Consider the following 56,279-nt stretch of genomic DNA (forward strand, 5'->3'; position numbering starts at 1 on the left):
GCCGAGCGCCCGCAGCGCGGCGGCCCAGCCGAAGCCGGCCAGGCGCACCACGGCCCGCAGGCCCGGCAGCAGCAGCCGCAGCTCGCGGTCGAGCCACGGCGCGCACGTGTCGCGCTCCTCGGGGGTGGGCTGGTTGGCCGGGGGCGCGCACCGCACGGCCGCGGCGACGCGGGCGCCGAGCAGCTCCAGGCCGTCGTCGACGCTGACCGACGTCGGCTGGTTGGCCAGGCCCACCCGGTGCATCGAGGCGAAGAGCCAGTCGCCGGACCGGTCGCCGGTGAAGACCCGCCCCGTGCGGTTGGCCCCGTGTGCCGCCGGGGCGAGCCCGACCACGAGCACGTGCGCCGCAGGGTCGCCGAAGCCGGGCGCCGGGCGGCCCCAGTAGTCCTCGTCGGCGTACGCCGCCCGCTTCTCGCGGGCCACCTGCTCGCGCCACGCGACCAGGCGGGGGCAGGCGAAGCAGTCGGTCACCCGCGCGTCGAGCACGGCGAGGTCGGGCGAGCCCGCCGCCGCGCGCCGCACGCCGCCCGGACTGCGCACGGCGCTCACCCGCGGTGCACCAGCGACCAGGCGATCCCGTCGAGGATGTCGTGCTCGGAGACGAGCAGCGAGGACACCGGGGTGCGGGCAAGCACGCGGGTCAGGATCAGCCCGCCGGCCCCGATCACGTCGGCGCGGCCGGGGTGCATGTAGCCGTGCGCGCGACGCTGCTCGACGGTCTCGGCCAGCAGGCCGTGCACCGCGCCCTCGACGGCGTCGGTGCGCAGCACGCTGTGGTGCACCAGGCTGCGGTCGTAGACGTCGAGGTCGAGCACGGCGGCGGCCAGCGTCGTGACGGTGCCGGCGACCCCGACCACGCTGCCCGCGGCAGCCGGGTCGACCTCGCACGCGTCGAGAGCGGCGTCGACGTCGGCCACGGCCGCCTCGACCTGCGCGCGGCTCGGCGGGTCGTCGGCGAGGTGCCGCTCGGTGAGCCGCACCGAGCCGATGTCGAGCGACTGCGCGCCCTGGACACCCGTCTCGGGGTCGCCCAGCACCAGCTCGGTGGAGCCGCCGCCGATGTCGAGCAGCAGCACCGGCCCGGGCAGCGGGGGCAGGCTGCGCACGGCGCCGTCGAAGCTCGCCTGGGCCTCTTCCTCACCGGTGAGGACGTCGGGTCGCACACCCACGCGCTGCTCGACGCCGTCGAGCAGCGCCTCGGCGTTGGTGGCGTCGCGGGCCGCCGAGGTCGCGCAGAAGCGCACCGCCTCGACGTCGTGCTCGCGCACCAGGCCCGCGAGCTCGTCGACGGCGAGCAGCACCCGCTCGAGGGTGGCCTCGCTGATCCGGCCCGACCGGTCGACGCCCTGCCCGAGCCGGACGATGCGCATCTCGCGCACCAGCTCGATGGCCCGGCCGGTGTCGGGGTCGAGGTCGGCGACGAGCACCCGCAGCGAGTTGGTGCCGCAGTCGTAGGCGGCGACCCGGGTCACGAGCCGTCCTCGGGGCTGGTTCCTGAGGAGGTCGCGCAGCGACCGTCCCGAAGGACGCACGGCCCGCTCTCCCACCAGGGGCCGAGCAGGTCGAGCACCTCGTCGCCGAGCGGGTTGGTGCCACGACCCTGCGCCAGCGCCTGGCCGGCGAGCACGTGCAGGCACTTGACCCGGGTGGGCATGCCCCCGGCCGACACCCCGTCGATCTCGGGCACCTCACCGATGGCCCGGCGCGCCTCGAGGTAGCGCTCGTGAGCCCGGGCGTACGCCGCCGCCAGCTCCTCGTCGGCGGCGAGCCGGTCGGTCATCTCACGCATCAGCCCGGAGGCCTCGAGGGTGCCGATGGCCGAGGCCGCGCGCGGGCAGGTGAGGTAGAAGGTCGTCGGGAACGGGGTGCCGTCGGGCAGCCGCGGCTCGGTCGTGACGACGTCGGGATGGCCGCACGGGCAGCGGTGGCCGACCTCGTGGATGCCCCGTGGGGGACGACCGAGCTGGGCGGCGACGGCGGCGCGGTCGGGCTCGGTGGTGCTCACTGCTCGTCGTCGTCGGCCGGAGGCGCGGGCGGGGCGTCGATCTCTCCGACGGGCGTGCTGACGCGCTCGGGGTGGTCGGCGGCCTCCATGCTGCCCCAGACCTTGCTCCACCAGGCGTCGGGCAGCTCGGCGGGCGCGGAGCCCGGGTCGGGCAGGGCGTCGGTGCGTGCCAGGGGCTTCCCGTCACGCCCGATCACCTGGTAGCTGGTCTCGCCCGGCATCACCCAGCCGAAGCGCTCGCGCGCCTGCGCCTCGACGTAGGCGTCGTCGTCCCAGCGTCGCTTCTCGCGCTCGAGCACGGCGATGTCGTCCTCGCTGGCGGCGATCTGCTCGCGCAGGTCGGCCAGGTGGGAGCGCTGGTCGAGGTAGGCCCGCAGGGAGGAGGCGTACGACACCACCAGCACTGCGACGACCAGCACCAGCACGGCCATGCGGTGGGTGAAGCGGGGCCGCGGAGCCCCAGCAGCGGCGGCGGGGGCGCGACCGGGGCGCGTCCCGGCACGGGCGCCCGGCCGACCGGGTGCGGTGCCCGGCCGGCGGCGACGCTCCGGCTCCTTGCGGGGTGCCACGTGCAGGTCAGCCCTGGTAGCGCGGGAAGGCGCCGCGACCGGCGTAGCGCGCGGCGTCGTCGAGCTCCTCCTCGATGCGCAGCAGCTGGTTGTACTTGGCGACGCGCTCCGAGCGGGCGGGGGCACCGGTCTTGATCTGGCCGCAGTTGGTGGCCACGGCGAGGTCGGCGATGGTGGTGTCCTCGGTCTCTCCCGAGCGGTGGCTCATCATGCAGCGGTAGCCGCTGCGGTGCGCGAGGTCGACGGAGTCGAGGGTCTCGGTCAGCGAGCCGATCTGGTTGACCTTGACGAGCAGGGCGTTGGCCTGGCCGCCGGTGATGCCGCGCTGCAGCCGCTCGACGTTGGTGACGAACAGGTCGTCGCCGACGATCTGGATGCGGTCGCCGAGCTGGTCGGTCATCGCCCTCCAGCCGTCCCAGTCCTCCTCGTCGAGGGGGTCCTCGATGGAGAGGATCGGGTAGGCCGAGGCCAGCTCGGCGTAGTAGGCGACCATCTCGTCGGCCGACTTGCTGCCGCCCTCGAAGGCGTAGGAGCCGTTCTCGTGGAACTCGGTGGCCGCGACGTCGAGGGCGAGACCGAAGTCGGTGCCCAAGGTGAAGCCGGCGCTCGAGATCGCCTCCGCGATGAGGTCGAGCGCGGCGCGGTTGCTCGGCAGCTCGGGGGCGAAGCCGCCCTCGTCACCGACGCCGGTGGCCAGGCCCTGCTTCTTCAGCACCGACTTCAGCGCCTGGTAGACCTCGGCGCCCTGCTGCAGCGCCTCGCGGAAGGTCGGGGCGCCGATCGGCGCGATCATGAACTCCTGCACGTCGACGTTGGTGTCGGCGTGCGCGCCGCCGTTGAGGATGTTCATCATCGGCACCGGCAGCAGGTGGGCGTTGGGGCCGCCGACGTAGCGGAAGAGCGGCAGGCCGGCGCTCTGCGACGCGGCCCGCGCGACGGCGAGCGAGACGCCGAGGATGGCGTTGGCGCCGAGGGTGGCCTTGTTGGGGGTGCCGTCGAGGTCGATCATCGCCTGGTCGACGAGGCGCTGGTCGCTGGCGTCGAGACCGAGGATCTCGGGCTCGATGCGGTCCTGCACGGCCGCCACGGCCCGCTCGGTGCCCTTGCCGCCGTAGCGGCTGCCACCGTCGCGCAGCTCGACCGCCTCGAAGGCGCCGGTCGAGGCGCCGGACGGGACGGCCGCGCGACCGAGCGAGCCGTCGTCGAGGAGCACCTCGACCTCGACGGTGGGGTTGCCGCGCGAGTCGAGGATCTCGCGCGCGATCACGGTGTCGATGGAAGCCACGGCACGACCCTAACCGCCGTCGGCGTCCCCGTCGCGGTGCCTCGCCTGCCGGTCAGCCCGCCGGGTGGTCGCCGAAGACGAGGTCGGCCGCCTCCTCCTCGCCGACCTCGCCGACGCCCGTGCACAGGGCGGGGGCCCGCAGCGTGCAGCGCACCACCTGGGTGCTGCCCTCGGGCACCTCGTCGCCGGGCACGCGGCCGGTGCCGTAGAAGGCGTCGGGACCGGTCCACCCGGCCACGCGGAGGTCGGCGGGCAGGCCGTCGACCTCGACGGCACCGCCCGTCGCGTCGACCACCCGCGGACCGGCGTCGCCGGGGACGACGTCGTACTCCCCCGGACCGGCGACGGTGCGGCGCGGGGTACGGGGTGCGGCGACGGCCCCGTCGTCGATGCGGTCGCCCTCGACCGACCACGCGACCGCGGCGGCGCGGTCCGCGACCGAGACCACCAGCTGGCTGCCGTCGCCCGACAGGCCGAGCGCGCGTGTCGGGGGCAGCGGCAGGCCCACCACACGTCGCCCGGCGACGAACCACACCCGCTGGTCGGCCAGCACCAGCAGGCCGCCGTCGAGCACGACCACCCGGCGCGCCTCCAGGCCCGCGAGGTCGACCTCGTCGCCGTCGACGCTGACCCGCGAGCCGGAGGCCCAGACGACCTCGCCCCCGAAGCCGGAACCGGCACCGTCGAGCTCGAGCCGCTCGGGCAGCCGCTGCACCGGCTCGCCGGTGCGCGTCACCGTCGGCGTCGGCCGGGGCTGCAGCTCGTCGTCGGTGGCCGTCGCGCACCCCGAGGCCACCAGGATCACGGCCACGGACACGCCCGCTGCTGCGCGCCTCACGACGCCAGCCCGCGCAGCACGTCGCGCAGCGCCTGCTCGGGGTCGACGCCGAGCCCGCGCGCCCGGGCCACCACCGCGAGGAGCTCGGCGCCCACCTCGGCCGCGGCGTCGCCGGGCCGCGGCTCGGGGGCGGTGGGCAGGCCGGCGCGGGCGCGACGGTCGAGCAGCTTGTCGGCGCGCAGCAGGGCCGGGAGCGTGGCGGGCAGGTCGGCGTCGGTGGGCGGGGCGGCCGCCGGCTTCTCCGCCCGCTTGGCCGCCTCCCACAGCTCGTTGATGCGGGTCGGGTCCGTCTCGCGGTCGGTGCCGAAGACGTGGGTGTTGCGCCGCAGCAGCTTCTCGCGCAGCGTGGCGGCGACGTCCTCGACGTCGAACCAGCCGTGCTGCTCCGCGATGGCCGCGTGCATCAGCACCTGCAGCAGCACGTCACCGAGCTCCTCGCGCAGGTGGGCGCGCACGCCCTCGTCGTCGTACGCCGCTCGGCCGGGCTCCAGCTCGTCGAGCACCTCGGCGAGCTCGTGCGACTCCTCGAGCAGGTGGCGCGCCAGCGTGCGGTGGGTCTGCGCGGCCTTCCAGCCGCACTCGGCCCGGAGCCGGCGCATCATCGTCACCAGCTCCTCGAGCACCGAGGGGCCCGCGGCGCTCACCGGGGGCTGCTCACCCGCCGCACCGCTGCGAGGGCGGGAGCGCCTCGGTGGCCGACGGGCCGCCGTCCTGCCCGCCGCCCGCGAGCTGCACGGCGAGGTCGCTGACCGGCTGCGACACCGAGGCGTCGCCCGCCGTGGGGCTGAGGTCGTCGCCCAGGCCGTAGCGGGGGTCGACCGAGACGTCGGCCGCCCCGACGAGGTCGGGCAGCAGCTGCTGCGAGCCCGCCTGCAGCAGCTGGTCGAGGTTGTCGGGCCCGAGCTGCTGCCCCGTCTCGTCGGCGGCGAGCGCGGCGATGGTCGCCTGGCCGGTGAGGTAGCGGGTGAAGAAGTCGGTGGCGTCCTCGCGCTCGTCGGCGTCCGTCATCTGCTCCAGCCCGGGCCGCACCTGCGAGAGGAGGTACTGGGTGACCTGACCGGGCGCCGCGACGCCGCGGGCCTCGGCGGCCTGCTCGGCCACCTCGCCCTGCGTGAGCACCTGGACGATGCCCTGCTTCTGGGAGGCGAGCGGGAGCGCCTGGACCTGGCCGGTCGCCACGCCCGGCGCGGTGAACGCGCAGAAGCCGCGGGCGTAGCGCTGCACGTCGGCGACGCTGATCCGCTCGTCGCCGACCGACGCGGCGGTGCCGGGGTCGGACAGGCCGCAGCCGGTGAGCAGCAGGCCGGCGGCGACCAGGGGGGCCCACCGGTGGGCGTACCTCGGCTTCACGATCGGTCTCCTCCTCAGGACCCCGCGGGGCTGGTGCTCGTGGCCGGCGGGTCGACCACGGCGTCGATCACCTGCCGGCTCCAGGCGAGCAGCTCCTCGTCGGCCAGGGGCCGGACCGGGAAGCCGTCGTGCTGGGGCCGGGGCACGAGCATCGTAGACACGGGGGCCTTGACCAGGCTCCTGGGGTACATCCGCTGGAGACGCACGACGCGCGAGTCGGGCAGGTCGACCGGGTGGAAGCGCACGTGCTTGCCGGCGATGGTGACCTCGGTGACCCCGGCCTGGCGGCACCGGGCGCGGAAGCTCGCGACCGCCAGCAGCCGCACCACCTCGTCGGGCGGGGTGCCGTAGCGGTCGACGAGCTCCTCGCGCAGGGTGGCCACGTCGTCGTCGCTGCGCACCTCGGCGAGCCGCTTGTACATCTCCAGGCGCAGCCGCTCGCTGGGCACGTAGTCGTGCGGCAGGTGGGCCTCGACCGGCAGCTCGATCTTGACCTCGGCCAGCTGCTCGGGGGCGCTGCCGTCCTGGCGGAACTCGCTCACGGCCTCCCCCACCAGCCGGACGTAGAGGTCGAAGCCGACGTCGGCGATGTGGCCCGACTGCTCGCCGCCGAGCAGGTTGCCGGCGCCGCGGATCTCGAGGTCCTTCATCGCGATGGCCATGCCGCCGCCGAGGTCGGAGTGCTGGGCCAGCGTCGCGAGCCGCTCGTGGGCGGTCTCGGTCAGCGGCTTGTCGGCGGGGTAGAGGAAGTAGGCGTAGGCCCGCTCGCGCGAGCGGCCGACGCGACCGCGCAGCTGGTGCAGCTGCGAGAGGCCGAGGGTGTCGGCACGCTCGATGATCATGGTGTTGGCGTTGGAGACGTCGAGGCCCGACTCGACGATGGTGGTGCACACCAGCACGTCGAAGCGCTTCTCCCAGAAGTCGACCATCACCTGCTCGAGCTGGCTCTCGCCCATCTGGCCGTGCGCCGTGGCCACCCGGGCCTCCGGCACCAGCTCCTTGAGCTTCGCCGCCGCCTTCTCGATCGACTGCACCCGGTTGTGGATGAAGAAGCACTGCCCGTCGCGCAGCAGCTCGCGTCGTACGGCGGCCGCGACCTGCCGCTCCTCGAAGCCCCCGACGTACGTCAGCACCGGGTGGCGCTCCTCCGGTGGCGTCGCGATCGTCGACATCTCGCGGATGCCGGTGATGGCCATCTCGAGCGTGCGTGGGATCGGCGTCGCCGACATCGAGAGCACGTCGACGCTGGTGCGCAGCCGCTTCATCTGCTCCTTGTGCTCGACGCCGAAGCGCTGCTCCTCGTCGACGATGATCAGCCCGAGGTCCTTGAGCCGGATATCGGGGTTGAGCAGCCGGTGGGTGCCGATGACGACGTCGACCTCGCCCTCGCGCAGGCCGCGCTCGACCTCGCGGGCCTCGGCGTCGGTCTGGAAGCGCGACAGCGCGGCCAGCCGCACCGGGAAGCCGCTCATCCGCTCGCTGAAGGTCGCGAAGTGCTGGTTGACGAGCAGGGTGGTCGGCACCAGCACCGCCACCTGCTTGCCGTCCTGCACCGCCTTGAAGGCGGCCCGCACGGCGATCTCGGTCTTGCCGTAGCCGACGTCGCCGCACACCAGCCGGTCCATCGGCACGACCCGCTGCATGTCGGCCTTGACCTCCTCGACCGTGCTCAGCTGGTCGGGGGTCTCGTGGAACGGGAAGGCGTCCTCGAGCTCGGACTGCCACGGGGTGTCGGGGCCGAAGGCGTGGCCCTTGGTGGCCTGGCGGGCGGCGTACAGCTTGATCAGCTCGGCCGCGATCTGCTTGACGGCCTTCTTGGCCCGGCCCTTGCGCTTGGCCCAGTCGGCGCCGCCGAGGCGGTCGAGGCTGGGCTGCTCCCCGCCGACGTAGCGGGTGACCTGGTCGAGGGTGTCGGCCGGCACGTAGAGCCGGTCGGGCGGGTGGCCGCGCTTGGAGGCGCCGTACTCGAGCACGAGGTACTCGCGGACCGCGCCCTGCACCTCGCGCTGCTTCATCTCGACGAAGCGACCGACCCCGTGCTGCTCGTGCACGACGTAGTCGCCGGCCTTGAGCTCGAGCGGGTCGATCTGCTTCTTGCGGCGCGCGGGCATCTTGCGCATGTCGCGGGTCGTGGCCTTCTGGCCGGCGAGGTCCTCGCCGGTGAGCACGACGAGCCCGGGTTGCTCGAGGACGAGCCCGTGGTGCAGGCAGCCCTGGGTGACCAGCACGACCCGCTCGGAGACGTCGGCCGACCCCGTGGTGCCGTTGATGCTCTCGACGAGGCGGGCGGGCACGTCGTGCTCGCCCAGCACCTCGACCATGCGCTGCGCCGGGCCGGAGCCCTGGTGCACCGTCACCACCCGCCGCCCCGAGGCGAGGTGGTCGCGCACGTCGGCGACGGCCTGCTCGACGTCGCCGCGGTACGCCGGGGCCTCGAGCGCCGCGACCGAGACCGTGCCCTCGAGGGTGTCGTCGAGGCCGAAGGGGCTGATCCCCCACCAGCCCTGCCCGCGGCCCAGCGTCAGCTGCCGCACGTCGCCGAGCTCGCGCAGCGACGCCGCACCCAGGTCGATCGGAGCGGTGCCCCCCGAGGCGGCCGCCGCCCAGCTCGCCCCGAGGAACTCCTCGCTGGTCGCCACCAGGTCGTGCGCGCGGGTGCGGACCCGCTCGGGGTCGAGCACGAGCACGTGCGACTCGGGCGGCAGCAGCTCGACGAGCAGCTCCATCTCGTCGACCAGCACCGGGGCCAGCGACTCCATGCCCTCGACCGCCATGCCCTCGGCCAGCTTGTCGGTCAGCTCGCGCAGCTGCGGGTGGGCCTGTCCCAGCTCGGCGGCGCGACGCCGTACGTCGTCGGTGAGGAGCAGCTCGCGGCACGGCGGCGCCCACACCCGGTCGACGGGCTCGAGCGTGCGCTGGTCGGCGACGGCGAAGGCGCGGACCTCGTCGACCTCGTCGCCGAAGAACTCGACGCGCAGCGGGTGCTCCTCGGTCGGCGGGAAGACGTCGACGATGCCGCCGCGCACGGCGAACTCGCCGCGCTTCTCCACCATGTCGACCCGTGTGTACGCCGCGGCGGCCAGGCCGCGCACGACCTCCTCGAGCTCGACCTCCTGCCCGGGCACCAGCTGCACCGGCTCGAGGTCGGCGAGCCCCTTGACCTGCGGCTGCAGCACGGAGCGCACGGGTGCCACCACGACCCGGACCGGCCCGAGGCCCGCCGTCTCCGGGTACCGCAGCCGCCGCAGCACCGCCAGCCGGCGGCCGACGGTGTCGCTGCGCGGGCTGAGCCGCTCGTGGGGCAGCGTCTCCCACGCGGGGAAGAGCGCGACCTCGTCGGGCGGGAGCAGGTCCTGCAGCTCCTCGACCAGGTCCTCCGCCTCGCGCACGGTCGCGGCGACCACCAGCGCGGTGCGGCCCGCGTCGACCAGCCCGCGCACCACGAAGGGCCGCAGCGCCGCCGGACCCGTCAGGTCGAGCGTCGCCACCCCCTGCTTCGCGTCGTCGACGGCCCGCGCGAGGTCGGGGTCGCGCAGGACGAGGTCAGCCAGTCCGGCCAGGGTCACGAGGGGTCAGCTCCTGTTGCTGGGGCACGCACGAGAGCCCCCGTCCGGCGTCGGAGCGGGGGTGCTCCCCCAGTCTAGGTAGCCGCCGAAGCCTGGTCGCCGGCGGCGTCGGCCGGGCCGCGGAGCACGCAGAACTCGTTGCCCTCGGGGTCGGCCAGCGTCATCCAGCCGCGGCCGTCGTCGATCCGCAGGTCCTGCACCGGCTGCGCTCCGTGCCCGAGCAGCCGCTCGACCTCGACGTCGCGGGTGTCCTCGCTCGGGCACAGGTCGAGGTGGATCCTGTTCTTGACCTGCTTGCCGGGGTCCTTGGCCTCCGGCACCTCGATGAACAGCAGGGCGTGGCCGCCGTCGGGCCGCTGGATCCAGCACTCGTCGTGACCGGGCTCGTTGGGGTCGTCGGGGTCATCGACGTAGCCGAGCACCCCTTTCCACCACTCCGAGAGCGCGTAGGCGTCGGCACAGTCGATGCTGGTGTGGGAGACGAAGCAGGTCATCACCCCACCCTCCCCCGCACCGACCCTCACGGTCGACCCGTGTGCGGCACGCTCGCCGCCCGACCTCGGGGCCGGCGGTCGGGTCAGCGCTTGGTACGGCGCTTGCGGGGGGCGGGGCGGACGACGAGCACGGGGCAGGGCGCGGAGTGCTGGACGCGCTGGGCGGTGCTGCCGAGCAGGACGGTCTCGGACAGGCCGCGGCTGCCGCTGGCGACGACGACGAGGCCGGCGTCGTACTTGGCGGCGGCCTTGACGATCTCGTTGGCGGGCGAACCGGAACGCAGCCGCTTGTGGACCTTGGGCCCCCACCCGGCGAAGACGTCGGCGACGGTGGTGACGGCGTCCTCGGCGGCCTCGCGGAAGCTGCGGTCGAGCGGGCCGCCGCTGATCTCGTCGGCGAAGGCGACCGAGGCGTAGGGACTGACGACCCCCACCACCGAGATGGCGGTGATCCTGGCGGGGTCGGCGAAGGACATCAGGTGCTTCGCGGCTGCCAGCGACTGCTTGGACCCGTCCGTGGCGACGACGACGTGCACGTCAGCTCTCCTCTCGCTCGCCCAGCAGGTGCTCGCCCCGGGCCTTCCCCTGGGGTCGGTCGCGCTTGCCGAAGACGTACTCGAACACGAACAGCGCGACGCCGACCGCCACCAGCCCGAGGCACCAGATGATCGACGTCGGGTCGTCCTGGACGGTGTAGAACAGCACCGCGACGTTGCCGACCACGCCGAGCACGAGCAGCCAGCGCGGGGCGCGGTAGTGCTCGGTGTTGACATCGGTGCCGCCGAGCTTGAAGCAGGCGACGATCACCATCGTGTAGATGATGAGCAGCAGGACGACGGTCACCGAGGCGAGCCGCGCGACCACGTCGATGTCGAGGCCGGCCGACTTCAGGCCCTGGCTGATGCTGAGCAGGATCATCACGACGGCGGCCGAGAAGACCAGGCCGACGACGGGGCTGCGGCGGGTGGGGTGCACCGTGCCGAAGACCGCGGGCACGACGTCCTCGCGCGCCATGCCGTAGAGCACCCGCGGCTGGGTGACGATCGCGACGAGCGTGGTGTTGGTGATGGCGGTCATCGCGATGATCGCGAAGACGATCGAGACCACGCCGACGGGCAGCGGCAGCACGCCGGACTCCACGACCGTCAGCAGCGCGGCGTCGGACTCGGCGAGCGTGCCGACCGGGACCGTGAGGGCGGCGGCGATCGAGACCAGCACGTAGAAGATGCCGGCGCCGGCCATGCCGCCGATGAGGGCCCGGGGGAAGTTGCGGGCGGGGTCGACGACCTCCTCGGCCACGTTGGCGGCGTTCTCGAAGCCGGTCATGGCGAAGAAGGCGAGCGAGACGCCGGCGATGATGGCGAAGATCGGGTTGCCCTCGGCGCTGAAGTCGCCGAGCACGGCGAAGTCGGCGTCGCCCCGGGAGACGACGATGACGCCGATCGCCATGACGATGACGAGGCCCGCGACCTCGACGAAGGTCATGACCATGTTGGCCACCACCGACTCGGTGATGCCGATGTAGTTGACCACCGCCAGCAGCGCGATGAAGACGAGCGAGACGACGAGGATCGGCGGCGCCGCCCAGACCTCGGCGAAGTAGCTGGCGAAGCCGGTGGCCAGGGAGCCGGCGGCGGCGAAGCTGGAGGCGAGGAACAGCACGGTGACCAGGAAGGTCAGCGTGCGGTTGCCGAACGCCTTGTTGATGTAGAGCGCGGCACCGGCGGCCCGGGGGTACTTCGTCGCCAGCTCGGCGTACGCCATGCCCGTCACGGTCGCGATGGTCACGCCGACCGCGAAGGCGAGGAAGAACGCCCCGCCGACGGCCGCCGCCACCGACCCGATGAGCACGTAGATGCCGGAGCCCAGCACGTCGCCCAGCACGTAGAAGAACAGCAGCCGGCCGGTGATCGACCGCTTGAGGTCGGAGTCCTCGTCGAGGTCGGAGGTGGTCTGGTCGGACACGATGGCCTGCTTCCCCTGGGCGGTTGGTCGGTCCTGCGTGTGACGCTGGGGACCGACTCTAGGGGTACGCCGCCCGATCCGTCCGGTTCGGGCTCGCGCGACCTACGAGACGACGACCTCGATGCGCTGGAACTCCTTGAGCTCGGTGTAGCCGGTGGTCGCCATCGCGCGGCGCAGCGCACCGACGAGGTTCATGGTGCCGTCGGCCACGTGGGAGGGCCCGAACAGGATCTGCTCGAGGGTGCCGACGGTGCCGAACTCGACGCGCTGGCCGCGGGGCAGGTCGGCGTGGTGCGCCTCGGTGCCCCAGTGGAAGCCGCGCCCCGGGGCGTCGACGGCGCGCGCCAGCGGCGAGCCGACCATGACGGCGTCGGCGCCGCAGGCGACGGCCTTGGCGATGTCGCCGCTGCGGCCGATGGAGCCGTCGGCGATGACGTGCACGTAGCGGCCGCCCGACTCGTCGAGGTAGTCGCGACGCGCCGCGGCGACGTCGGCGACCGCGCTGGCCATGGGCACGGCGACGCCGAGCACCGTGCGGGTGGTGTGGGCGGCACCGCCGCCGAAGCCCACGAGCACCCCGGCGGCGCCGGTGCGCATCAGGTGCAGCGCCGCCTGGTAGGTCGCGCAGCCTCCGACGATGACCGGCACGTCGAGCTCGTAGATGAAGTCCTTGAGGTTGAGCGGCTCGGCCTGGCTCGAGACGTGCTCGGCGCTGACGGTCGTGCCGCGGATGACGAACATGTCGACGCCGGCGTCGACCACCGTCTTGGCGAACTCCTTGGTGCGCTGCGGCGAGAGGCTCCCCGCCACGGTCACGCCGGCGTCGCGCACCTGCCGGATCCGCTCGGTGATGAGCTCGGCCTTGACCGGCTCGGCGTAGACCTCCTGCATCCGGGTGATCGCCTCGGTGCCCTGCAGGCCGGCGACCTCCTCGAGCAGGTCGGTGGGGTCGTCGTAGCGCGTCCAGAGCCCCTCGAGGTTGAGCACGCCGAGCCCTCCGAGCTGACCGAGGTGGATGGCGGTGGCCGGCGACATGACCGAGTCCATGGGCGCGGCCAGGATCGGGATCTCGAAGGGGTAGGCGTCGATCTGCCACGCCACCGAGACCTCCTCGGGGTCGCGGGTGCGCCGGCTCGGCACGATCGCGATGTCGTCGAAGGCGTAGGCGCGGCGGCCCCGCTTGGCCCGTCCGATCTCGATCTCGGTCACCGGGGAACTCTAGCGAGCAGCGTCAGCCGGCCCCGGCGAGGTCGCCGCTGACGCAGCGGTCGATCGTGGCGCGCAGCCACGCGGCGTACCGCCCCATCGACCAGCCGTTGCGGGTGAAGGTCGCGTAGGTCTCGCTCATGATCATCACCTGCACGACCTCGGCGGCGTCGGGCAGCGGCGCGTCACCGCGGACGAGGAGCGCGACGAACCCCCGCGAGACCGCCAGCCGCCGCAGGTCGGAGCCCTGCCGCATGGCCAGGCACGTGGGGTCGACGAGCGACCCCTCGGCGATGGCGGGCACGAACGGCGCGATCGCCCGGTGCATCCGGCAGGCCAGGGCGACGATCGCGTCGAGCCGCTCGTCGACCGTCGCCAGGTCGTCGAGCCGCAGGTCGGCCACGACCTGCTCGAGCGTGCGGGGGCCCGTGCGCGAGGCGTGGGCCATCGACTGCCACAGCAGCTCGGCCTTGCTGCCGGCCAGCCGCGTGGCGCGGCCGGGCACGAGGCCGAGCTCCTGCTCGAGGTCGTCGAGGTGCGTCCCGCTCCAGCCCCGCTCGGCGAAGGCTCGCGCCGCGGCGGCAAGCAACCGATCGCGGTCCGGTGCCGGCTGCGCCGGGATGGCTTCGGCGGTCACGGCATCGGGGCGGCGCTGCGTCGTCGTCATCAGGGGTGACGATACGGACGAACCGGGTGGGAGCACTACCCCGACGTCACATGCTGAAACGTCAACGATCCGCGGGCACCGGCCGGCACGGCGCGACGGGGCCCTCCGCGATGCCGAACGAGCCCCACGAGCCACCGAGCGTGCGGGTGCCGTCGTCGCCCACCTCGACCTCGGCCGACGTCCGACTCGCAGCGACCACCACGGTCTGGCGGTCACCGACCGCGCCGGGGCCGAGCACGAGGTGGTAGCCGACGCCGTCCCCCATCGAGAAGCGGACACCGGCACCGGCGATCGGCGCCGTCGCGTCGGCGTAGCGCCCGTCGGCGCAGCGCGTGTCGGGGGGGAGGTAGGTGACGTCGGCCGCGACACCGACCCGGGCGAGCGCCCTCTCCAGCCCGGCGGCGTCGGCGAGCCGCTCGACGCGCACGTCGACCCGGCCGTTGGCCCCGCGCACCACGGCGTACGCCGGCTGCTCCCCGCTGAGCGCGGGCAGGGCGAGGCCGGCGCCGACCAGCGCTGCGACGGCAGCCGCTGCCAGCACGGTCCTCGTGGCGCGTCGTCTCGCCGTTGTCGGCTCGACGCTGCCGTCGGCGACCACCTGCCGCAGCTCGTGGAGCAGCGCCTCCTGGAACGGGTCGAGCCGGGCGGAGGTGCTCATCGGCCGCTCCTGACGGGAGTGGGGGCGCTGGCGCTGTCGATGGCCGGGGCAGGCGGGTCCGGCGGCCCGCTCAGCAGCCGTCGAGCGCGGTGCAGCCGGACGCGCGCGGTGCCGGGCCGGATGCCGAGCACCGCTGCCGCCTCGCCGACGTCGAGACCGTCGAGACCCACGAGCTCCATGACCTCGCGCAGGGCGCGTGGCAGCTGCTCGAGACGCCGGTGCAGCACCCGCGCCTCCCGCTCGGCGTCGAGGCGTCCGACGACGGCGTCGTACGCGTCGCCCTGCATCAGGCGACGGCCGCTGACCCGGGAGACGGCCCGGGCGTGGCGCGCCGACCGACGGCGCTCCCCCGCGACCACCGACCGGGCGATCCCGAAGACCCACATCCGGGCCGACCCGAGAGCGGGGTCGTGGGTGTGGGCCCGGGCGACCACGGCGAGGAACACGTCGGCGGTGAGGTCGGCAGCCGTCGCGGCATCGTCGACGCGACGGGCGACGTAGGACTGCACGTCGTCGACGTGCGCCCGGTAGAAGGCCTCGAAGGCGTCGGGGTCGGACGCGATGGCGGCGAGCGACGCTGTCGTCATGCCTCCACTCCGCCGCACGAGCCGCGGCGTTACGTCAGCGCTGACTCAGCGCCAGGAGTAGTTGGGGGCCTCGGCGGTGATCTGCACGTCGTGGGGGTGGCTCTCCTGCAGCGAGGCCGAGGTGATCCGCACGAAACGACCGTTGGCCTGGAGCTCGGGCACGGTGCGGGCACCGATGTAGAACATCGACTGGTGCAGGCCGCCGATGAGCTGGTGGGCGACCGCCGAGAGCGGCCCGCGGTAGGCGACCTGGCCCTCGATGCCCTCGGGCACGATCTTGTCGTCGCTGTCGACCTCGGCCTGGAAGTAGCGGTCCTTGGAGTAGGACTTCTTGCCGCGGCTCGACATCGCGCCGAGCGAGCCCATGCCGCGGTAGGCCTTGTACTGCTTGCCGTTGACGAAGACGAGCTCGCCGGGGCTCTCCTCGCAGCCCGCGAGCAGCGAGCCGACCATCACGCTGTCGGCGCCGGCGACCAGGGCCTTGGCGATCTCGCCGGAGTACTTCATGCCGCCGTCGGCGATGACGGGGACGCCGGCGGGCCGGCACGCCTTGGCGGCCTCGTGGACCGCCGTCACCTGCGGCACGCCGACGCCGGTCACGACGCGGGTGGTGCAGATCGAGCCCGGCCCGACCCCGACCTTGACGGCGTCGGCACCGGCGTCGACGAACGCCTGGGCGCCCTCACGAGTCGCGACGTTGCCGCCGATCACCTGCACGTGGCGGGTGGCCGGGTCGCTCTTGAGCCGCTGCACCATGTCGAGCAGCAGCCGCACGTTGCCGTGGGCGGTGTCGGCGACGAGCACGTCGACGCCCGCCTCGACGAGCGTGGTAGCCCGCTGCCAGGCGTCGCCGAAGTAGCCGATCGCCGCACCCACCATGAGCCGGCCGTGCTGGTCGTTGGAGGCGTGGGGGAACTGCTCGGACTTCACGAAGTCCTTGACCGTGATCAGTCCGGCCAGACGGCCCTCGTCGTCGACGATGGGCAGGCGCTCGCGCTTGTGGCGCCGCAGCAGCGCGGTCGCGTCGTCGCGCGAGATGCCGACCGGCGCGGTGATGAGCGGCATCGGCGTCATGACCTCGTCGACCTTGGTGGTCGCCCACTCCGCGACGGGGGTGAAGCGCAGGTCGCGGTTGGTGATGATGCCGAGGAGGCGGTCGTCGAGGTCGACGACGGGGAGGCCCGAGACGCGGTACTCGCCGCAGATCTTGTCGAGCTCCTCGAGCGTCTTGTCGGGCGTGATGGTGACCGGGTTGGAGATCATGCCGGTCTGGGTGCGCTTGACAAGGTCGACCTGGTAAGCCTGGTCCTCGATCGAGAGGTTGCGGTGCAGCACGCCGAGGCCGCCCTGGCGCGCCATGGCGATGGCCATGCGCGACTCAGTGACGGTGTCCATCGCGGCGCTGACGATCGGCACCTTGAGGCTGATCTCGCGGGTGAGCCGGGAGGTGGTGTCGATGTCGCTCGGCGCCAGGTCGGAGTGACCCGGCAGCAGCAGCACGTCGTCGTAGGTGAGCCCGAGCGGCGCGAAGGGCGCCAGCACCTCGTCGTCGCGGGAGTCGGTCGTCATCGCACCCAGGTCCTTCCACACGCCGTCGGCAGGAAGGGCCAGTCTACGGGCCGGGGCGGCGTACGTCGCCCGGGCCCGGCACCGCGTCAGCGCACCGGCACGGGTCGGCCGGGGCGGGCCCGATCGCCTCCGGGGGAGCGCGGACCGAGCGGGATGCGGGCGCTCAGCACGCCGTCCTGCATCTTGATCAGCGCCCGCATGCCCGTGCCGCAGACCATCGTCACGAAGCCTTCGTCGCGCGCCGAGGCGAGCAGCACCACCTCGCGGGCCCCGCGTCGCGCCGCCAGAGCGCAGGCGCGGTGGAGCAGGGCGGTGCCGATGCCGAGCCGGCGCCACGACGGGTCGACCTCGATGACGAGCTCCTGCTCGGACTCTCCGGTCAGTGCCGCACGTCCGACGACGTGGCGTCCGATCCAGGCCTCGACGCCGGCGGGCGCCTCGGCGTAGTGCACCGGGCCGGACTCCTCCGGCTCGGGTGCCGCCGGACCGGCGGCGAGCGCACGGGCGAGCCCCTCGAGGGCGGCGGCCCGCGAGTGCTCGGTGGCGCTCCACCGCTCGGGGTGCGGACCGAGCAGCCCCTCGAGCAGGCGGGCGGGGTCGGCCCCGGCCACGAGCTCGGTGGCGGCACCGAGCCATCGCGTCGGCTGGTCGATCAGGTCGTGGGTGGTGCAGGGTTCGACGCTCACCTCGTCCCCTCCCGCACCACCCACGAGCTCAGCGACCTCCCGCGCGGACCACGAGTCGGGCGCGCTGAGCACCAGCTCGTCGGTGACCGTGCCGAGATCCGGGAAGATCTGCAGCCCGAGGATGTTGAGCCCGGCCTCGCCGCACGACGCCGCCAGGGCGGCCAGCGCGCCCGGTCGGTCCCGCAACGACGTACGCACCCGGAACAACATGCGCACCACTGTCGCGAGCGCGTGTTGCGGGTCGGCTCCCGGCGTGTTTCGGTCGTGTGACAAGTCCGGGACGCGGCGAGGCCCCCACCCGCCGGAGCGGGAGGGGGCCTCGTCGTGCCTGGTGGGGAGCCGGCTCAGTGGCCGTGACCGTGGCCGTGACCGGCCGCGGCGGGCTCCTCCTCCTCGGGCTTGTCGACGACCAGCGTCTCGGTCGTCAGCAGCATGCCGGCGATCGAGGTGGCGTTGGTCAGCGCCGACTTGGTGACCTTGACCGGGTCGAGGACGCCCTGCGGGAGCAGGTCGCCGTACTCCTCGGTGGCGGCGTTGTAGCCCTGGTTGTTGCCGAGCTCGCGGACCTTGGAGACCACGACGTAGCCCTGCAGGCCGCCGTTCTCGGCGATCCAGCGCAGCGGCTCGTCGGCGGCGCGACGCACGACGCGTACGCCCACGGCCTCGTCACCGGAGAAGCCGAGGTCGCCCTCGAGGGCGGAGACCGCGTGGACGAGAGCGGAGCCGCCGCCGGCGACGATGCCCTCCTCGATCGCGGCGCGCGTGGCGGAGACGGCGTCCTCGATGCGGTGCTTCTTCTCCTTCAGCTCCACCTCGGTGGCCGCGCCGACGCGGACGACGCAGACGCCGCCGGCGAGCTTGGCGAGCCGCTCCTGCAGCTTCTCGCGGTCCCAGTCGGAGTCGGTCGCCTCGATCTCGGCCTTGATCTGGTTGACGCGGCCGGAGACCTCGGCGGCGTCGCCGCCGCCCTCGACGATCGTGGTGTTGTCCTTGGTGACCACGACGCGGCGCGCGGTGCCGAGCACGTCGAGACCGACCTGGTCGAGCTTGAGGCCGACCTCGGGGGCGACGACCTGACCACCGGTCAGGGTCGCGATGTCCTGCATCATCGCCTTGCGGCGGTCACCGAACGCAGGGCTCTTGACCGCGACGGCGTTGAAGGTGCCGCGGATCTTGTTGACCACCAGCGTCGACAGGGCCTCGCCCTCGACGTCCTCGGCGAGGATGAACAGCGGCTTGCCGGCCTGGATGACCTTCTCCAGCAGCGGGAGCAGCTCGGCGATCGCCGAGATCTTCCCCTGGTGCAGCAGGATGTAGGGGTCGTCGAGGACGGCCTCCATCGACTCCTGGTCGGTGACGAAGTAGGGCGAGAGGTAGCCCTTGTCGAACTGCATGCCCTCGGTGAACTCGAGGTCGGTGCCCATGGTGTTGGACTCCTCGACGGTGATGACACCGTCCTTGCCGACCTTGTCGAAGGCCTGCGCGAGCAGGTCGCCGATGTGGCTGTCACGGCTCGAGACCGTGGCGACGGCGGCCATGTCGCTGACGTCGTCGACGTCGCGGGCCGCCTTGCCGAGCGCCTCGGAGACGACGGCCGCGGCGGCGTCCATGCCGCGCTTGAGCGCCATCGGGTTCGCACCCGCCGCGACGGCGCGCAGGCCCTCGTGGACCATCGCCTGCGCGAGCACGGTCGCGGTGGTGGTGCCGTCACCGGCGACGTCGTTGGTCTTGGTGGCGACCTCCTTGGTGAGCTGCGCACCGAGGTTCTCGAACGGGTCGTCGAGCTCGACCTCACGCGCGACGGTCACGCCGTCGTTGGTGATGGTCGGCGCGCCCCACTTCTTGTCGAGGACGACGTAGCGGCCGCGGGGGCCGAGCGTCACCTTGACGGCGTCGGCGAGCTTGTCGACGCCACGCTCCAGCGAGCGACGAGCGTTCTCGTCGAACTCCAGGATCTTGGGCATGTGTTGCCTCCTAGGGCAGAGAGCTTCAGGAACGAGTCAGCCGCGTGCCCGACGCCCGGGGAGCGCCGGGCACGCGGCTGTCACGGGGTGCGTCAGGAGACGACCGCGAGGACGTCGCGGGCGGAGAGGATGAGGTACTCCTCGCCGGCGTACTTGACCTCGGTGCCGCCGTACTTGCTGTAGATCACCTTGTCGCCGACGTTGACGTCGAGCGGGACGCGGTTGCCGTTGTCGTCGATGCGACCGGGGCCGGTCGCGAGGACCTCGCCCTCCTGCGGCTTCTCCTTGGCGGTGTCCGGGATGACCAGGCCGGACGCCGTCGTCTGCTCGGCCTCCAGGGCCTTGACGACGATCCGGTCCTCGAGGGGCTTGATGTTGACCGACACGTGTCGACCTCCACTTTCCACTGAAGTATCGATGGGTTGTCCGATGCGAAGTCTCCGCCTGTGCGGGCACGCCGTCGCGGGGGTCGTGCGCCGTACGGGCGCTGGCACCCTCACGGGGAGAGTGCCAACGAAAAACTAGCACTCCCGCGCAGCGAGTGCCAGGCGACCCCGGGCGACGACGAGGTGAAGAATGCGCGGCGTGGACGTCGACGACTTCGCCTGGCTGCTGACCGACGAGGGGCAGCGAGTGCTGGCGATCGCCGAGGACGGGCCGGCCGACGACGACCCGGTGCAGCGGCTTCCCCGCGTGCGGTCGCTGACCACGCCGTCGCGTGCCGCCACGGCCGTCACCCAGGCGCAGCTGCGCCGCCGCGCCGTGCCCAGGCTCGGCGCCGACGCGGCCCGCATGTACTTCACCCCCGAGGCGCTGGAGCAGGCCACCCGCGCCAGCGTCGCGGCCCACCGCGCGGCCCGGGCCCGGGCCGGCCTGCGCACCAGCGTCGTCGACCTCGGTTGCGGCGTCGGCGGCGACCTCGTCGCCCTCGCCCGGGCGGGGCTCGTCGTCGCCGGCGTCGACAGCGACCCCGTCCGGGTGGCCGTCGCCCGCGCCAACCTCGCGGCGCTCGGGCTCGGCGGGGCGGTGCAGGTCGGCGACGCCACGACGGTCGACACCACCCCCTTCGACCTCGCGTACGCCGACCCGGCCCGCCGTGGCGCGCGGGGCCGCAGCTTCGACGTCGCCGACTGGTCGCCCCCGTGGGACTTCGTGACCTCGCTGCTGCGGCGCGACGCCTGCGTCAAGCTCGCGCCCGGCCTGCCCCACGACCTGGTGCCATACGGCGTCGAGGCCGAGTGGGTCTCCGACCCCGGGCCCGGCGGCGGCGTCAAGGAGGCGGTGCTCTGGTCGGGGGCCCTCGCCAGCACGGTGCGCCGCGCCACCGTCCTCGCGCCGGCCGGGCCCGCCACGCTGACCACCGACGACCTGCCCGACGGCGACCCGCCCGTCGCACCCGTGGCGGCGTACCTGCTCGAGCCGGACGGCGCCGTCGTGCGCGCCGGCCTCGTCGCCGCCGTCGCCGCCCGCGCCGGGGGCCACCTCGTCGACCCGCACATCGCCTGGGTCAGCGCCGAGCGGGCGAGCACGACACCGCTGGCGCGGGCCTACCGGGTGCTCGAGGAGCTGCCGTTCCGCGAGAAGCCGCTGCGCGCGGCCCTGCGCGAACGCGGCATCGGCACGCTGGCCATCAAGACCCGCGGCGTCTCCGTCACCCCCGAGCAGCTGCGGCCCCGGCTGCGCCTGACCGGCGACGAGGCGGCGACGCTGGTGCTCACCCGCGTCGCCGGTCGGGGTACGGCGCTGCTCGTCGAGCCCTGCTGAGCAGCGCGGCCACCGCCAGCCCGAGCACCGTGCCGACGGTGTCGGCGGCGAGGTCGACCAGGTCGCCGTCACGGCCGATCGGCAGGCTCGCCTGCAGCACCTCGGTGAGGGCGGCGTACGCCACCAGGCCGACGCCGAGCGGCAGCGGACGCCACCCGGCGGCCCGGCCCAGCACCGCGAGCGCCGCGAAGAGCAGCGCGTGGACGACCTTGTCGGAGCCGTCGGGTCCGCCCTCCGGCGGTGCCGGCGTCAGGAACAGGTAGAGCGTCAGCCCCACCACGAGCCCGAAGGCGACCCGGGCGAGCCTCACACGTGGTCGCGCTCGGCGCCGATGGTGGTGTCGGGGCCGTGGCCGGTGTGCACCACGGTCTCGTCGGGCAGGTCGAAGAGCGTGGTCCGGATCGAGTCCTTGATCAGGTCGGCGTCGCTGAACGACCGGCCAGTCGCCCCCGGACCACCCTCGAAGAGGGTGTCGCCGGTGAAGACGCAGCCGAGGTCGTGGACGTAGAGGCAGACCGCGCCCGGCGCGTGGCCCGGGGTGTGCAGCACCTTGAGCACGGCGCCGGCGACCTTGATGGTCTGGCCGTCCTCGAGGTCGACGTCCCACAGGACGTCGGGGTGGGTCAGCTCCCACACTTCTCTGTCGTCCGGGTGCAGCAGGATCGGCGCGCCGACGCGCTCGCGCAGCTCGGGCGCGACCCGCACGTGGTCGTCGTGGGCGTGGGTCGCCACGATCGCCTTCACGGTGCGGCCCCCGATCAGCCGCACGATGTCGTCGACGCTGTGCGGGGCGTCGATGACCACGCACTCGTCGTCGTCGCCGACGACCCAGACGTTGTTGTCGACCTCGTGGGTCTCGCCGTCGAGGCTGAAGGTGCCGGACGTGACGACGTGGTCGACCCTCAGGTTGGAGCTCACAGGACCACCACCGAGCGGAGCACCGGCTCCTGGTCCGGGCCGCCGTGCATCTTGTGGAAGGCCGCCTCGACGTCGTCGAGCCCGACCTCCTCGGTCACGAACGCGTCGAGGTCGAGCCGGCCCTGGCGGTAGAGGTCGACCAGCATCGGGAAGTCGCGGCTCGGCAGGCAGTCGCCGTACCAGCTGGACTTCAGCGAGCCGCCGCGGCCGAACACGTCGATCAGCGGGATCTCGGGGGTCTTCATGTCGGGCGTCGGGACGCCGACGAGGACCAGGGTGCCGGCGAGGTCACGGGCGTAGAACGCCTGCTTCCAGGTCTCGGGCCGACCGACCGCCTCGATGACCACGTCGGCCCCGTCGGCGCCCGGGTGCAGCAGGCTGGCGGCGCAGATCTCCTTGATCGCGGCGACCGGGTCGGTCTCCTTGCTGTTGACCACGTGGGTGGCGCCGAGGCCCTGGGCGATCGCGAGCTTGCGGTCGTCGATGTCGACGGCGATGACGACGTCGGCACCCGCGAGCACCGAGCCGGCGACCGCGGCCACCCCCACGCCGCCGCAGCCGATCACGGCGACGCTCTTGCCGCGGCCGACCGCACCGGTGTTGATGGCCGCACCGATGCCGGCCATGACGCCGCAGCCGAGCAGGCCGACCGCGGCGGGACGGGCCGACTCGTCGACCTTGGTGCACTGACCGGCCGCGACCAGCGTCTTCTCGGCGAAGGCACCGATGCCCAGCGCCGGGGACAGCTCGGTGCCGTCCTCCAGTGTCATCTTCTGCTCGGCGTTGTGGGTGGCGAAGCAGTACTGCTCCTCACCGCGCTTGCAGGCCCGGCACTCACCGCACACGGCGCGCCAGTTCAGCACCACGAAGTCGCCCGGGGCCACCTCGGTGACCCCGTCACCGACCGACTCGACCACGCCCGCGGCCTCGTGGCCCAGCAGGAACGGGAACTCGTCGTTGATGCCGCCCTCGCGGTAGTGCAGGTCGGTGTGGCAGACCCCGCACGCCTGGATCGCCACCACGGCCTCGCCCGGACCGGGGTCGGGGACGTTGATGGTCTCGATCGAGACCGGCTCGCCCTTCGCCTTGGCCACGACGGCCCTCACCTGCTGCGGCATGCGTGCTCTCCCTCTCCTGCGTCGGCTGCGTCGCGCCCAACCTAGTGGTCGGGCCCGCGCCGGCGCAGGTACCCGTTCAGGCGCTGACCTGCTCCACCGGCATGCTCGAGTCGGCGGGCAGGTGGAGGGCGGACGGCGCACGGCCGCGGGCGACCATCTCGGCGCCCAGGGCGGCCACCATCGCGCCGTTGTCGGTGCACAGCCCCGGCCGCGGCACCCGCACCCGGATGCCGTGCCGGGCCGCGCGCTCCTCGGCGAGCACCCGCAGCCGCGAGTTGGCCGCGACGCCACCACCGAGCAGCAGGTCGTCGATGCCCTCGGCGACGGCGGCGTCGACGGCCTTGCGGGTCAGCACGTCGCACACGGCCTCCTGGAACGACGCCGCCACGTCGGCCACCGGCACCGGCTCGCCGGCGTCCTCGCGGGCCTGGACCCAGCGGGCGACGGCGGTCTTGAGACCGGAGAACGAGAAGTCGAAGCGGTGCCGCTCGAGGTCGCGCCGCGACGTCAGGCCGCGGGGGAAGTCGATCGACACCGACGAGCCCGAGCGGGCCGCCCGGTCGACGTGGGGGCCGCCCGGGAAGGGCAGCCCGAGCAGCCGGGCGACCTTGTCGAAGGCCTCCCCCGCCGCGTCGTCGATGGTGCTGCCGAGCGGGTCGACACTGGTGGTCACGTCGGCGACCCGCAGCAGCGAGGAGTGCCCGCCGGAGACCAGGAGCGCCAGGCACGGGTCGGGCAGCGCGCCGTGCTCGAGCTGGTCGACCGCGACGTGCGCGGCGAGGTGGTTGACGCCGTACAGCGGGCGGCCGAGACCGAGCGCGAGGCTCTTGGCGGCGGCGACCCCGACGAGCAGGGCACCGGCCAGGCCGGGACCAGCGGTGACCGCCACGGCGTCGACGTCGTCGAGGCGTACGCCGGCCTGGGCGCAGGCCCGCTCGACCGTCGGCACCATCGCCTCGAGGTGGGCCCGCGAGGCCACCTCGGGCACCACGCCGCCGAAGCGTGCGTGCTCGTCGACCGACGAGGCGACCGCGTCGGCGAGCAGCTCGTGGCCGCGGACCAGGCCGACCCCGGTCTCGTCGCAGGAGGTCTCGATGCCGAGGACGAGTGGAGCGCTCACGGGCTCATGGTGGCACGCCCCCGGCCGCGGGTAACGTCGCGGAGATGGACCTCCTCGACGACGCCCGCGCCCTGTCCGACGACCTCGACCGACTGCGCCGCGAGCTGCACGCCGAGCCCGAGATCGGCCTGGAGCTGCCGCGCACCCAGGAGAAGGTGCTGGCCGCGCTCGACGGCCTCGGCTACGAGGTCGCGACCGGCACCGCGACGACGTCGGTCACGGCCGTGCTGCGCGGCGACGCCCGCGACGACACCGACCCCCGCACGGTGCTGCTGCGCGGCGACATGGACGCGCTGCCCGTCGCAGAGGAGACCTGCCTCGACTTCGCCGCCACCAACGGCGCGATGCACGCGTGCGGCCACGACCTCCACACCACGGCGCTCGTCGGCGCGGCCCGGCTGCTCTCGCAGCACCGCGACCAGCTGCGCGGCGACGTGGTGCTGATGTTCCAGCCCGGCGAGGAGGGCTGGGACGGCGCCGGCGTGATGATCGACGAGGGCGTGCTCGACGCGGCCGGGCGGCGCGTCGACGCGGCGTACGGCATGCACGTCTTCAGCTCGGCCTACACGCCCGGCGTCTTCACCAGCCGGCACGGCTCGATGATGTCGGCCTCGCACGAGCTCAAGGTGCGGGTGCACGGCCAGGGCGGCCACGGCTCCATGCCCTTCCGCGCCAAGGACCCCATCGCCGCGATGGCCGAGATGATCACGTCGCTGCAGACGATGGTCACCCGACGCTTCGACGTCTTCGACCCGGTCGTCATCACCGTCGGACGCGTCGAGGGCGGGACCAAGCGCAACGTCATCCCCGACGTCGCCGGCTTCGAGGCCACGGTGCGTCGCTTCTCCGAGCCCAACCGCGAGCGGCTCGCGACCGGCATCACCGACACCCTCGAGGGCGTCGCGCGGGCCCACGGCGTCGAGGTCGAGGTGCTGTTCCGCGACGAGTACCCCCTCACCGTCAACACCGACGCCGAGGTCGACTTCGCCGCCGACGTCGTGCGCGACGTGCTCGGCGAGGAGCGGTGGGAGCCGATGGCCAACCCGATCGCCGGCTCCGAGGACTTCAGCCGGGTGCTCGACGCCGTGCCCGGCGCCTTCGTCGGCATCGGCGCCACGCTGCCCGGCCTCGACCCCGAGACGGCGCCGACCAACCACTCGCCGCGCGCCGACTTCGACCCGGGCGTGCTGCCCGACGCCGCAGCGACGTACGCCGCCCTCGCCGTGCGGCGCCTGCAGCAGCTCACGGCCTGAGCTCGAGCACCACCGCCGTCGCGCCGCCCGCGTAGTAGCGGGGGCGGCGCGCCAGCTCGACGAAGCCCCGCGCGGCGTAGAACGCCTGCGCGCCCACGTTGTCCTCGCGCACCTCCAGCAGCACCCGCTCCCCTGGCCCGGCCAGGGCGACCACGGCCTCGAGCAGCGCGCTCGCCAGGCCCGTACGCCGCTGCGGCTCCACCACCGCGATGCGCTGCAGCTCGACGACGTCGCCGGCGACCGCCGACACCGCGTGGCCGACGACGACCCCGTCGCGCTCGGCCACCAGGTAGGTCGTGGTCGGCAGCCGCCCCCCGAGCCCCTCGCGGAGCAGCACCTCGCTCCACGCGTCGGGCCCGAGCCCCTCGCGCTCGAGCGCGGCCACGGCGTCGAGGTCGTCCGGCACCGCGCGTCTCACCACCACGCCCATCCCCCCATCCTCCCCCCCGGGCGTCCGGCGTGACGTGGTGGCGGTGGCGCGGTCCGGACCGCGGACGGGGCAATCCGGACGGGCACCGGCGACGAAGCACTGGCATGACCTCCCCCGGACCGTCCGTGCTCCGTGGCTTCACCACCGGCCTGCTGGCCGCCCTCGCGGGCGCCGCGGCCGGGCACCTCGTCGCCGCCCTGCTGCAGCCCTCCGCCTCGCCGGTGCTGGCGGTGGGCAGCCGGGTGATCGACCTGACGCCGACGCCGGTCAAGGTGTGGGCGGTGCGCGAGCTCGGCAGCGCCGACAAGCCCGTGCTCATCGGCAGCGTCCTCGCCGTGACCCTGCTCCTCGCCGGGCTCATCGGGGTCGTCGCCCGGCGCCGTCAGGGGCTGGGGGTGGCGCTGCTGCTGGTGCTGGTCGGCCTCGCGACGGCCGCCGCCGTGGTCCAGCCCGCCGCCCGGCCGCTCGACGTCGTCCCCGGCGTCGTGACTGCGGTCGTGGGCGTCGCGGTGCTGCTGCTGCTCTCGCGCCCGGCCGCGCAGGAGTCCGGCGGACGCCGCTCCTTCCTGCTGGCGGCCGGAGGCGTGGCCGTGCTCGGCGCCGTCGCCGGTGCCGCCGGGCAGCTGGTCGTCCGGGCCAAGGACTCCGTGGCCGACCTGGTCCTGCCCGCGGCCCGGCGCCCGCTGGCGCCGCTGCCGACGGGGCTGGAGTCGCGCTTCGAGGTCACCCCGCTGGTCACGCCCAACGACGACTTCTACCGCGTCGACATCAACCTCACCGTGCCCGTGGTCGACCCCGACTCGTGGACGTTGACGGTCGACGGCGACGTCGAGCGCGAGCTCTCGCTGACCTTCGAAGAGCTCACCGCGATGGACGTCGTGGAGCGCGACGTCACCATGACCTGCGTCAGCAACGAGGTCGGCGGCAACCTGCTCGGCGGCGCACGGTGGCTCGGCGTCCCGCTGAAGGACGTGCTCGACCGGGCCGGTATCGACGGCACCTCGGCCGACCAGGTGCTCTCCACCTCCGTCGACGGCTTCACGCTGTCGACGCCGCTCGATGTCGCCCTGGAGCGCACCCACGTCGTGTTCGGCATGAACGGCGAGCCGCTGCCGCGCGACCACGGCTTCCCGGTCCGGCTGATCACCCCCGGCATCTACGGCTACGTCGGTGCCACCAAGTGGGTCACCACGCTCACGCTGACGACCTTCGCCGACCAGATGGCGTACTGGACCGAGCGGCAGTGGGCCGAGCAGGCCCCCATCAAGCTCTCGAGCCGCATCGACACGCCCCGGCCCTTCGCCCCGCTGGAGGCGGGGCGCACCGCCGTCGCCGGCGTCGCCTGGGCGCAGCCGCACGGCGTGGCGAAGGTCGAGGTCCGCATCGACGACGGCGAGTGGCAGCAGGCCCGGCTGGGCCCGGAGGTCAACGCGTCGTACTGGCGGCAGTGGTACCTGCCGTGGGAGGCGACGAGCGGTCCCCACGACCTCGCCGTGCGCGCGACCGACACCCGGGGCGAGGTGCAGACCGACGAGCGCGCGACGCCGTTCCCCAGCGGCTCCTCGGGCATCCAGTCGCTCGTCGTCACCGTGTCCTGACGCGGCCGCCCGGTGGACGGACGTCCACCGGAATTCATCTCGATTCTCCCCAATCCGGCAACCGCCGGGCACCGAAGACCCAGCAAGAACCAACCACCACGAAAGGGTTCCCGATGACCACCACGCTCCGCCGCACCGGTATCGCCGCCATGGCGCTGACCGTCTCCTTCGGCATGGCCGCCTGTGGCTCCGACGACAGCAGCAGCGAGTCGGGCTCCGGCAGCTCCACCGAGTCCTCCAGCGCCGCCTCGCCCAGCGAGGAGGCCAGCCCCAGCGAGGAGGCCGCCGCCAGCGGCGAGTTCGGCGCCGCGTGCGCCGACGTGCCCGCCGACGGCCCCGGCTCGTTCCAGGGCATGTCCGAGGCCCCGGTCGCCACCGCCGCCAGCAACAACCCGGTGCTCTCGACGCTCGTCCAGGCCGTCGGTGCCGCCGACCTGGTCGACACCCTCAACACCACCGACGACATCACCGTCTTCGCGCCGGCGAACGCCGCGTTCGAGGCCGTGCCGCAGGCCGACCTGCAGGCGCTGCTGAAGAACAAGAAGCAGCTCACCAACGTGCTGACCTACCACGTCGTCCCCGGTCGCCTCGCGCCCGAGGACCTGGCCGGCACCCACGCGACCCTGCAGGGCGCCGACGTCGAGGTCGAGGGCTCCGGCGAGGACTTCACCGTCAACGGCGACGCCAGCGTCGTCTGCGGCAACGTGCAGACCGCCAACGCCACCGTCTACATCATCGACGGCGTCCTGATGCCGCCGGCCAACTGACGATCCGGCCGACAGCACCACTGCGATCTGCGAAAGTTGCTCACGTGACCACTGCAGGACGCGACGCGGCCACCGGCTCCCCCCTCGGGGAGCCGGTGGCTGCGGGGGCTCGTCAGACGAGCCGCACCGGCGCGGACCACCTCGCCGCCCTGCTCCAGAGATGCGGTCGGGGCGACGAGGCCGCCTTCGCCGAGCTGTACGACGCCGTCGCACCGCGGGTGCTCGGGCTCGTGCTGCGCGTCGTGCGCGACCGCAGCCAGTCCGAGGAGGTCACCCAGGAGGTGCTCCTGGAGGTCTGGCGCCACGCGGGCCGCTTCGACACGGGCCAGGGCAGCGCCACCTCGTGGATCCTCACCATCGCCCACCGCCGGGCGGTCGACCGGGTCCGCTCGGCCGAGGCAGGCTCGCGACGCGAGTCGACGTACCACCAGAACACGCACGAACCAGCGCACGACGCCACCGCCGAGGCAGCCCATGCCTCGCTGGAGGCCCGCCGCGTGCGCCAGGCCCTCCAGGGCCTGACCGAGGTCCAGCGCGAAGCGCTCGAGCTGGCCTACTTCGGCGGATACACCCACACCGAGGTCGCAGCCCTGCTCGACCTGCCGGTGGGGACAGCCAAGACCAGAATCCGAGACGGCTTGATCCGGCTCCGGGACACGATGGGGGTGGGACAGTGAGCATGCCGAACTCCGAATCCGTGCACGCCCTGTCCGGGGCCTACGCGGTCGACGCCCTCGAGGACGACGAGCGCGCCGCGTTCGAGCGGCACCTCGAGCGCTGCGAGGACTGCCGCCACGAGATCGCCTCGCTGCGCGAGGCCGCTGCGCTGATGTCGCTCGACGCCCGGGTGGCTCCGCCTCCCGGCCTGCGTGACCGCTTGCTCTCCGACATCGCGCAGGTGCGTCCGCTCCCGCCGGTGACCGAGCGGCCCGAGAGCCCCGCACCGGCCGCCGGGGGCGCCACGGTGCTGCCGTTCCGACGTCGGATCGGCCAGCGGGCCCGGGTCGCCGTCGCCGCGGCGGCCGTCGTGGTCGTCGGCATCGGCCTGGGCGTCTCCCAGCCGTGGGCTCCCGACGACGACCCGCCGGTCGCCGCCGAGCGGGTGCTGGCCTCGACCGACGCCCAGGCGGTCACCCAGCGCTTCCCCGACGGCTCCAGCGCGACGGTGACCCGCTCGCCGAGCCAGGGGCTCGCCGTCATCCAGACCAGCGACATGGCCGACCCGCCGGCCCAGCGCGTGTTCGAGCTGTGGCTGCTCGACGCCGAGGGGGCCGCGGTGCCGGCCGGCGTGATGAGCTCCGGCGGCGACAAGACCGTCGTGCTCGACGGCGACGCCGCCGAGGCCGCCGCCGTCGCCATCACCGAGGAGCCCCAGGGCGGCTCGCAGCAGCCCACGAGCGACCCCATCGCCATGTTCGACCTGGAGGACGTGTGACCTCTGCCGCTCCTGCGGCGGGTCCCGGCACGGTCGCCGTCATCGGCAGCGGCGTGGCCGGCCTGCTCGCCGCGCACGTCCTGACCCGCGCCGGCAGCCGCGTCACCGTCCACGAGGCTGACGCGCGCCTCGGCGGCCACGCCGACACCCACGACGTCGAGACGCCCGACGGCACGATCGGCGTCGACACCGGCTTCATCGTGCACAACCACCGCACCTACCCCCACCTGCTGCGGCTCTTCCACGAGCTCGACGTCCCGACCCAGGAGTCGGAGATGTCGCTGTCGGTGCGCGACGCCGCGACCGGGCTGGAGTGGGCGGGCGCGCTCGGGCTGCCCGGTCTCTTCCCCAGCTGGCGCAACCTCGTCCGCCCCGACTACCTGCGCATGCTGGTGGAGATCCCGCGGTTCCACCGCCACGCCGCGCGGTTGCTGCGGGAGACCGACGACAGCACCGACGTCGCGGGCGACGGCCGCACGCTGCGCGACTTCCTCGACGACGGCGGCTACAGCGAGACCTTCCGCACCCACTTCGTGGAGTCGCTCGTCGCGTGCGTGTGGTCGTGCGACCCCACCGTCTCCCTCGACTACCCGGCGCGCTACCTCTTCGCCTTCCTGCGCCACCACGGCATGCTCGGCGTCTTCGGCTCGCCGACCTGGCGCACCGTCACCGGCGGCTCGCGCACGTACGTCGAGCGGGTCGCCGCCGGCCTGCACGAGGTGCGCCTCGGCACCAAGGTCACCCACGTGCGGGAGGTCGCCGACGGGGTCGAGGTCACCGACGGCAACGGCGAGACCCGCCGCTTCGACGCCGCCGTCGTCGCCACGCACCCGCACCAGGCCCTGGCCATGCTGGCCGAGCCGACCGCGGCGCAGCGCGAGGTGCTGACGGCGATGCCGTACTCGCGCAACACCACCCAGCTGCACACCGACACCAGCGTGCTGCCCCGTCACGGCCGCGCGCGGGCGTCGTGGAACTACCTGCGCCGCGTCCCGGGTTCCGACTCCCCCGGACCGGTGACGGTCAGCTACGACATGAGCCGGCTGCAGCGCCTGCCCGAGCAGCCCGACGGGACCCGCTACGTCGTCACCCTCGGCGGCCAGGACCTCGTCGACCAGTCGACCGTGCTGGCCACGATGGAGTACGAGCACCCGATCTACACCCCCGAGTCGGTCGCCGCCCAGCGCCGGCTCGGCGAGGTCGACGGCGAGCGGCTGGTCTTCGCCGGCGCCTACCACGGCTGGGGCTTCCACGAGGACGGCGCCCGCTCCGGCGTCGACGCCGCGCGGCGGCTCGGCGTCGAGTGGCCCCACGCGGGGGTCGAGCACCTGCCGCGCGAGGCGGCGGCGTACGCCACGACGATCCGGCACACCCGGCGCCAGCCCTGGCGCCGCAGCTTCGCCCACGACTCCACGACCTGGCTGGTCGACCTCGACCACCTGCCGCGGCGTCGCGGGCTGCGCGCCCTGCTCGCCGGCACCTTCGAGGCCCGCGACCACCTCGGCGACCCCGAGGGCGCGCTGAAGGACAACGTCGAGCACTTCCTGCGGCTGCAGGGCCTCGAGCCCGACGGTGGCCGCGTCCTCATGGCCGCCAACGCGCGCGCCTGGGGCTGGTGCTTCAACCCCATCAGCGTCTTCTGGTGCTTCCGCAAGGACGGGTCGTCGCTCGGGGTCGTCGTCGAGGTGCACAACACCTACGGCGACCGGCACGCCTACCTCGTCCACCCCGACGCCCAGGGGCGGGCCCGCACCGACAAGCAGATGTACGTCTCGCCCTTCCACGGCACCGACGGCTGGTACGACGTCGCGGTGCCCGTGCCCGGCGACCGGCTCCACGTCGCCGTCACCCTCCACACCGACGACGGGGCCGTCTTCAGCGCCTCGCTCGACGGCCGCCGCACGGACGCCTCGCCGCTGCGCACCGCCCCGGCGGCGCTGCGGCACACCGTGCTGATACACCTCCACGGGGTGTGGCTCTGGGCGCGACGCCTCGGCGTGCGCCCCCGCCCCCGTCACCAGCACCAAGAAGGAGTGCGATGACCACCCACGAGCGGACCCCGGACCTCGGCTCCGGCATCGTCGACGCCTGGCCCGGCCTGCACCGCGTGCCGACCGGCCCGCGCGCCGACGTCGGCCGACGGATCGCCCGACGCATCTTCCGCAGCGCCGTCGGCCGCCTCGGCGTGACCGTCGTCGAGGGCGACGGCCCCGACGCCCGCACCCTCGGCCGCGGCGGACCCCGCGCCGTGCTGCACCGGCCCGACGAGTTCTACCGCCGCCTCGCCCAGGACGGCCTGATCGGGTTCGGGGAGGCCTACCTCACCGGCGCCTGGTCGGCCGACGACCTGGGCGGCTTCCTCACCGTGCTCGCCGCCGAGATGCCGACGCTGGTGCCCGCCCCGCTGCAGAAGCTGCGAGCGGCGTACGTACGCCGACCCCCGCGGGGCGACCAGAACACCACCGGCAACACCCGCGACAACATCGCGCACCACTACGACCTGTCGAACGACCTGTTCGCCACCTTCCTCGACCCGACGCTGACCTACTCCGCGGCGCTCTTCGACACCGCGGTGGTCACCGGTCGCGACGAGCACGGCGAGCACCCCGTGGCGACCCCTCCCGGCCTGGAGGCCGACGACCTCGAGACCGCGCAGGTGCGCAAGATCGACCGGCTGCTCGACGCCGCCGGCGTCCGCGAGGGCTCGCAGGTGCTCGAGGTCGGCACCGGCTGGGGGGCGCTGGCGGTCCGCGCGGCCCAGCGCGGCGCTACGGTGCACTCGGTGACCCTGTCGAGCGAGCAGCTCGCTCTGGCCCAGGAGCGGGTCGACGCGGCCGGCGTCGCCGACCGGGTCACGCTCGAGCTGTGCGACTACCGCCGGGTGGTGGGGCAGTACGACGCCGTGGTCTCGGTCGAGATGATCGAGGCCGTCGGCCACGAGTACTGGTCGACGTACTTCCGCACCATCGACGCCCGCCTCGCCCCGGGCGGGCGGGCCGCGATCCAGGCGATCACGATGCCGCACGACCGGATGCTGGCGACCAAGCACACCTACACCTGGATCAACAAGTACATCTTCCCCGGCGGCTTCCTGCCCTCGGTGCGCGTGCTCGACGAGATCACCGCTGCCGACACCTCGCTGCGGCTGGTCGACCGGCTCGGGATGGGCAGCCACTACGCCGAGACGCTCGCCCGCTGGGACCGCGCCTTCCTCGCCGCCCGCGACCAGGTCGCCGCGCTCGGCTTCGACGAGGTGTTCGAGCGGATGTGGCACTTCTACCTCGAGTACTCCCGCGCCGGCTTCGCCTCGGGCTACCTCGACGTCCAGCAGCTCGCCTTCGCGCGACCCGACGAGCAGGAGCAGCAGTGACCACCACGCAGGACCCCTCCGTCGCCGAGCCGGTCGCGACGACCGGCGTCGCACAGCGCCTCGCCGAGGCGCTGCGCCCCTTCGTGGGCGGCGACCTGCCGGTGCGGCTGCGGGCGTGGGACGGCTCCGAGGCCGGCCCCGCCGACGCCCCGATCGTCGAGCTGCGCTCCCGCGACGCCGTGCGCCGCCTGCTCTGGGCCCCGGGCGAGCTCGGGGCCGCCCAGGCCTACGTGACCGGCGAGCTCGAGGTGCACCACGACCTCGACGCCGCGCTGACCCACGTGTGGCAGGTCGTCGCCGACCGCGGGCTGTCGGGCGTGCGACCGTCGCCGCAGGCCTTCGTGCGGGCGCTGCGCACGGCCGTCGACGTCGGGGCGCTGGGCACGCGGCCCGAGCCGCCGGCCTCCCAGGCCAGGTTGCGCGGCCGGTTGCACTCCAAGCTGCGTGACTCGCGGGCCATCAGCCACCACTACGACCTCAGCAACGAGTTCTACTCGTTGATCCTCGAGCCGCAGATGGCCTACTCGTGCGGCTACCACGCCACCCCCGACGTCTCGGTCGAGGAGGCGCAGCGCGCCAAGCTCGACCTGGTGTGCACCAAGCTCGGCCTCGAGCCCGGCACGCGCTTCCTCGACGTCGGCTGCGGCTGGGGATCGCTGTCGCTGCACGCCGCCGAGCACTTCGGCGCCCAGGTGACCGGCGTGACCATCGCCGCGGAGCAGAAGAAGTTCATCGACGCCCGCATCGCCGAGCGCGGGCTCCAGGACCGCGTCGAGATCCGGCTGCAGGACTACCGCGAGGTGCCCGAGAAGCACTTCTACGACGCGGTCGGCTCCCTCGAGATGGGCGAGCACGTCGGCGAGCGCAACTACGCGACGTACGCCTCGGTGCTGCACGACGCGGTGCGGCCCGGCGGGCGGGTGCTGGTGCAGCAGATGTCGCGCTCGGGCGGTCGCAAGGGCCACCCCGGCGGCGGGCCCTTCATCGAGTCCTTCATCGCCCCCGACATGCACATGCGCCCTGTCGGCGAGACCGTCGGCTTCCTCGAGCGCGCCGGCCTGGAGGTGCGCGACGTGCACGCCATGCGCGAGCACTACGTGCTCACGGTGGCCGGGTGGATCGAGAACTTCGAGCGCAACGCCGACCGGCTGCGCGAGCTCGTGGGCGAGGAGGTGCTGCGCGTGTGGCGGCTCTACCTCGTCGGGGGGTCGATGGCCTTCCGCGACGGCCGGATGGGCGTCGACCAGATCCTCATGGTGCGTCCCGGCGCACCCCACACCCTGCCCGCGGTGCGGGGGTACTAGCCGCGCATGACCTCCTCCGTGCTGGTGATGGTCCTGGTCTCGGCGCTGACCGTCGCGCTCGTCATGACGGCCACGGCCCTGTGGGCCCGCCGCGAGGGCCGGGTGGTCGTGGTCGACGCGGCCTGGGGCGGCGGCTTCGTCGTGGTCGCGCTCGTGTGCGCGCTCCTCGGCGACGCCCCCGTGCGGTGGCTGCTCCTCGTCCTCGTGGGCGTGTGGGGGCTGCGTCTCGCGCGGCACACGCTGCAGCGGCTGCTGGCCACCGACGAGGAGGACCCGCGCTACGCCGAGCTGCTCGACGGCCAGCCGTTCTCCGTCGCGGTGAAGAAGGTCTTCGTGACCCAGGGCGTCGCGATGTGGTTCGTCTCGCTGCCCGTGCAGGTCGCCGCCGTGTCCGACACCCGCTGGACCTGGGCGGTCGTCCTCGGGGTCGTGCTCTGGGCGGTCGGGCTCTTCTTCGAGACCGTCGGCGACGCGCAGCTGGCGGCGTACAAGAAGCAGCCGAAGGAGTCCCGGCCGCAGGTGATGGACCAGGGACTGTGGCGCTACACCCGCCACCCCAACTACTTCGGCGACGCCTGCGTCTGGTGGGGCCTGTGGCTGGTCGGCCTCGGTGCCGGCTGGATCGGCCTCGCCACCGTGCTCTCGCCCGTCGCCATGACGTACTTCCTCGTCTTCGCCACCGGCGCGCGGCTGCTGGAGAAGACGATGATGCAGCGCGAGGGCTACCCCGAGTACGCCGAGCGCACCTCGATGTTCGTGCCGCTCCCGCCGAAGCGGTCGTGACCACGGGGATCGCTCTCGACCCGGTCCCGCTGCTGCTCCACGCGGCCGGGGCCGCTGCGCTGGCACTCGCCGGCGTCGGTGCCGCGCGCTGGCTGGGGGTCGTGCGTGGTCTGCCGTCGGGTGTCGTCGACCGGCTGGGGTGGGCGCTCGGAGTGGCGGCCGTCGCGGTCGGCGGCCTCGCGGTCGGCACCTGGTACCAGACCCGGCCCGTGACCTACGAGTACAGCGGCTCCTACGCCCCGCTCGACGACCTGGCCAGCGCCCCCCTGGTGGGTGGCGCGAGCCCGTGGTGGGTGGTGCTCGGGGTGCCGCTGCTCGCACTCGGCTGGGCGGCAGCGGCGGCGCGCGGGCGAGCGTCGTACCCCGCCCCGGACCGCCCGGTGCAACCCGGCGTGCAAGCGGGCGCCGTGTGGCTGGTGACGCTGCCGCTCCAGGCGGCGCTCTGCGCGTGGGACGTCCAGGGCGGGCTGGTCCTGCTGGGCGCCGCCGTGTCGCTGGCGGGGATCGTCGCGACCGCTGCCGGTCGCCCCACCGCGACCGACGTCGGCGACGTCCTGGCCGCCGTCGGCACCTGGCTGGTCGCCGCGGCTGCCTGGCCGGGTGGGTGGACCTACTCCTCGCCCGTGGTCGTGGTCGTGCTGCGTCGCCGGGCCGCCGCTAGCTGACCCGCTTCGGGCGGCCGGGCTCGGCGGCGTCGGGGCGGCGCAGGTAGAGCGGGTCGGGCGCGAGCAGCTCGAGCTCGCCGCGCACGACGCCGTCGGCCAGCACCGCTGCCGACGGCTGCTCGGGACCACGGTGGCCGGGGAAGGCGTGGGGGTACATCGCCGCGCCGCGACCCACCACCGCACCGCTCACCCGGGCGTCGGCGGGCAGCACCACCTCGGGGCCCGAGACACGTCGACCGCCGCCGTAGACGGCGAGGTAGACCTCTTTGCGGCGGGCGTCGGTGACCACGGTCACCTCGTCGAACCCGGCGCGCCTCGCCTCGAGGGCGACGACATCGAGGGAGCAGACGCCGTGCACGGTGACGCCGCGGGTCAGGCCGAGGACGCGGGCGGTGACGAGACCGACGCGCAGGCCTGTGAACGGCCCTGGTCCCACCCCGACCGCGACGGTGTCGACGTCGCCGATGTCGGCACTGGCTTCGGCGAGCACCCGCTCGATGCCGGGGGCGAGCATCTCGCCGTGGCGCAGGCCCTCGTCGGCGTCGTACGACGCCACGACCGCCGCGCCGTCGTGCAGCGCGACCGTCACCCGAGAGGTGGCCGTGTCGAAGGCGAGCAGCATCTGGGATCTCCTCGGGCTCAGAAGTGCAGGTCGCGCCAGCGGGGGCCGACCGGCGTCAGGGTGAGCGTGCGGGTGTCGTCGTCGGCGCGGGCGAGGTCGAGCTGCAGCCGACTGTCGGCGAGTCCCTCGGCCTTGCCCTCGCCCCACTCGACGACGGTCACGGCCGTGTCGACGTCGGTGTCGAGGTCGAGGTCGTCGAGCTCGAGGCTGTCGCCGAGGCGGTAGGCGTCGACGTGCACCAGCGCCGGCCCGTCGCCGGTCGGGGGGTGCACCCGGGCGATGACGAAGGTCGGCGAGGTGACCAGCCCCCGCACGCCGAGGCCGTCGCCGATGCCCTGCGTCAGGGTGGTCTTGCCGGCGCCGAGGTCGCCCGTCAGCAGCACGACGTCGCCGGGGCGCAGCACCGTGGCGAGCCAGGCGCCGTAGGCCCGGGTCTCCTCGGGCGTGACCAGCGTGCGGGTGACGGGCAGCAGCCGGAGCATGGTGATGCGGTTGCCGTTGCGGCCCGACTCGACGTAGCCCATGCGGCGCCAGAAGGCGAGCGTGCGGGGCAGCTCCATGCGCGCCTCGAGCTCGACGCCGCCCAGGTGACGCTCGGCGGCCACCTCGAAGGCCCGGCTCGCGAGCTGCGCCGCGACCCCGAGGCCGCGGACCCGCTCGAGCACGCCGACGCGGCGCACGCCGAGCAGCCGGCCACGCTCCTCGAAGATCAGCGACCCGACCGCCTGTCCGTCGAGCTCGACGACGAGGCCCCCGTAGCCCTCGAGCGCGCGGCGGATGCTCTCCTCGGTCTCCTCGAGCGCCGTGGCGGGCGGGTCGAGCGGCGGGCGGTTGGCGAACGACTCGTGCACGACCGCCAGCACGTCGCCGGCACGCTCGCCGCCGACCTCGGTGATGACCAGCTCGTCGCTCATCCGGCCGCCGACTGCCGGGCCGCGACCGCGAGGTCGACCAACCGCTCGATCTCGCGGGTGACCAGCTCGTGCTCCTCGAAGATCACCATGTGGCCGGAGCCGCGGCACTCCACCAGCCGCGAGCCCTCGACCAGCGAGGCCATCTTGCGGCTCAGCGTGACCGGGGTCAGCCGGTCGTCGGTGCCGCAGACGATGGTGGTCGGCACCGTGTGCAGCACGGCGATGTCCTCGAACCGGTCGAGGGTGCCGAAGGCGGGGAAGAACGCCGCCAGCACGTCGTACGGCGTCTCGCCCAGCATCTCGTCGAGGAACTCCACCAGCGCCGGCTCGGGCTTGTGCCCCTTGCCGAAGGCCCAGCGCTGCGCCACGAGGAAGCCGAGGTTGGAGCCGGAGCGGCGCGCCGAGTCGACCAGCTCGGGCGCCCGGGAGAGCACGGCGACGACGGCGGGCGCGAAGCGGGTGCCGAGGCCGTCGGGGATCAGCCGCGACAGCGTGCGGTGGGGCCGCAGCCCGCCGGCGGTGGTGGCGACCAGGCCGACGCCGACCACTCGGTCGAGGAACAGCCTCGGGTGGTCCTGGGCGAACGCGATGACCGACATGCCACCCATCGAGTGACCGACCAGCACGACCGGGCCGCTGGTGACCTGGGCGAGCACGGAGGCGAGGTCCTTGCCGAGCTGGTCGATGTCCTCGTTGCCGTCGGCCCGCGGGGAGCGCCCGTGGGAGCGCTGGTCGTAGAGCACCACGCGGTGGCGGCCGCGCAGCGCCTGGCGCTGGAAGTGCCAGCAGTCCATGTTGAGCGCGAAGCCGTGCACCAGCACGATCGTCGGAGCCCCGGGGTCGGCGTCGGCGTCGGGCTCGTCGACCTCGACGTGCACGACCGCGCCGTCGCTGCAGCGGACCCGGCGGGGCGTCGAGCGCAGGGTGCCGTAGCTGTCGGCCTCGTCGGCGCCCAGGCGGCGCGCCTGGACGACCCGCCGCTCGACCACGACGCCGGTGCCGAGCGCGGCGATGGCCGCCGCGGCCGCACCGCCTCCGGCCCACGCCCACGACCGCTTGCTCACTCGTCGTCCTCTCCGACCCAGGAGCGGACCTGCCGTCCGCGCATCCGGGTGACGATCTCGTAGTCGATGGTGCCGCACCAGTCGGCCCACTCGGTCGCCGTGGGCTCGCCGCGCGTGCCCGGTCCCAGCAGCAGCACCTCGTCGCCCGGGTCGGCCTCGGGCGCGGCCACCACGACCTGGTCCATGCACACGCGACCGAGGACGGGGGCGCGTACGCCGTCGAGCAGCACCTCGGCGCGTCCCGACGCGTGCCGCGGGACGCCGTCGGCGTACCCGAGGGGCACCAGCGCGACCCGCGTCGGCTCCGTCGCGACCCACTGGTGGCCGTAGGAGACGCCGTCGCCCGGGGCGAGCTCCTTGGTCATCACGACCCGGGCCCGCACCGTCATCGCCGGCACCAGGCCGAGATCGGCCCCGCTGACGACCCCGGGCGCGGGGCTGAAGCCGTAGGTGGCGATGCCGAGCCGCACCAGGTCGTGGCGTGACCCCGGGTGCAGCAGCGCGCCCGCGGAGTTGGCGAGGTGGCGCACCTCCGGGCGCAGGCCGGCGTCGTCGGCCAGGGCGAGCCCCTCGGCGAAGGCGTCGAGCTGCGCGCGGTTGGCCGGGTGCTCGGGCTCGTCGGCGCAGGCGAGGTGCGACCAGATGCCCGTGACGGCCACGTCGCCCTCGTCCTCGGCGTGCCGGGCCGCGGTCAGCAGCGGCAGCCACTCCGAGCGCTCGGCGCCGCCGCGCGAGAGCCCGGTGTCGAGCTTGAGCTGCAGCCGGGCCGGTCGGCCGGCCTCGCGGGCGCCGCGCACGACCTCGTCGAGCTGCGGCACGGAGTACGCCGACACGTCGACGTCGGCGGCCACCAGCGACGCGAAGTCCTGGCCGGGCGCCGCCAGCCAGGTCAGCACGCGGCCGGTGTCGCCGGCCTCGCGCAGCGCGAGCGCCTCCTCGGGCGTCGCCGCACCGAGCCAGTCGGCCCCCGCCTGCCGCGCCGCCCGGGCCACCGGCACCAGCCCGTGGCCGTAGCCGTCGGCCTTGACCACGACCATGGTCAGACCCGGTCCGTCCTGCCACACCAGCTCGCGCAGCCGCCGCACGTTGTGCCGCACCGCCGCGAGGTCGACCTCGACCTCCGCGCGCGGACTGGGCTCGGGGCTGGGCGTCTCCATGGCGGACCCATGCTCCCACCCGGGGCGGCTCAGCGGAGCAGGTGCCGCACCGTGTCCGGCACCGCGTCGGCCACCGCCCCCGCGTTCAGCGGCCCGCCGCCGCTGGCCAGCGCGGCGGCCGCGCCGTGCAGCCACGACCCGGCGGACGCGGCGTCCCACGGCGCGAGGGCGGCGGCGAGCAGCGAGCCGCTGAAGCCGGCCAGCACGTCGCCCGCGCCCGCGACCGCCAGCCACGGCACCCCGCTCGCGGTCACCCGCACCGCACCGTCGGGCCGGGCCACCAGGGTGCGGCGGCCCTTGAGCAGCACCGTGGCGTCGTGCTCCCGGGCGGCGCGGCGCACGACCGCGAGCCCGTCGGCCTCGACCTCGGCGCGTTCGAGCCCGAGCATGCGCGCCAGCTCGCCGGCGTGCGGGGTGAGCACCAGCTCGGCTGCACCGCCCCCTCGTGGCCCGGGCTCGACGTGCTGCAGCGCGTCGGCGTCGACGACGGTCGGCACGCCGTCGGCCAGCGCGTCGGCGAGCGCCTGCTCGGCGTCGGCGTCGCCGCCCGAGCCGACCACCCAGGCCTGCACCCGGCCCTCCCCCACGACCACCTCGGGATGGGCCGCGCGCACGGCGTCGGCGGCCGCACCGGCGTACCGCACCATGCCGGCGAGCCCGCTCGCCGCGCCGCTGGTGCACAGCACCGCCGCGCCCGGGTAGAGCTCGCTGCCGGCGCGGACGCCCACGACGCCGCGGGTGTACTTGTGGTCGCTGCCGCTCGGACGGGGCAGCAGCGCCGCCACGTCGACCGCCTGCAGCGCCGTCACCGCCGGCTCGGGCAGGTCGAGCCCCAGGTCGACGAGGTGCACCACCCCGCACGCCGCGGCCGCGGGGTCGACGAGGTGGGCCACCTTGTGGGTGCCGAAGGTGACCGTCAGGTCGGCCCGCACGTGGTCGCCGTCCAGCCGACCGGTGTCGACGTCGACCCCCGACGGCACGTCGACGGCCACCACCGGCACCCCTTCGTGCCGCCCGACCGCCTCGGCGGCGTCGGGCCGCAGGCCGGGCCGGCCGCCGATGCCGACGATCCCGTCGACGACGACGTCGGGCCGACGGCTCTGCGCCAGGCTCACCATCCGACCGCCGCGCCCCCGCAGCGCGGCGAGCCCGCCGGCGTGGACGTGGTCGGAGAGCAGCACCGCCTCGACCGCTGCGCCCCGTCGCGCGAGCGCCGCCCCCGCGAGGAGAGCGTCGCCGCCGTTGTCGCCTCCGCCGACCAGCAGCAGCACGCGGGCGCCGTACACCCCGTCGAGCAGGTCGGCCACCGCCGTCGCCAGCCCGGCCGCCGCTCGCTGCATCAGCGCGCCCTCGGGCAGCCGCGCCACCAGCTCGCCCTCCGCCGCCCGCACCTGCTCCACCGTGTGCGCCGCCCTCATGCCCCCAACCTACGAGTCGTGTGCCTGAGAGGGCGCCATGGCGCCCTCTCAGGCACACGACTCACGGCCTGTGGAGAGCCGGAGCGGGATCCCGCCGATCGCGCCAGGCTCCCGAGCATGGACGAGCTCGTCATCACCCGCCTGGCCGCGGCGCAGCAGGGCCTGGTGGCACGACGGCAGCTGCTCGCACTCGGCTGCGACCACAAGCGCGTGCGCAACCACGTCGCCGCGCGCCGGTGGGCCGAGCGCAGCAGCACGGTCGTCAGCACCTTCACCGGTCCGCTGAACCGTGAGGCGACGTGCTGGCTCGGTGCCCTCCACGTCGGGGGCACGGCGGTGGTCGGCGGGCTGACCGCCCTCGAGGTGCACGGCCTGCGCGGCTGGCACCGCGACGACGCCACGGTCCTCGTCGACGACGAGGTGGTGGTCGACGACCTCGCCGGGATCCACTTCGCCCGCACGCGCCGGCCGCTTCGCCGCTTCCGCGACACCAGCTCCGAGCTCCCGCTGGCCCGCGTCGAGCCCGCCGCCCTGCTCTTCGCCGGCTACGACCGCTCCGCGCGTACGGCGCAGGGCCTGCTGGCCGCGGTCGTGCAGCAGCGGCTCACCACGCCGACGCTGCTGCTCAGCGAGCTGACCCTGATGCGGCCGCTGCGACGCGCCGCGCTGTTCCGCGCCGTGCTGCGCGACATCGAGGGCGGGGCGCAGTCGCTGGCCGAGATCGACCTCGGGCGGGTGTGCCGGCGCTTCGGCCTGCCTCGGCCCACTCGGCAGCGGCGTCGCCGGGACGCGGCGGGCCGGTGGCGCTTCCTCGACTGCGAGTGGCGCCTGCCCGACGGCACGGTGGTGGTGCTGGAGGTCGACGGCGGGTTCCACATGTCGACCGAGCACTGGGAGGACGACATGTCGCGGCAACGTCGCCTCAGCGGACCCGGCCGCGTCATCGTGCGGTGCAGCGCCCGCGAGCTCCGCGACGAGCCCGAGGCGGTGGTCGACGACCTCCGCGCGCTCAGAGTGACGAGTCGTGTGCCTGAGAGGGCGTCATAGCGCCCTCTCAGGCACACGACTCGAGGGTGACGAGGGCGAGGACGGCGCCGGGGAGGTGGGAGAGGCGCAGGGTGGCGCGGCGGTCACCGACCCGCTCGGCGACGGTGCCGCGGAGCAGCAGGGTGGTGCCACGGACCTCGACGTCGTGCCAGGCCAGGCCCGGCGGGGCGCCCAGGGCCTTGACCAGCGCCTCCTTGGCGGCGAAGCAGCCGGCGAGGGCGACGTCGTCGAGCGCCGCCTCGCCCGGGGCGAAGAGCCGCGCGCGCAGGGTCGGCGTACGCCGCAGGGCCGCGGCGAAGCGGTCGAGACCGACGACGTCGCAGCCGACCCCGACGATCACTCGACGGTGACGGACTTCGCCAGGTTGCGGGGCTGGTCGACGTCGTGGCCCATCACGGTGGCGAGCTCGCAGGCGAACAGCTGCAGCGGCACGCTGGCCAGGATCGGCTGGAGCAGCGTCGGGCACTGCGGGAGCCGGATGACGACGTCGGCCCACGACTCGACGCTGTCGTCGCCCTCCTCGACCAGCACGTAGGTGCGGGCGCCGCGGGCGCGGATCTCCTGCACGGCGCTGCTCATCTTGTCGTGCAGCTGGTCGCGGCCGCGGGGCGGCATCACGCAGAAGACCGGCAGGCCCTCCTCGATCAGCGCGATCGGACCGTGCTTGAGCTCGCCGGCGGCGAAGCCCTCGGCGTGGATGTAGGCGAGCTCCTTGAGCTTCAGCGCGCCCTCGAGCGCGACCGGGTAGCCCGCGTGACGGCCGAGGAAGAGCACCGAGCGGGTGTCGGCGTGCTCGCGGGCCAGCGCGTAGATCTCCTCACAGCGGTCGAGCAGCGACTGCACCTTGGCGGGCATCTGCTCGAGCTGGTCGACGACCTGGCTGATCTCGTCGCCGTACTTGGTGCCGCGCACCTGGGCGAGGTAGAGGCCGAGCAGGTAGCAGGCGATCAGCTGGGTGAGGAACCCCTTGGTCGACGCGACGCCGATCTCGGGCCCGGCGTGGGTGTAGATGACGGCGTCGGACTCACGCGGGATGGTCGAGCCGTTGGTGTTGCAGATGGCCAGCACCTTGGCCCGCTGCTGCTGGGCGTAGCGGATCGCCATCAGGGTGTCGGCGGTCTCGCCCGACTGGCTGATCGCCACCACCAGGGTGTTGCGGGTCAGGATCGGGTCGCGGTAGCGGAACTCGTGGGCGAGCTCGACCTCGCAGGGGATCCGGGTCCAGTGCTCGATGGCGTACTTCGCCACCAGCCCGGAGTACGCCGCCGTGCCGCACCCGATGACGATGATGCGGTCGATGTCGCGCAGCTCCTGCTCGCTCAGGCGCAGCTCGTCGAGCTGGAGCTGACCCTTGCCGGAGTGGCGGCCGAGCAGCGCGTCGCCGACGGCACGCGGCTGCTCGAAGATCTCCTTGCGCATGAACCAGTCGAAGCCGTCCTTGCGGGCGGCCGAGAGGTCCCAGTCGACGTGGTAGCGGGTGCCCTCGGCGGGAGTGCCGTCGAAGCCGGTGACCACGACGTCGTCGGCGGTGATGGCGACGACCTGGTCCTGGCCGAGCTCGAGCGCCTCGCGGGTGTGCTCGATGAAGGCGGCGACGTCGGAGCCGAGGAAGTTCTCGCCCTCGCCGATGCCGACGACCAGCGGGGAGTTGCGGCGGGCCGCCACGACGGTGGTGGGGTCCTCGGCGTCGACCGCGACGAGGGTGAAGGCACCCTCGAGCCGGCGGCAGGTGCGGCGCATCGCCTCGGCGAGGTCGCCGCACTCGACCAGCTCGGCCTCGAGCACGTGGGCCGCGACCTCGGTGTCGGTGTCGGAGAGCAGGTCGTGGCCGGCCGCCTCGAGCTCGGCGCGCAGGCCCACGTAGTTCTCGACGATGCCGTTGTGCACCAGCGCGAGCCGGCTCTTCTCGCCCAGGTGCGGGTGGGCGTTGCGGTCGGTCGGCGGGCCGTGGGTCGCCCAGCGGGTGTGGCCGATGCCGGTCTGCGAGGCGGGCAGCGGCTCGGCCTCCAGGGCGGCCTCGAGGTTGGCCAGCTTGCCGGCGCGCTTGTCGCTGGCGATGGTGCCGCCGTCGACCACGGCGACGCCGGCCGAGTCGTAGCCGCGGTACTCCAGCCGCCGCAGTCCCTCGATCACGACGTCTCGCGCCTGACGGTGGCCGACGTACCCCACGATGCCGCACATGGGTCCGGAGTCTAGGTGGGGTTGTGGTCGGAGGGCGGCGCGCACGCCCTACGCTGCCACGCATGTCACACGGCTCGCGCCCCGCCGACGCCGGGGAGGCCTCGCCGTACGTCGAGCTGGAGCGCGCCGCCTGGGCCGCGCTGGGCAGCGCCACCGACCAGCCGCTCTCCGACCCGGAGATCGAGCGGGTCCGCGGCCTCGGTGACCAGCTCGACCTCGCCGAGGTGGAGCAGGTCTACCTGCCGCTCTCGCGGCTGCTGAGCCTGCGCGTGGCCGCGGCCGGCCGGCTCCACCGCGAGCAGGAGGACTTCCTGCACCGCACGCAGCCGCCGCGCACGCCGTACGTCATCGGGCTGGCGGGCTCGGTCGCGGTCGGCAAGTCGACGACCGCCCGCGTGCTGCAGCACGTGCTCGCCCACTGGCCCGAGCACCCGCAGGTGGCGCTGGTGACGACCGACGGCTTCCTGCTGCCCAACGCCGAGCTCGAGCGCAGGGGGCTGCTGCACCGCAAGGGCTTCCCAGAGTCCTACGACCGCAAGGCGCTGCTGCGCTTCGTCGTCGACATCAAGTCGGGCAGGGACGAGGTGCAGGCGCCGATCTACTCCCACCTCGTCTACGACGTGGTGCCCGACCAGGTGGTGACGGTCAGCCGGCCCGACATCGTCATCGTCGAGGGCCTCAACGTGCTCCAGCCGGCGCGGCAGCGCGCCGACGGCCGCACCGGTCTCGCGGTGAGCGACTTCTTCGACTTCAGCGTCTACGTCGACGCGGCGACCAGCGACATCCGCCGGTGGTACACCGACCGCTTCCTGCGGCTGCGCGAGACCGCCTTCCGCGACCCGCAGTCCTACTTCTCCAAGTACGCCGCCCTCTCGCACGAGGAGGCGGTGGCCGAGGCCAGCCGCATCTGGGACGAGATCAACGGCCCCAACCTGCAGCAGAACGTGCAGCCCACGCGCTCGCGGGCCACGCTGGTGCTCCGCAAGGACCACGACCACTCCGTGCGCTGGGTCAGGCTGCGCAAGCTGTGAGCGAGCCGATCCCCCCGACCCGGTGGGACCTGGCGGGCGAGACCCGCGAGTCGGGCTACGTGCGCACCTTCACCGAGCTCTTCGACGCCGACCCCGGCGGCACCGGCGACGACGGCGAGGCCCGGCTGGTCGACGTGCTCGCGCCGCGCGGAGCCCGGGTCCTCGACGCCGGCTCCGGCCTGGGCCGGGTCGCCGAGTCGCTGCGCCGCCGCGGGCACCGCGTCGTCGGCGTCGAGAAGGACCCCGAGCTGGTCGCGATGTCGCGCGAGCGCTTCCCCGAGGTGCCGGTGGTCGAGGCCGACCTGCTCGCCCTCGACGCCGACCTGCTCGCCGCCCACGGTGCCCCCGCGGCGTACGACGTGGTCGTGGTGGTGGGCAACGTCATGGTCTACCTCGCCGACGGCACCGAGGTGCAGGCGCTGCGCACGCTCGCGGGCCTGCTCGCAAACGGCGGCTGCCTGCTGGTCGGCTTCCACCCGGTCGACGGTCCGGCGGGCAGCCGCGACTACCCCGCCGCCGCGCTGCGCGCCCACGCCGCCGAGGCCGGCCTGGGCGTCGAGCTGCTCGCCGGCGGCTACGACCTGCGGCCGCCGAGCGAGGAGTACGTCGTCGCGGTGCTTCGGCCGGCCTGAGTCAGGCCCGGGCGGTCACGAGGAACTGCGTGCGCACCTGGTGGCCCGGTGCCACGCCCAGGGCGATGTCGAGCTCGCGCACGGTGAGCAGGGGCGAGACCGCGACGTCGCGGAAGCCGGCCGCCCGCAGCACGTCCTGGAGCGCTCCGACGGTGTCACCCTCCGCGAGCGGGAGGGCGGCCAGGGACTCGTCGTCGTAGGCGTCGCGGAAGGCGTCGGGCCGCTCCTCCCCCGGGGCGTCGACGCCGTCGGGGAACCACGCGGTGTCGACCAGCGCGAGCCGCCCACCGGGCCGCAGCAGCCGCAGCCACGCCTCGGCCGCGTGGCCCGGCGACCGCAGCGTCCAGGCGACGTAGCGCCCGACGACGGCGTCGACCGAGCCCGGAGCCAGGGGCGGGTCGACCATGTCGCCGCGCAGCAGCACCGGTGGGTCGGCCATGTCCGCCGCGTGTGCCCGGGCCTCCGCGAGCATGCCGTCGCTGAGGTCGATCCCGGTGACCCCGACCAGACCGCCCCCCACGCGGCCCGGTCGAGGTCCCGGCGCTCCGGCCGCTGCTGGCAGCCGTCGTACGCCACGGCGCGACGGCTCCAGTACGCGTCGAGGCGGGACTGGACGTCGGTGCGGACGGTCACGCGACGACCTCGCGCACGGCGGGCCGGAAGAGCAGGTGGATCTCGCCGTCGAGCTCGAGACGCCGGACGGGCAGGCCGTAGACGCGGGCGAGCAGGTCGGGGTCGAGCACGTCGGCGACAGGGCCCTGGCCGACGACCTCGCCGTCGGCCGAGAGCAGCAGCAGGTCGTCGCAGTAGCGGGCCGCGAGGTTGAGGTCGTGCAGCACCACGACCACGCACGCACCGGGCGAACGTGACAGTCCCTGCAGCAGCCCCAGCACGTCGTGCTGGTAGCGGATGTCGAGGTGGTTGGTCGGCTCGTCCAGCAGCAGGTGGGTGGTCTGCTGGGCGAGCGCCCTCGCGATCAGCACGCGCTGCCGCTCACCACCCGAGAGCGCGGCGAGCGGCCGTGGTCCGAGGTGGGAGGCGCCGACGCGCCTGAGGCTCTCGGCGACGACCCGGTGGTCGTCGACGCCGGCGCGGGAGAAGGCCGCCAGGTGCGGGGTGCGCCCGAGGAGCACCATCTCGGCGGCCGTCAGGGTGGTGTCGGCGGCCGAGCTCTCCTGCACCACCACGGCGAGCCGTCGGGCGGTCTCGCGGTGGCCGAGGTCGCGGAGGTCCTGCTCGTCGACGGCGACGCGGCCGGACGGGTCGTGCAGGCCGCCGTGCAGCAGCCGCAGCAGGGTGGTCTTGCCGCTGCCGTTGGGGCCCACCAGCCCGAGCACGCGGCCGTCCTCGGCCCGCACGTCGACCCGGTCGAGCACACGGTGCCGGCCGTAGGACCACGAGACCCCGTGCGCCGAGATCACGCGCCGAACCTGTCCACGATCCGCTCGAGCCCGTCGACGGCGAGCGGCGTCCCCGGCTCGGTGAAGTTGAAGAGCTGGGTCATCACCTGGTCGTCCTGCACCGCGGTGAGCTGGTCGGCACCGGGCAGCTGCGTCAGCGCAGCCTCGACCTCGGCCGGGTCGCCGTCGCCGTGGAGGAGCACGACCACGTCGGGGTCGCGGTCGAGCAGCTCCTCCAGGGTGACCTCGAAGACGCGCTCCTCGACGTCGCCGAAGACGTTCTCGAGGCCGGCGGCGTCGAGCTGCGGCTGCGCCATGCTGCGCATGCCGTAGGCGTAGGTCACGCCCCCGCCCACCGTGGGGTAGAGCACCGCAGCCGTGGTGCCGTCGTCGAGGGCGCGCTCCTCGATGGCCGCGAGCCGCTCCTCGAGCTCGGCCACCGCGGCCTCCGCCCGCTCCGGCTCGCCGAAGACCTCGCCGTAGGTGCGCATCTGCTCCTTCACGTCGTCGTACGACGGGTCGTCGACACCGTCGGGGCACAGGGCGGGCTCCTCCAGCAACGGGATGCCGACGGCGTCGAGCGACTCACGCGAGAGGTTGTCGACCGCGCCCATCACCAGGTCGGGCTCCTGGGCGATGACGACCTCGCGCGAGATCTGCAGGTGGCCCGAGGAGTCGGTGCGGTCGGTGAGCAGCGGCACGTCGTCGAGCGCCGCGAGCGTCTCCTCGTCGTAGTACTCCTCGGGGTACTGGCCCGCCCGCGCGACCACCCGGTCCATCACGCCCAGCGCCTGGAGGTAGGGCACCGAGGCGCTCTTGAGCAGCACCATCCGCTCGGGAGCGGCGGTGAAGTCGACCTCGGCACCGCAGTTCGCCACCGTCACCGGGTCGTACGACGCGTCGGCGCCGGCGTCGTCGCCGCGACCGGCCGACCCGCACCCGGAGGCGGCGAGCACGAGGGCGAGGGGGGCGACGAGCAGGCGCAGGCGCACGGGGATCTCCGGAGGGGGTCAGGCCGCGGTGGCGTGGAGGCGGCGGACGAGCAGCAGCAGGAACGGGGCACCGACGAGCGCGGTGATGATGCCGATGGGGACCTCCTGGGGAGCCAGGAGCGTGCGGGCGGCGACGTCGGCCCACACGAGCAGCACGGCGCCCATGAGGGCGGCGACCGGGACGACCCGGGCGTGCGCCGCGCCGACGGCACGGCGGGCGAGGTGCGGCACGACGAGGCCGACGAAGCCGATGCTGCCGGAGGCGGCGACCACGACGCCCACGCACAGCGAGACCACCACCAGCAGCAGGGTGCGCAGCCGCTCGGGGGCGACGCCCAGGGTGTGGGCCGTCTCGTCGCCGATGGCCAGGGCGTCGAGGCCGCGTTCGGTCACGACGAGCACCGCCACCGTCACGACGACGGCGCCCGCGACGACGGCCAGCGGGGTGCCCCAGGCGGCCAGGCCCAGCGAGCCGAGCAGCCAGAAGAGCACCGAGCGGGCGCCCTCGGCGGAGCCCGAGGCGAAGATCAGGAAGCTGGTCAGGGCGTAGAGCGCGTAGCCGACCGCGACACCGGCGAGGAGCAGCCGCATCGAGGTCACCCGGCCGCCGGTGCGGGCGACCACGAAGACCAGCACCGACGCGGCCAGCGCGTCCAGGAAGGCGCTGCCCTGCAGCGTGTGCTCACCGAGCGCCGCCCCCAGCCCGCCGCCGACGCCGAAGAGGATCGCGACCGCGGCCCCGGTGGAGGCCCCGGAGTTGATGCCGAGCAGGTAGGGGTCGGCCAGCACGTTGCGCACCATCGCCTGCAGCGCGACGCCGCACACCGCGAGGCCGGCGCCGACCAGTGCCCCGAGCAGCACCCGGGGCACCCGCACCTGCCAGACGATGGCGTCCTGCGCGGGCGACCAGGTCTGCTCGCCGAGCCCCAGGCCGTGGAAGCCGACGATCCGGGCCACCACGTCGGGCGGCACCAGCACCGCACCGGTGCCGACGGCGAGCAGCAGCGTGGCGAGCAGCGCCAGCACGAGCCCGACGATCCACCGCCGGCCGCGGCGACGTACGGCGTCGAGGCCGAGGCCGGTCAGGTCGGGGACGTCGGACGGTCGCACCTCCGTCGCCGTCACCACTGCCCCCACCCGTTGTTGCGAATCGTTCGCAGCAACGTAGCAGGGGTCGGTCAGGCCCCCGAGCGCCGGTAGCGCCGCTCCGGACGACCGGCCGTGCCGTAGCGCAGCCGCACCTCGGCCCGCCCGGTGGTCACGAAGTGCTCGAGGTAGCGCCGCGCGCTGACCCGCGACATGCCGAGCCGCTCACCCGCCTCGGCGGCCGAGACGTCGTCGACCTCGCGCAGCAGGCCCTCGATGAGGACGCCCGACTCGCCGGAGAGCCCCTTGGGCAGCCGTTTGCCGGTGGCCGTGACCAGCTCGCCCGGACCGGTGCCGAAGGCCTGGTCGATGGCGCTCTGGTCGATGCCCTTCTCGCCGTCGGCCTCCTCGCGCAGCGAGCGGATGACCGTCGCCACCTGCTGCAGCCGGGCCACGAGGTCGGCGTGCTCGAAGGGCTTGACGAGGTACTGCATGGCGCCGCCGTGCAGGGCCGCCCGCACGGCGTCGGCGCCGCGCTCCGCGGTCACCATCACGACGCCGACGTGGTTGCCGTCGGCGCGCAGCCGCGCCAGCACGTCGAGGCCGCTCATGTCGGGCAGGTGCACGTCGAGCAGCACCAGGTCGGGATCGAGCTCGGCGACGAGGTGCAGCGCCTCGGCCCCGTTGCGGGCGGCCCCGACCACCTCGAAGCCCTCGACGCGCTGCACGAAGCGCGTGTGCACGCTGGCGACCATGAAGTCGTCGTCGACGACGAGCACGGTGATCACGAGCCCACCTCCTGGGGCGTGACGACGGCCGACCCCGGCACGAGCAGCGGCATCCGCACCGAGAAGACCGCCCCGGAGCCGGGGCCGCCCCGGTGGTGCAGCTCGATGCTCCCGCCGCGCCGCGCGCAGATCAGCTGCACCAGCGGCAGCCCGATCCCGCGGCCGCCGAGCACCTCGGGCTTGGTGGAGAAGCCGCGCACGAAGATCGCCCCACGCAGGTCGACGGGCACCCCCGGACCGGTGTCGGCGACCTCGAGGTGCACCGCCCCCGTGCCGCTCTGCAGCGCGACCGTCACCACGGCCTCCTCGCGGCCGGCGCAGGCGTCGACGGCGTTGTCGACGAGGTTGCCCACGACGGTGATGAGGTCGGCGGAGTCGACCGGGTCGAGCGCCCGCAGCACCGAGTCCTCGGTCAGCTCGAGCTCGACGCCGCGCTCGGCGGCCGTGCTCGACTTGGCGATGAGCAGGGCGGCCACGGCACGGTCGGCGACCCGCTCGGTCACCAGGTCGGTCAGCGCCGCGCGCCGGCGGGCGAGGGTGCCGACGAGGGCCTTCAGCTCGTCGTGCTCGCCCAGCTCGACGAGCCCCGAGATGGTGTGCAGCTGGTTGCTGAACTCGTGGGTCTGCGCCCGCAGGGTGTCGGTGATCGACAGGTTGGTGGAGAGCTGGTCCTGCAGCGAGACCAGCTCGGTGCGGTCGCGCATCGTGGTGACGGTGCCGATGCCCTCGCCGCGGCTCGAGGCCTGCCGACGGTTGAAGACCAGCACCCGCTCGCCCACCACCGCGACGGCGTCCTCGTCGGCCGAGGCCGAGCCGTCGAGCAGCGAGACCACCTGGGCGTCGAGCCCGAGGTCGGACACCGGGCGGCCGACGACGTCGTCGTTCAGGCCGAGCAGCGCCAGCGCCGCGTCGTTGACCATCGTGACCCGCCCGTCGGTGCCGACGGCGAGCACGCCCTCGCGGATGCTGTGCAGCAGCGCCTCGCGGTGGTCGGCGAGCCGGGAGATCTCGCCCGCCCCGAGGCCCCGGGTACGCCGCTTCACCACGCGCGAGACGACGTACGTGCCGAGCACGCCGAGCAGCGTGCCGAGACCGAGGAACAGCGCGAGGTCGGCCGCGCTGCTGGTCAACCGGTCCCACGCCGAGGGGTAGACCTGCTCGACGACGACCATGCCGACGAGGCGGCCCTCGCGCCCGTCGTCGTCGGCGAGGACGGGCGCCCGGGCGACCAGCACGGTGCCGCTGGAGGTGTCGCGCAGCCCCGACCAGCCGGCGCCGACGCGGCCGGGCAGGGGGTCCTGGTCGCCGACGCTCAGCGGGTCGCTGCTGACCAGCACCTCCCCGTCGGGGGCCAGCACGCTGATCTCGTCGGCCGCCGTCGTCGCGAGCGCCGCGTCGAGCGTCGGCGCCAGCTCCGTGACGCTGTCGCGGGCCGCCGCGCTGGTGGTCGGGGCGGCCACCTCCTCCAGCTTGGTGCGGACCTGGAAGGTGTCGGCGACGTACTCGGCGATGCCGCGCAGCTGCGAGCCCGACTGCTGCTGGAAGGTCGCGCCCGACTGGCGCAGCGAGATCACGGCGACGAGGGCGAGCACCGCCAGCACCACGGCGAGCTGCAGCACGAGGACCTGCGCGGCGAGGCTCGGGTCGCGGCGTCGCAGCGCCCTCAGGCCCGTGCCGGGACCGCCGGAGGAGGGCGACGTGACGGTGACCACAACGACCACAACCTCCTTTGCTTCCGCAACAGTGACCGGCACCACAGCGGCGAGACATGCTCCCACGGAACTCACCGAGGAGGTGCTCGCAGGATGACCGTCACCCTGTTCCCCCGCCGCACGAAGTCTGCTGGACGTGGACTCCGGACCGCTCTCGCCACCGTCAGCGTCGTGGCGCTGGCCACCCTCTCCGCCTGCGGCGGCGTCACCTCCGGTGGCGGCGAGGCCGGTGACGACCTGGCCGACCAGCGCCTGCGGATGATGATCCCCAACGCCGCCGGCGGCGGCTACGACCAGACCGGTCGCGCCGCGGTCAAGGTGATGGAGGACGACAGCATCACCGGCCGCTTCGAGGTCAGCAACGTCGAGGGCGCCAGCGGCACCGTCGCGATGCAGCGCCTGCTCAACGAGGAGGGCAGCGACGACCTCCTCATGACCATGGGCCTCGGCGTCGTGGGCGCCACCTACACCAACCAGTCGGACGCCACGGTCGACAAGGCCGTCCCGATCGCCCGCCTCATCGAGGAGCAGGAGGGGATCCTGGTGCCCGAGGACTCCCCCTTCGAGACCGTCGACGACTTCGTCGAGGCCTGGAAGGCCGACCCGGGCAGCATCACCGTCGGCGGCGGCTCCGGCATCGGCGGCCCCGACCACCTCTTCCCGATGCAGCTCGCCGACGCCGTGGGCATCACCCCCAAGGACGTCAGCTACGTCGAGTACGACGGCGGTGGCCCGCTGACCACCGCGCTGCTGGGCTCCAAGATCGACGTCGGCATGTCGGGCCTCGGCGAGTTCGAGGGCCAGATCGAGGACGGCTCGCTCCGCGTCCTCGCGGTCTCCGGCGACGAGCGCCTCGACATCGTCGACGCCCCGACGCTCTCGGAGGAGGACATCGACCTCGTCTTCACCAACTGGCGCGGCGTGCTGGCTCCCCCCGGCATCGACGACGCGCAGCGCGACGCCTACATCGAGGCCTTCGAGGAGATGCACGACACCCAGGCCTGGCAGGACGCCCTGGAGCAGAACGGCTGGAGCGACAACTTCGCCACCGGCGACGAGTTCGGCACGTTCCTCGAGGAGCAGAACGACCGTGTCCGCACGACCTTGAGCGACCTGGGCCTCGTGTGAGCACCACGCACCACCCCGTGACGCCGGGCGTCCCCACCCAGGGACGCCCGGCCGACCGGCCGACGCAGGAGGAACCCGCCATGAGCGACCCGACTCCCCCCACGAGCACCACCGGCACCCCCGCTCCCACCTCGGGGGCCCGCCGGGTGGTCGACACCGCGCAGTACCTCATGGCGGGCTTCCTCGCCGTGGCCGGCGGCTACGTCATCTGGAACGGCACCCAGCTGCGGGTCTCGGCCAACGCCGACTTCCTGCCCCCGACGACCTTCGCCTACGTCGTCGGCGGCGTGCTGCTGCTGCTCGCCGTGCTCCTCGCCGTGGCCACCGCGCGCGGCGACGTGCCCGAGGCCGAGGACGGCGAGGACGTCGACCTCAGCGGCGGCGCCGACGGTCGCACGCTCCTGCTCCTCGTCGCGGTGCTGTCGGTCAACGTCTTCCTCATCGAGACCCTCGGCTGGGCGATCACCGGCGCGATCCTGTTCACCGGGGCCGCCTGGGTGCTCGGCAGCCGCCACTGGGTGCGTGACGTCGCGATCGGCGTCGCCCTCTCGGTCGGCACGTTCTACGCCTTCTACGTCGGCCTGGGCGTCCCGCTGCCCGCCGGCATCCTGAACGGAGTCCTGTGACATGGACCTCTTGATCGACGGCCTCGGGGCGGCCCTGACCCCGACCAACCTGCTGTTCGCCGTCATCGGCGTGCTGCTCGGCACCGCCGTGGGCGTGCTGCCCGGCATCGGCCCCGCCATGACCGTGGCGCTGCTGCTGCCCGTCACCTACAGCGTCCCCGCCGAGAGCGCGCTGATCATGTTCGCCGGCATCTACTACGGCGGCATGTACGGCGGCTCGACGACCTCGATCCTGCTGAACACCCCGGGCGAGTCCTCGTCGGTCATCACGGCGCTCGAGGGCAACAAGATGGCCAAGACCGGCCGGGCCGCCCAGGCCCTCGCCACGGCCGCCATCGGGTCCTTCATCGCCGGCACCATCGGCACGATCCTGCTGATCGTCCTGGCGCCGCACGTCGGGCCCCTGGTCGTGCAGCTCGGTGCCCCGTCGTACTTCGCGATCATGCTGCTGTCGCTCGTCGCGGTCACCGTCGTGCTCGGCTCCTCCAAGCTGCGCGGCTTCGTCGCGCTCTTCCTCGGCCTGGCGATCGGCCTGGTCGGCATGACCAGCGGCCAGCCCCGGATGACCTTCGGCTTCGCCGAGCTCTCCGACGGCATCGAGGTCGTCGTGGTCGCCGTCGCGGTCTTCGCCCTCGGCGAGGCGCTGTGGGTCGCGGCCCACCTGCGCCGCAAGCCGCTCGAGATCATCCCCGTCGGGCGCCCCTGGATGAACAGGTCCGACTGGCGCCGCAGCTGGATGCCGTGGCTGCGCGGCACGGCGTACGGCTTCCCCTTCGGCGCGCTTCCCGCCGGCGGAGCCGAGGTGCCGACGTTCCTGTCCTACGTCACCGAGCGCAAGCTCTCGAAGCACCCCGAGGAGTTCGGCAAGGGCGCCATCGAGGGCGTCGCGGGCCCCGAGGCCGCCAACAACGCCTCCGCGGCCGGCACCCTGCTGCCGATGCTCGCGCTGGGCCTGCCGACGACCGCCACCGCGGCCGTCATCCTGGTCGCCTTCGAGTCCTACGGCCTGCAGCCCGGCCCGCAGTTCATGACCGAGAACGAGGGCCTGGTCTGGGCGCTGCTCGCCAGTCTCTTCGTCGCCAACACGCTGCTGCTGGTGCTCAACCTGCCCCTCGCCCCGCTCTGGGCCAAGCTGCTGCAGGTCCCGCGGCCCTACCTCTACGCCGGCATCCTGTTCTTCGCCACGCTCGGCGCGTACGCCGCCGGCACGTCGTCGTTCGACCTCGGCCTGCTGCTCGTGCTCGGCCTGCTGGGCTACGCGATGCGGCGCTTCGGCATCCCGGTGCTGCCGCTCATCATCGGCGTCATCCTCGGCCCCCGGCTCGAGGAGCAGCTCTCGGAGGCCCTCGAGATCTCGCGCGGCGACTACTCCACGCTGTGGGGCGAGCCGACGGCGATCGTCTGCTACGTCATCGTCGCGCTGGTCCTCGCCTGGACGGTCGTCCAGGTGGTCCGGCCGAAGAAGGACGAGGCCCTCGAGGCGATGGACCGCAACCGGCAGGAGGTGTCGATGTGAGCGTCGTCGTGGCCTACAGCGCCGACGAGTTCGGCGCCGCCGCCCTCGAGGCGGGCGCCGCCGAGGCCGTCCGACGCGGCACCCGCCTGGTGGTCGTCAACGGCACCCGGGGCGACGCCCTGGTCGACACCCGCTTCGCCCAGGACGCCGAGGTCGAGTCGCTCCAGCACCATCTCGGCAGCTCCGGGGTCGAGGTGGAGGTCCGCCGCGAGGTGGTGCCCGACATCGCCCACCTCGTGCTCCAGGTCGCGCAGGAGACCGACGCCGAGCTGGTCGTGGTCGGCATCCGCCACCGCAGCCCCGTCGGCAAGGCCCTCATGGGCTCGGTCTCCCAGCGGGTCCTGCTCGACGCCGCCTGCCCGGTGCTCGCGGTCAAGCCCAGCGCCTGACTCCCGCTCGCAGCGCGGTTCCGGAGGTCCGGGGCCGCGCTGCGGTGCTTTTCGAACGAAAAGCACCGCCGCCGGCGACGATCCGACCGATCCGCTCCTCGCGCACCGGCGTGTCGGGGGCTTTTCGTTCGAAAAGCCCCCGCGTCAGCCGACCTCGTCCAGCCCCACGTCCAGCGAGACGACCGAGTGGGTGAGCGCGCCGACGGCGAGCAGGTCGACCCCGGTCTCGGCGACGGCGCGGGCCTGGTCGAGGGTGAGGCCGCCGGAGGCCTCGACGACGGTGCCGGGGGCGACGCGGCGTACCCGCTCGACGGCGGTGCGCAGGTCGTCGAGCGAGAAGTTGTCGAGCAGCACCTGCGGCGCTCCCTCGGCCAGGGCGTCGTCGAGCTGGGCCAGGTCATCGACCTCGACCTGCACGACCACCGGGGCGCCGACGGCCGCACGCGTTGCCGCCCGTACGCCGCCCGCGGCGGCGACGTGGTTGTCCTTGACGAGCACCGCGTCGAAGAGGCCCACCCGGTGGTTGGTGCCGCCGCCGCACCGCACGGCGTGCTTCTGCAGCGAGCGCAGCAGCGGCATCGTCTTGCGGGTGTCGCGCACGCGCGCGCCGGTGCCCTCGATCGCGTCGGCCCACGCCCGGGT

Annotated in this window: 57 protein-coding genes (1 of these 57 running past the window's edge); 18 read left to right on the forward strand and 39 right to left on the reverse strand. The window is 74.0% G+C overall.

Features of this window, described 5'->3' with window-relative positions:
- The 20 genes from ACYU8I_RS16110 to groES form a co-directional block, all read right to left on the reverse strand.
- On the reverse strand, window positions 1-549 hold a 549-nt coding region (locus ACYU8I_RS16110), incomplete at its 3' end, for a uracil-DNA glycosylase family protein (RefSeq protein WP_460842754.1).
- Complete coding sequence (locus ACYU8I_RS16115) at window positions 546-1,472, reverse strand: Ppx/GppA phosphatase family protein (protein WP_460842757.1); 927 nt, start codon at window positions 1,470-1,472, stop codon at window positions 546-548. The genes ACYU8I_RS16110 and ACYU8I_RS16115, both read right to left, overlap by 4 nt.
- Window positions 1,469-2,005: a DUF501 domain-containing protein gene (locus ACYU8I_RS16120; RefSeq protein ID WP_460842759.1), complete on the reverse strand. Its 537-nt coding sequence runs from the start codon at window positions 2,003-2,005 to the stop codon at window positions 1,469-1,471. The genes ACYU8I_RS16115 and ACYU8I_RS16120 overlap by 4 nt, the downstream gene beginning before the upstream one ends.
- Entirely contained in the window at window positions 2,002-2,574 is a 573-nt protein-coding gene (locus tag ACYU8I_RS16125) for an FtsB family cell division protein (RefSeq protein WP_460842761.1), read from the reverse strand. The genes ACYU8I_RS16120 and ACYU8I_RS16125 overlap by 4 nt, the downstream gene beginning before the upstream one ends.
- Before the next feature lie 7 nt (window positions 2,575-2,581).
- Window positions 2,582-3,859: a phosphopyruvate hydratase gene (eno, locus tag ACYU8I_RS16130; protein WP_460842763.1), complete on the reverse strand. Its 1,278-nt coding sequence runs from the start codon at window positions 3,857-3,859 to the stop codon at window positions 2,582-2,584.
- Between the two features lie 52 nt (window positions 3,860-3,911).
- Window positions 3,912-4,676, reverse strand: coding sequence for a hypothetical protein (locus ACYU8I_RS16135; protein ID WP_460842766.1), 765 nt, complete (start codon window positions 4,674-4,676; stop codon window positions 3,912-3,914).
- Between the two features lie 17 nt (window positions 4,677-4,693).
- Window positions 4,694-5,341 carry a MazG nucleotide pyrophosphohydrolase domain-containing protein gene (locus ACYU8I_RS16140; protein ID WP_460842769.1) on the reverse strand — a complete coding sequence of 216 codons (648 nt, stop codon included), beginning with the start codon at window positions 5,339-5,341 and terminating at the stop codon, window positions 4,694-4,696.
- A 10-nt stretch (window positions 5,342-5,351) separates the two neighbouring features.
- Window positions 5,352-6,047: a hypothetical protein gene (locus tag ACYU8I_RS16145; RefSeq protein WP_460842772.1), complete on the reverse strand. Its 696-nt coding sequence runs from the start codon at window positions 6,045-6,047 to the stop codon at window positions 5,352-5,354.
- A 14-nt stretch (window positions 6,048-6,061) separates the two neighbouring features.
- Window positions 6,062-9,613: a transcription-repair coupling factor gene (gene mfd / locus ACYU8I_RS16150; RefSeq protein WP_460842774.1), complete on the reverse strand. Its 3,552-nt coding sequence runs from the start codon at window positions 9,611-9,613 to the stop codon at window positions 6,062-6,064.
- Between the two features lie 74 nt (window positions 9,614-9,687).
- On the reverse strand, window positions 9,688-10,107 hold the full coding sequence (locus ACYU8I_RS16155; RefSeq protein ID WP_460842776.1) for a VOC family protein: 420 nt from the start codon (window positions 10,105-10,107) through the stop codon (window positions 9,688-9,690).
- 83 nt (window positions 10,108-10,190) lie between these two features.
- Window positions 10,191-10,643 carry a universal stress protein gene (locus tag ACYU8I_RS16160; RefSeq protein WP_460842779.1) on the reverse strand — a complete coding sequence of 151 codons (453 nt, stop codon included), beginning with the start codon at window positions 10,641-10,643 and terminating at the stop codon, window positions 10,191-10,193.
- Window position 10,644: 1 nt separating this feature from the next.
- Window positions 10,645-12,072 (reverse strand): APC family permease, encoded by a 1,428-nt coding sequence (locus tag ACYU8I_RS16165; RefSeq protein WP_460842781.1) that lies wholly within the window; start codon window positions 12,070-12,072, stop codon window positions 10,645-10,647.
- 102 nt (window positions 12,073-12,174) lie between these two features.
- Window positions 12,175-13,281, reverse strand: a complete 1,107-nt coding sequence (locus ACYU8I_RS16170; RefSeq protein ID WP_460842783.1) for a GuaB3 family IMP dehydrogenase-related protein — start codon at window positions 13,279-13,281, stop codon at window positions 12,175-12,177.
- Between the two features lie 22 nt (window positions 13,282-13,303).
- Window positions 13,304-13,945 (reverse strand): hypothetical protein, encoded by a 642-nt coding sequence (locus ACYU8I_RS16175; protein WP_460842785.1) that lies wholly within the window; start codon window positions 13,943-13,945, stop codon window positions 13,304-13,306.
- Between the two features lie 61 nt (window positions 13,946-14,006).
- Window positions 14,007-14,603, reverse strand: coding sequence for a hypothetical protein (locus tag ACYU8I_RS16180; RefSeq protein WP_460842787.1), 597 nt, complete (start codon window positions 14,601-14,603; stop codon window positions 14,007-14,009).
- Entirely contained in the window at window positions 14,600-15,190 is a 591-nt protein-coding gene (locus ACYU8I_RS16185; protein ID WP_460842788.1) for an RNA polymerase sigma factor, read from the reverse strand. Before ACYU8I_RS16185 ends, ACYU8I_RS16180 begins: the two co-directional genes overlap by 4 nt.
- A 45-nt stretch (window positions 15,191-15,235) precedes the next feature.
- Entirely contained in the window at window positions 15,236-16,759 is a 1,524-nt protein-coding gene (gene guaB, locus ACYU8I_RS16190) for an IMP dehydrogenase (RefSeq protein ID WP_460842790.1), read from the reverse strand.
- Between the two features lie 86 nt (window positions 16,760-16,845).
- A complete protein-coding gene (locus ACYU8I_RS16195; RefSeq protein ID WP_460842792.1) occupies window positions 16,846-17,655 on the reverse strand; it encodes a GNAT family N-acetyltransferase in 810 nt (269 codons plus the stop codon).
- Window positions 17,656-17,789: 134 nt separating this feature from the next.
- A complete protein-coding gene (gene groL / locus ACYU8I_RS16200; RefSeq protein ID WP_460842794.1) occupies window positions 17,790-19,409 on the reverse strand; it encodes a chaperonin GroEL in 1,620 nt (539 codons plus the stop codon).
- A 92-nt stretch (window positions 19,410-19,501) separates the two neighbouring features.
- The gene (gene groES / locus ACYU8I_RS16205) at window positions 19,502-19,795 is read right to left on the reverse strand and encodes a co-chaperone GroES (protein ID WP_460842796.1); all 294 of its coding nucleotides are present in this window, start codon (window positions 19,793-19,795) and stop codon (window positions 19,502-19,504) included.
- A gap of 190 nt (window positions 19,796-19,985) precedes the next feature.
- On the opposite strand from groES, the gene ACYU8I_RS16210 reads away from it, so the two are divergent.
- Window positions 19,986-21,173, forward strand: a complete 1,188-nt coding sequence (locus ACYU8I_RS16210; protein WP_460842798.1) for a class I SAM-dependent methyltransferase — start codon at window positions 19,986-19,988, stop codon at window positions 21,171-21,173.
- Here ACYU8I_RS16210 and ACYU8I_RS16215 read toward each other — a convergent pair.
- The 4 genes from ACYU8I_RS16215 to tsaD all read right to left on the reverse strand — a co-directional run bounded on the left by ACYU8I_RS16215 (window position 21,124) and on the right by tsaD (window position 24,329).
- On the reverse strand, window positions 21,124-21,483 hold the full coding sequence (locus ACYU8I_RS16215; protein WP_460842800.1) for a VanZ family protein: 360 nt from the start codon (window positions 21,481-21,483) through the stop codon (window positions 21,124-21,126). The two genes, ACYU8I_RS16210 and ACYU8I_RS16215, sit on opposite strands and share 50 nt — an antisense overlap.
- On the reverse strand, window positions 21,480-22,091 hold the full coding sequence (locus ACYU8I_RS16220) for an MBL fold metallo-hydrolase (protein ID WP_460842802.1): 612 nt from the start codon (window positions 22,089-22,091) through the stop codon (window positions 21,480-21,482). Before ACYU8I_RS16220 ends, ACYU8I_RS16215 begins: the two co-directional genes overlap by 4 nt.
- Entirely contained in the window at window positions 22,088-23,209 is a 1,122-nt protein-coding gene (locus tag ACYU8I_RS16225) for an S-(hydroxymethyl)mycothiol dehydrogenase (RefSeq protein ID WP_460842804.1), read from the reverse strand. Before ACYU8I_RS16225 ends, ACYU8I_RS16220 begins: the two co-directional genes overlap by 4 nt.
- Before the next feature lie 76 nt (window positions 23,210-23,285).
- On the reverse strand, window positions 23,286-24,329 hold the full coding sequence (tsaD, locus tag ACYU8I_RS16230) for a tRNA (adenosine(37)-N6)-threonylcarbamoyltransferase complex transferase subunit TsaD (RefSeq protein ID WP_460842806.1): 1,044 nt from the start codon (window positions 24,327-24,329) through the stop codon (window positions 23,286-23,288).
- A 44-nt stretch (window positions 24,330-24,373) separates the two neighbouring features.
- Between tsaD and ACYU8I_RS16235 the strand changes: the two genes are divergently transcribed.
- Complete coding sequence (locus ACYU8I_RS16235; protein ID WP_460842809.1) at window positions 24,374-25,582, forward strand: M20 metallopeptidase family protein; 1,209 nt, start codon at window positions 24,374-24,376, stop codon at window positions 25,580-25,582.
- Here the strand turns inward: ACYU8I_RS16235 and ACYU8I_RS16240 are convergent.
- Entirely contained in the window at window positions 25,572-26,012 is a 441-nt protein-coding gene (locus ACYU8I_RS16240) for a GNAT family N-acetyltransferase (protein ID WP_460842810.1), read from the reverse strand. The genes ACYU8I_RS16235 and ACYU8I_RS16240 overlap by 11 nt on opposite strands.
- Before the next feature lie 104 nt (window positions 26,013-26,116).
- Between ACYU8I_RS16240 and ACYU8I_RS16245 the strand changes: the two genes are divergently transcribed.
- The 9 genes from ACYU8I_RS16245 to ACYU8I_RS16285 all read left to right on the forward strand — a co-directional run bounded on the left by ACYU8I_RS16245 (window position 26,117) and on the right by ACYU8I_RS16285 (window position 35,934).
- Window positions 26,117-27,610: a molybdopterin-dependent oxidoreductase gene (locus ACYU8I_RS16245; protein ID WP_460842813.1), complete on the forward strand. Its 1,494-nt coding sequence runs from the start codon at window positions 26,117-26,119 to the stop codon at window positions 27,608-27,610.
- A 113-nt stretch (window positions 27,611-27,723) separates the two neighbouring features.
- The gene (locus ACYU8I_RS16250) at window positions 27,724-28,377 is read left to right on the forward strand and encodes a fasciclin domain-containing protein (RefSeq protein WP_460842815.1); all 654 of its coding nucleotides are present in this window, start codon (window positions 27,724-27,726) and stop codon (window positions 28,375-28,377) included.
- A 44-nt stretch (window positions 28,378-28,421) separates the two neighbouring features.
- A complete protein-coding gene (gene sigK / locus ACYU8I_RS16255; RefSeq protein ID WP_460842817.1) occupies window positions 28,422-29,054 on the forward strand; it encodes an ECF RNA polymerase sigma factor SigK in 633 nt (210 codons plus the stop codon).
- 2 nt (window positions 29,055-29,056) lie between these two features.
- Window positions 29,057-29,812, forward strand: a complete 756-nt coding sequence (locus tag ACYU8I_RS16260; RefSeq protein ID WP_460842820.1) for an anti-sigma factor — start codon at window positions 29,057-29,059, stop codon at window positions 29,810-29,812.
- A complete protein-coding gene (locus ACYU8I_RS16265; RefSeq protein ID WP_460842822.1) occupies window positions 29,809-31,854 on the forward strand; it encodes a DUF1365 family protein in 2,046 nt (681 codons plus the stop codon). Before ACYU8I_RS16260 ends, ACYU8I_RS16265 begins: the two co-directional genes overlap by 4 nt.
- Window positions 31,851-33,182 carry a class I SAM-dependent methyltransferase gene (locus ACYU8I_RS16270; protein ID WP_460842824.1) on the forward strand — a complete coding sequence of 444 codons (1,332 nt, stop codon included), beginning with the start codon at window positions 31,851-31,853 and terminating at the stop codon, window positions 33,180-33,182. The genes ACYU8I_RS16265 and ACYU8I_RS16270 overlap by 4 nt, the downstream gene beginning before the upstream one ends.
- Window positions 33,179-34,486, forward strand: a complete 1,308-nt coding sequence (locus ACYU8I_RS16275) for a class I SAM-dependent methyltransferase (RefSeq protein ID WP_460842826.1) — start codon at window positions 33,179-33,181, stop codon at window positions 34,484-34,486. The genes ACYU8I_RS16270 and ACYU8I_RS16275 overlap by 4 nt, the downstream gene beginning before the upstream one ends.
- Before the next feature lie 6 nt (window positions 34,487-34,492).
- A complete protein-coding gene (locus tag ACYU8I_RS16280) occupies window positions 34,493-35,269 on the forward strand; it encodes a DUF1295 domain-containing protein (protein ID WP_460842828.1) in 777 nt (258 codons plus the stop codon).
- Window positions 35,266-35,934, forward strand: a complete 669-nt coding sequence (locus ACYU8I_RS16285; protein WP_460842830.1) for a hypothetical protein — start codon at window positions 35,266-35,268, stop codon at window positions 35,932-35,934. The genes ACYU8I_RS16280 and ACYU8I_RS16285 overlap by 4 nt, the downstream gene beginning before the upstream one ends.
- Here ACYU8I_RS16285 and tsaB read toward each other — a convergent pair.
- Genes tsaB through ACYU8I_RS16310 form a run of 5 tightly spaced genes read right to left on the reverse strand, consistent with a single transcriptional unit; the run spans window position 35,927 to window position 41,109 of the window.
- A complete protein-coding gene (tsaB, locus tag ACYU8I_RS16290; RefSeq protein ID WP_460842831.1) occupies window positions 35,927-36,556 on the reverse strand; it encodes a tRNA (adenosine(37)-N6)-threonylcarbamoyltransferase complex dimerization subunit type 1 TsaB in 630 nt (209 codons plus the stop codon). The two genes, ACYU8I_RS16285 and tsaB, sit on opposite strands and share 8 nt — an antisense overlap.
- Before the next feature lie 17 nt (window positions 36,557-36,573).
- Entirely contained in the window at window positions 36,574-37,470 is an 897-nt protein-coding gene (gene tsaE, locus ACYU8I_RS16295; protein ID WP_460842833.1) for a tRNA (adenosine(37)-N6)-threonylcarbamoyltransferase complex ATPase subunit type 1 TsaE, read from the reverse strand.
- A complete protein-coding gene (locus ACYU8I_RS16300) occupies window positions 37,467-38,534 on the reverse strand; it encodes an alpha/beta fold hydrolase (protein WP_460842836.1) in 1,068 nt (355 codons plus the stop codon). The genes tsaE and ACYU8I_RS16300 overlap by 4 nt, the downstream gene beginning before the upstream one ends.
- Window positions 38,531-39,691, reverse strand: a complete 1,161-nt coding sequence (gene alr, locus ACYU8I_RS16305; RefSeq protein ID WP_460842838.1) for an alanine racemase — start codon at window positions 39,689-39,691, stop codon at window positions 38,531-38,533. The genes ACYU8I_RS16300 and alr overlap by 4 nt, the downstream gene beginning before the upstream one ends.
- A gap of 29 nt (window positions 39,692-39,720) precedes the next feature.
- Complete coding sequence (locus ACYU8I_RS16310; protein ID WP_460842840.1) at window positions 39,721-41,109, reverse strand: bifunctional ADP-dependent NAD(P)H-hydrate dehydratase/NAD(P)H-hydrate epimerase; 1,389 nt, start codon at window positions 41,107-41,109, stop codon at window positions 39,721-39,723.
- Between the two features lie 117 nt (window positions 41,110-41,226).
- Here ACYU8I_RS16310 and ACYU8I_RS16315 point away from each other — a divergent pair, with 117 nt between their 5' ends.
- Window positions 41,227-42,156: a hypothetical protein gene (locus tag ACYU8I_RS16315; RefSeq protein WP_460842842.1), complete on the forward strand. Its 930-nt coding sequence runs from the start codon at window positions 41,227-41,229 to the stop codon at window positions 42,154-42,156.
- Window positions 42,157-42,163: 7 nt separating this feature from the next.
- On the opposite strand, the gene ACYU8I_RS16320 is transcribed toward ACYU8I_RS16315, so the two are convergent.
- Both ACYU8I_RS16320 and glmS read right to left on the reverse strand, forming a co-directional pair.
- The gene (locus ACYU8I_RS16320) at window positions 42,164-42,496 is read right to left on the reverse strand and encodes a holo-ACP synthase (protein ID WP_460842845.1); all 333 of its coding nucleotides are present in this window, start codon (window positions 42,494-42,496) and stop codon (window positions 42,164-42,166) included.
- Entirely contained in the window at window positions 42,493-44,337 is a 1,845-nt protein-coding gene (gene glmS, locus ACYU8I_RS16325; protein ID WP_460842847.1) for a glutamine--fructose-6-phosphate transaminase (isomerizing), read from the reverse strand. Before glmS ends, ACYU8I_RS16320 begins: the two co-directional genes overlap by 4 nt.
- A 62-nt stretch (window positions 44,338-44,399) precedes the next feature.
- Between glmS and coaA the strand changes: the two genes are divergently transcribed.
- Window positions 44,400-45,368, forward strand: coding sequence for a type I pantothenate kinase (coaA, locus tag ACYU8I_RS16330; protein WP_460842849.1), 969 nt, complete (start codon window positions 44,400-44,402; stop codon window positions 45,366-45,368).
- The gene (locus ACYU8I_RS16335) at window positions 45,365-46,000 is read left to right on the forward strand and encodes a class I SAM-dependent methyltransferase (RefSeq protein ID WP_460842851.1); all 636 of its coding nucleotides are present in this window, start codon (window positions 45,365-45,367) and stop codon (window positions 45,998-46,000) included. Before coaA ends, ACYU8I_RS16335 begins: the two co-directional genes overlap by 4 nt.
- Window position 46,001: 1 nt before the next feature.
- Here ACYU8I_RS16335 and ACYU8I_RS16340 read toward each other — a convergent pair whose 3' ends face one another.
- The 6 genes from ACYU8I_RS16340 to ACYU8I_RS16365 all read right to left on the reverse strand — a co-directional run bounded on the left by ACYU8I_RS16340 (window position 46,002) and on the right by ACYU8I_RS16365 (window position 51,978).
- Complete coding sequence (locus ACYU8I_RS16340; protein WP_460842853.1) at window positions 46,002-46,520, reverse strand: class I SAM-dependent methyltransferase; 519 nt, start codon at window positions 46,518-46,520, stop codon at window positions 46,002-46,004.
- Between the two features lie 109 nt (window positions 46,521-46,629).
- A complete protein-coding gene (locus ACYU8I_RS16345; protein ID WP_460842855.1) occupies window positions 46,630-47,421 on the reverse strand; it encodes an ABC transporter ATP-binding protein in 792 nt (263 codons plus the stop codon).
- Complete coding sequence (locus ACYU8I_RS16350) at window positions 47,418-48,392, reverse strand: ABC transporter substrate-binding protein (RefSeq protein ID WP_460842857.1); 975 nt, start codon at window positions 48,390-48,392, stop codon at window positions 47,418-47,420. The genes ACYU8I_RS16345 and ACYU8I_RS16350 overlap by 4 nt, the downstream gene beginning before the upstream one ends.
- Window positions 48,393-48,410: 18 nt before the next feature.
- Window positions 48,411-49,517 carry a FecCD family ABC transporter permease gene (locus ACYU8I_RS16355; RefSeq protein ID WP_460842859.1) on the reverse strand — a complete coding sequence of 369 codons (1,107 nt, stop codon included), beginning with the start codon at window positions 49,515-49,517 and terminating at the stop codon, window positions 48,411-48,413.
- Between the two features lie 53 nt (window positions 49,518-49,570).
- Complete coding sequence (locus tag ACYU8I_RS16360) at window positions 49,571-50,266, reverse strand: response regulator (RefSeq protein ID WP_460842861.1); 696 nt, start codon at window positions 50,264-50,266, stop codon at window positions 49,571-49,573.
- Window positions 50,263-51,978 carry a sensor histidine kinase gene (locus ACYU8I_RS16365; protein ID WP_460842863.1) on the reverse strand — a complete coding sequence of 572 codons (1,716 nt, stop codon included), beginning with the start codon at window positions 51,976-51,978 and terminating at the stop codon, window positions 50,263-50,265. Before ACYU8I_RS16365 ends, ACYU8I_RS16360 begins: the two co-directional genes overlap by 4 nt.
- Window positions 51,979-52,149: 171 nt before the next feature.
- Between ACYU8I_RS16365 and ACYU8I_RS16370 the strand changes: the two genes are divergently transcribed.
- The 4 genes from ACYU8I_RS16370 (at window position 52,150) to ACYU8I_RS16385 (ending at window position 55,637) form a co-directional block, all read left to right on the forward strand.
- Window positions 52,150-53,106, forward strand: a complete 957-nt coding sequence (locus ACYU8I_RS16370; protein ID WP_460842865.1) for a Bug family tripartite tricarboxylate transporter substrate binding protein — start codon at window positions 52,150-52,152, stop codon at window positions 53,104-53,106.
- Between the two features lie 80 nt (window positions 53,107-53,186).
- On the forward strand, window positions 53,187-53,732 hold the full coding sequence (locus ACYU8I_RS16375) for a tripartite tricarboxylate transporter TctB family protein (RefSeq protein WP_460842867.1): 546 nt from the start codon (window positions 53,187-53,189) through the stop codon (window positions 53,730-53,732).
- Window position 53,733: 1 nt separating this feature from the next.
- The gene (locus tag ACYU8I_RS16380; protein ID WP_460842868.1) at window positions 53,734-55,248 is read left to right on the forward strand and encodes a tripartite tricarboxylate transporter permease; all 1,515 of its coding nucleotides are present in this window, start codon (window positions 53,734-53,736) and stop codon (window positions 55,246-55,248) included.
- The gene (locus tag ACYU8I_RS16385; RefSeq protein ID WP_460842870.1) at window positions 55,245-55,637 is read left to right on the forward strand and encodes a universal stress protein; all 393 of its coding nucleotides are present in this window, start codon (window positions 55,245-55,247) and stop codon (window positions 55,635-55,637) included. The genes ACYU8I_RS16380 and ACYU8I_RS16385 overlap by 4 nt, the downstream gene beginning before the upstream one ends.
- 144 nt (window positions 55,638-55,781) lie before the next feature.
- Here the strand turns inward: ACYU8I_RS16385 and nadC are convergent, their stop codons facing one another.
- Window positions 55,782-56,279 carry the 3' portion of a carboxylating nicotinate-nucleotide diphosphorylase gene (gene nadC / locus ACYU8I_RS16390; protein WP_460842872.1) on the reverse strand. 372 nt of this gene lie beyond the right edge of the window, so 498 of the gene's 870 nt are visible here — the last part of the coding sequence; its start codon lies off the right edge, out of view; it ends in the stop codon at window positions 55,782-55,784.

The sequence above is a fragment of the Nocardioides marmoraquaticus genome (assembly GCF_054777915.1).

What these genes read in the sequence shown, in the direction of transcription:
- tsaB (WP_460842831.1), bottom strand. Translation starts at nt 36,556, where the DNA reads ATGCTGCTCGCCTTCGACACGGCCACCTCTCGGGTGACGGTCGCGCTG.
- ACYU8I_RS16310 (WP_460842840.1), bottom strand. Translation starts at nt 41,109, where the DNA reads ATGAGGGCGGCGCACACGGTGGAGCAGGTGCGGGCGGCGGAGGGCGAG.
- ACYU8I_RS16240 (WP_460842810.1), bottom strand. Translation starts at nt 26,012, where the DNA reads ATGGGCGTGGTGGTGAGACGCGCGGTGCCGGACGACCTCGACGCCGTG.
- ACYU8I_RS16375 (WP_460842867.1), top strand. Translation starts at nt 53,187, where the DNA reads ATGAGCGACCCGACTCCCCCCACGAGCACCACCGGCACCCCCGCTCCC.
- ACYU8I_RS16260 (WP_460842820.1), top strand. Translation starts at nt 29,057, where the DNA reads ATGCCGAACTCCGAATCCGTGCACGCCCTGTCCGGGGCCTACGCGGTC.
- ACYU8I_RS16195 (WP_460842792.1), bottom strand. Translation starts at nt 17,655, where the DNA reads ATGTTGTTCCGGGTGCGTACGTCGTTGCGGGACCGACCGGGCGCGCTG.
- ACYU8I_RS16315 (WP_460842842.1), top strand. Translation starts at nt 41,227, where the DNA reads ATGGACGAGCTCGTCATCACCCGCCTGGCCGCGGCGCAGCAGGGCCTG.
- ACYU8I_RS16180 (WP_460842787.1), bottom strand. Translation starts at nt 14,603, where the DNA reads ATGAGCACCTCCGCCCGGCTCGACCCGTTCCAGGAGGCGCTGCTCCAC.
- ACYU8I_RS16245 (WP_460842813.1), top strand. Translation starts at nt 26,117, where the DNA reads ATGACCTCCCCCGGACCGTCCGTGCTCCGTGGCTTCACCACCGGCCTG.
- alr (WP_460842838.1), bottom strand. Translation starts at nt 39,691, where the DNA reads ATGGAGACGCCCAGCCCCGAGCCCAGTCCGCGCGCGGAGGTCGAGGTC.
- ACYU8I_RS16280 (WP_460842828.1), top strand. Translation starts at nt 34,493, where the DNA reads ATGACCTCCTCCGTGCTGGTGATGGTCCTGGTCTCGGCGCTGACCGTC.
- ACYU8I_RS16185 (WP_460842788.1), bottom strand. Translation starts at nt 15,190, where the DNA reads ATGACGACAGCGTCGCTCGCCGCCATCGCGTCCGACCCCGACGCCTTC.
- tsaE (WP_460842833.1), bottom strand. Translation starts at nt 37,470, where the DNA reads ATGAGCGACGAGCTGGTCATCACCGAGGTCGGCGGCGAGCGTGCCGGC.
- ACYU8I_RS16270 (WP_460842824.1), top strand. Translation starts at nt 31,851, where the DNA reads ATGACCACCCACGAGCGGACCCCGGACCTCGGCTCCGGCATCGTCGAC.
- ACYU8I_RS16175 (WP_460842785.1), bottom strand. Translation starts at nt 13,945, where the DNA reads ATGACGACGACGCAGCGCCGCCCCGATGCCGTGACCGCCGAAGCCATC.
- groL (WP_460842794.1), bottom strand. Translation starts at nt 19,409, where the DNA reads ATGCCCAAGATCCTGGAGTTCGACGAGAACGCTCGTCGCTCGCTGGAG.
- ACYU8I_RS16210 (WP_460842798.1), top strand. Translation starts at nt 19,986, where the DNA reads ATGCGCGGCGTGGACGTCGACGACTTCGCCTGGCTGCTGACCGACGAG.
- glmS (WP_460842847.1), bottom strand. Translation starts at nt 44,337, where the DNA reads ATGTGCGGCATCGTGGGGTACGTCGGCCACCGTCAGGCGCGAGACGTC.
- coaA (WP_460842849.1), top strand. Translation starts at nt 44,400, where the DNA reads ATGTCACACGGCTCGCGCCCCGCCGACGCCGGGGAGGCCTCGCCGTAC.
- ACYU8I_RS16250 (WP_460842815.1), top strand. Translation starts at nt 27,724, where the DNA reads ATGACCACCACGCTCCGCCGCACCGGTATCGCCGCCATGGCGCTGACC.
- ACYU8I_RS16380 (WP_460842868.1), top strand. Translation starts at nt 53,734, where the DNA reads ATGGACCTCTTGATCGACGGCCTCGGGGCGGCCCTGACCCCGACCAAC.
- ACYU8I_RS16155 (WP_460842776.1), bottom strand. Translation starts at nt 10,107, where the DNA reads ATGACCTGCTTCGTCTCCCACACCAGCATCGACTGTGCCGACGCCTAC.
- guaB (WP_460842790.1), bottom strand. Translation starts at nt 16,759, where the DNA reads ATGACGACCGACTCCCGCGACGACGAGGTGCTGGCGCCCTTCGCGCCG.
- ACYU8I_RS16225 (WP_460842804.1), bottom strand. Translation starts at nt 23,209, where the DNA reads ATGCCGCAGCAGGTGAGGGCCGTCGTGGCCAAGGCGAAGGGCGAGCCG.
- ACYU8I_RS16235 (WP_460842809.1), top strand. Translation starts at nt 24,374, where the DNA reads ATGGACCTCCTCGACGACGCCCGCGCCCTGTCCGACGACCTCGACCGA.